Consider the following 46,984-nt stretch of genomic DNA (forward strand, 5'->3'; position numbering starts at 1 on the left):
ATATCAAGTGGAATTGGTTTTTTCTCGTCTTCCATATCGCGAATGTTGTTTAGCGCTGAGAGATAAACAAACTGTGGGTTTTGCTCTTGACGAATTTTAGACTGCTGGTTAAGTGTCGCCAGCGTCGTATCAGTGAACTTACCTTCAGGCTTGTAAGGCGCCGTTTTGATGGTATCCCAAGGCAACGCTTTTTTCTGCGCACGTTCGCCAAAAGTGGCATCATCGTAGATATTGACCAACTCTACATCAGGTACCACACCTTTATTCTGTGTACTACCACCAGTGATGCGATAGAATTTGCGCTGCGTTAAAGTGGCTGAACCCAATGCCAAATTATCGAGTTGAATCTGCGCTGAACCTTTACCCGTTGTCGTACTGCCAACCACTAGACCACGACCGTAATCTTGGATAGCCGCGGCAAATATCTCACTGGCTGAGGCAGACGCTAGGTTGGTAATAACGACCACTTTGCCATCATAAAGTTGCTCACCGCCATCATCGTCACGGTAGACCTGAATGTTGCCGCGATTGTCACGGATTTGCACCATCGGTCCGCTCTTGATAAAGAAGCCAAGCATTTTTGCTACTTCATCCAATGAACCACCTGGATTATTGCGCAAATCAACCACGAGGCCATCAATATTTTCTTTATTCAACGCTTTCAATGCTTTTTCGGTATCGATACTGACGCTGCGATAATCCTCACCGTTACGGCGTGCCTGATAATTCAGATAAAAGCTTGGTATCTCAAGGACGCCGATGCGTTTTGGCGTTTTATCAATATTAGGGCGCTGTAATTCTACCACGCGCTGGGTAACCCCTGACTCTTCTTGTTGAATAATGTCACGAACCACCGTCACGTTACGGGCACTGGCATCAGGCGTATTTGGCTGACGCACTTTGATGGTCACTGACGTACCACGTTTACCACGAATCAAGCTCACAATCTCACGCGTTGACCAGCCAACCACGTCTGTCATGTTCTCGCCATCTTTGGCAATACCGATAATCAAATCGTTGGGTTTAATCTGACCAGATTTGGCTGCTGGACCACCATCAACCAAGGTCACGATGCGAGTATAATCTGGGTTTTTACGATCAGGGCGAATAGAGACGCCAATGCCTTCTAATTGCAGGCTAGATTGGATTTGTAATTCGTTGGCCTGAATCGGTGCGTAATAATTACTGTGCGGATCGTAAGTCAACATCGCCGTATTTAAGATGGTTTCCATGATTTCATCGTTTGTGAGACGCTTAAACTGCTCTTGCTGTCGCGATAAACGATTTTGTAAAATCTCGCTTGGTGTACGTTGGTCGTTGCGCACCAAATCTTGTCCACGAGTAATATCTGGATTGCTTAGGAATACTTTTTCTTTGGCTTTTTCATCTTCTTGACCCAAGGTAATACTTATCAGCTGAAACTTAAGCTGACGCGTCCAATAATCACGCTGCTCTTTTTTGGTTTTAAAATGATTGAGTTTTTCACGGTCAAGTACAATCGTATCATCACCCGTCAAATCAATATCCGTTTTTAGCATCTTGCTCGCCATCGCAAAATACTCATTTGAGCGCTTGCGATAGCGTTCAAAGACCTCTACTCCTGCAGACAAGTCGCCACGCTTGAGGCGAGCACCGAATTCATCGGCGTATTTTTTCTTAAACTCATCCACATCAGACTGCAAAAACAACGTATGGTTTGGGTCAAGGCTATCAATATACATAGACAAGATTTCGCTGCCCGTTTTGCTATCTAGCGGCTGATTTAAATAGTGGCTACGATCCAGCAATGCGGCTACTTGGCGAGTGGTGACTTTTTGTTCAGGGGTTTGTACAAAGCCTTCAGTATTGGTGTCGGCCATTGCCGTCCCGTAGCTCTGGGTGAGAATAATACCGGCGATGCCCACTGACGCTGCACTGAGTAACCACTGTGCTGGTTGTTTTTTCATCATATATACCTAGTTATTTTACGTTAATAATATTATTTGTTTTATAAAAATCAAAAGTGATTAAATCAGTCGCCGCCTATAAATGCTTTATCTTTAAGTCACGAAATATTTATCTACCACTATCAATCGAATATGTATTCAATGATACTTTCTAAAATGCTATTTTCTGAATAGTTATGGTCACTAAATGCCATTGCTGTTTGCTAATATATTGTTAAAAATCACTCAATATTATCATGCACATAGATATCCAACTGTCTCAAACTGTATAAGCAATCTTACACGCTACGCCTGCACATACCAAACTTTCTATTACATTTATTGTTCATCATTATTTGGGTCATTTATTGACGATTCAATGCCCACTCGCGAATTGATTTGAGTCTATTCATCTGCCACATTATGCTCATCTAATAATAACTGTCATAATAAAGCAGTTTTGATAATAGTGGCGCATTGCCAATTATCATCATTTATTTATTTGAAGCTGAACCGATCATATAACAAGATATAACACCATAAGGATTACGCAATGTACGGCGTTTTAATGATTGATATCGATAGTACCGCACTGACAGCAGAAGATGTCAGCTTAATCAAACAGGCACAAGTGGGCGGGGTGATTTTATTTGCCCGAAACGTTGCAGATGCGGCACAAGTACGGGCGTTGTGTGACGACATACGTTATCACAACCCAGACATATTAATCGGTGTCGACCAAGAAGGTGGACGAGTCGCACGCCTACGCAATGGCTTTACCCCACTACCTGCCATGGGCAAGCTTGGGGAGTTATTCAATCAAGAGCCTAACCATGCGCTAAGCTGTGCTTACGATTGTGGCTATCTAATGGCAACAGAAGTATTGGCCGTGGGCATTGATCTCAGTTTTGCCCCAGTACTTGACAGAGATGGCATCAGCCAAGTCATCGGAGATCGTAGCTTTCATCAAGAGCCGCAAGCGATCATTGCGCTGGCGACTCAGTTTATGCGCGGTATGAAAGCCGCTGGCATGGCAACCACAGGTAAGCATTTCCCCGGTCATGGTGCCATTGCGCCTGATTCGCATGTGGCTGAAGCCATCGACACGCGTAGCTTAGATGAGATTATGCATAGCGATATGCAGCCTTTTGCCCAAACCTTACCGTGGCTTGATGCCTTAATGCCTGCCCATGTTATTTTTTCGCAAGTCGATGATAAGCCAGCAGGTTTTTCTAAAATTTGGCTCAAGGACATCATACGGGATCAGCTAAAGTTTGATGGGGTCTTATTCTCTGATGATCTTTGTATGGCAGGTGCTCAAGCCGCGGGCGATGTCAGCGCACGTGTGAAAGCCGCGATTGAAGCGGGTTGTGATATTGCGCTGGTTTGTAATGATCGCGTCGCCGCCCATGAAGCCGCAGAGACCGCACAAGAGCTGCCTTATCCCAATCAAAACCGTATTAAAACAATGTGCGGACAGATACCAACATGGGAAGGTGATCTAGAATCAACTTGCCAACAATTTGACTATTGGCAACAGGCAAAGCAAAACGTGACTCAAACCTTTTTTAATCCTCAATCTGAGGCACAAGCGACTCGCAGCGCTACTGAATTAAAAGATCCGACCGCTTATAAGTAATCGCTTATCATTAGATACTTATCATTAGCCACCTATAAACAACAGCCTTAACAAAATAAAAAACCGCACCTTTATAAGATGTGGTTTTTTAAATTAGTAATGACTCAATCAATTTTCTGTGCATTAATTGGCTGGATCTACTGCCGTACCTTGAGTGGCATCATCACCATCAGGCAATAAGTCATCGTTATTGCTATCCAGAGGGTTTAAGTCTGGGTCAAGCGCATCATTACTAATAATCATACCATCGTTTGCACTGGCCATCTCGTCATTGACTATAAATTCAATACGGCGATTACGGAAGCGACCCTGCTCAGTTGAGTTATCAGCGATAGGTTCTGATTCACCCATGCCTTTCGTCATCAATTTACTAGCATCAACACCTTGAGATACCAAATACTCTTTCACTGCCTCAGCGCGATCACGAGACAATTCTACATTGTAAGAATCTGATGCCTGACTGTCAGTATGACCGATAATCGTCAGCTTCATATTCGGTACTTCGTTGATGATCTTAGCAGCGCGGTCAAGCAGCTCTTTATTGACATCAGGAATGACCGCCTCATCCACTTCAAAGTTGATAACCTGAATACTCAATGCACGAGCCACATCACGTGGATCTGGGTTTTTACCAAGATTGGTCATAGCAACATCCGCAGCTGCCAAACTATTATCAATCTCACCCTGCAAATCTAATGGCCCTTCGGCTTGTATGGTCATTGCAGGAACAGCCGCTTGTAAGTCAGCCACTAGCTTATCTAATGCCGCTGCATCAGGCGCATTGACAGTGATCACATCGCCTTTGATGATCATGCTCGCATTTGGTACATTTTTGACGATAGGTAAGATAGTAGCTAGCTGAGCCGCCGCTGGCATATCTACTGCAAAATTATCATCGACATCAGCACGGCATTTATTGGCTTCTTCACCAAATGCACTGGTTAACGCATTCATTACATTGGTCTGCAAGGTCTCGTCGCCCACATTCATACGGCAAGCATACAGCTCACTATTTTCACCAGTCGCAATGCGCAATGATGCAGGCTCAATATCACCTGCCACTGCCAACTGACCCTCTCCCTGCGCTGCTTGTTGGGCAGTAGCCACCGGTGTGGCGACAGGCTCAGGGTTCTCTTGGCAACCACGAAGTAAAGCCCAAGCCAATGCGCCTAAAATAATCAAGCCAATAATGGGGAGCAATGCTTTCATAAAGCTGCCTTGCTGCTCTTCTTCGCGTTGCAATGGAGCGGTGCTCACCGTATCAGAGATACGTGCGCCAGCAGCAGGCGTCGCTGCCAACATACCGACTGGCAGAACGGCGCTTGCCCACGCAGGGATATAACGCTGATAACTATCGAGATTATCATTTAAAAACTGCGGCACTGGTGTGGTACCTGCCAAGCTTTTGATTTCGTGAAAAGCCAGTGGCGCTGCCATCGCTATCAGTCCGCGCGAAGACGTTGCATCGACATTATGCTTGCCTGCCAGCTCACGAGCGATTCGATCACGTTGCGAATCATCGCTCCATACACGGTCATAAAACCCTTGGTCGTCACGAGTGATATTTTCATTTGCAAAACGATTATAAGTATCGTTATCCGCTAAGCGAGCCGCAAAAATAGCGTAGAACTGTTCAAGCAGCCCCTTTTTAGCGGGACTATGATCATCTTCCAGCACGGCTGGGCTAACGGTACGCGTCAAATGACTGATAATATCCATAATACAATTCTCCTATTAATGCCTATATTAGTATCGATTTATATAATTAAAATATTCAAAAAACGCCAGATAAAATAATGATTTGAAATAAGAACCATGACAGCTAAAACCATCTTAACCCTGTTCAATTTTCATCATTATAAAAGTATTAAGTCAGTGTTAACAATCAACAGGTTGTTGTACAAATGATACGTTAGGTAATATTTCAAGTGTCACACGTAACCAAAAACATGGCAAATAACCAATCATTAGCTCAGTGAGAACCCATAAAAGAATCAGTAAAACTTATGTATAAATGGAGAAAATACATCCTTTTTTCAGATACTTTGTGGTCTTTTACATAATTCCAACTGGGTATCAACAGAAAAAATGGCGGTATAAGCAACTTATACCGCCATCCTTACTTGATAACTTATTTCAATGGATAAATGATTAAACAATCTTTAAACACCTCTATTATCCAATCATTTATTCCTTACTTGTGCAGGTTCAGCGATGATGAGTGTGCTTGCCATATCATCTACCTCCGATTCTGAAATAGAACCTGACGGTCTGTTATTCATCGGTGTATTGTTAGGGATATTGTTAGGAATGTTACTGGGAGTATTGTTGGTATTGTTACTATAATTGTTGGGTACAGGATTAGGTACGATACGATCGCCTGTATCATCATCTGCTGCTTGGAACTCTCCAGACCCACCGTTGTTATAGTCATTAGCATACTGATTGTTGGCAGCTCCCTCATTCTCAAACTGATTATTCGTATTATTCATTGCATTGGCATCGTTATTTTCAGGCAATGGTAATGGTGCAGTACTATCGATGACCATGGCAGGTATCAAAGTACGCATATCCGTAACCAGTCGTTGCAAGAGCATACTGTCTGGCGCTTCTAACATAAGGCGATCATTCTGCAAATGTAGGCGTGCAAATGGCGTAGACCTAATCATCGTCAAGACATTGGGCAGTACTTCCTCAGGTAAATTGGCAATACTACTGGCAACTCCAGCCTGTACTGTTAATTCGCAAATACTCGCTTGCTCACCAAAGCTGGTATTGAGCGCTTGTTGCAAGGTGCTTTGTAGCGCTGCATCGCCAATGGTAGCGCTACAGGCATACAGACTACCGCTGTTATCTACGCCAACGATGAGCTCAATGGGAGTCATTACCTGCGCTACTGGTGCAGGCGTTGGTGCTACCACAACAGGCACTGTCGCAGCGGCTTCTACAGGCGGCGCGTTGTTCGGTCTAATTAATATTGCCCAAGCAGCAAGCCCTATCGCGGCAATGGCTACTATTAATAAACCCACCCGTACCAGTAAATCATTACGTTGATTGCGAGTACGCACTTTTTCTTGCTTCATACTGCTATTTTCTGCCAAATGATGCGTGGATGGATTGGCATGAATGGCACCAGTATGAGCACTAAAATGGCCATCGGTATCGCCTATCTTCATACTTTCTACATCAGTATTTCCAATATCTTTTTTATCTGCTGTATCAGCATTTTGTCTATAAGCGGCTGTCGCTGCGGCGATCGTACTGGTACCTATATGAGAATTTTGTCGTCCATCCAAAGAGGTGTCACGCACTGGTACGCTATCAATATCCGCGACGATGTGTGGGTGTGCTTCTGATGCGCTATTGACGTTTTGAGGAGCAGTAATAATAGCTGCTGACCACATCGGTAAATACTGACGCAATGCTGCCTGCTCTCCCTGCAAAAACGCTGGCAAAAACTGTCCGTTTGCCAATACTGTCAGCTCACGATAAGCCAGTGGCGCGGCATTGATGAGCAGCTGTAACGTAGCAGACTCATCAATATGATGGGTAGCAGACAGCTCTCGGATCATAAGCTGCTGTATGCTTTTATCTTGCCACAGTTGTTCGAACAGTGGACTTTCTGTGACTCTATCAACCATCCCTTGCTCGGCGCGGATAAATTGTGCATACACTTGCGGCAAGGCGAGACGCGATGCCAAGATGGCATAAAACTGCTCCAATAAGCTGATGTAAGCCACACTATCCTGACTATTGCGCTCACCTATGACAGCTGGCGTTACGGTCTTTTCTAATTGGTCGATAATACTCATAGATTACTGCCTCTTTCGGCCTTTATTTTAAATTTACCAACGCATGAAACGTTTATTTTACTTGTCGTTAGCATCTGCATTCTTAGATACCGCTCTCATTTAACCCGCCATTACCGTCAAGATACGAAGCATTACTCAATTTGCCTGACAGCCTGCTATATTATTCACTATAAAAGCATATAAATGCACTATTTTGTCACATAATAAGTTTTTGCATTGTCATAACTACTGTTAGTATTACTTTATTATAAATAGCTCATGCTTAATAATTGCTTGTCAGTCCTATTTAGTTTGCACTCAGCCATAATGCGTAGGCTTTGAACATTGTTATTCATCACCTTGTCACATATCAGGCGCAGCCTAAGGATTTTCCTTTGTTCAATCATACGACCCTTATTATTATTATCACGGTTATTGTCAGCTTAGTGGCATGGCAAAACAAAACAGTATTTAATCGGCTTATTTTTTATCCGCCAGCGGTAAATAATGGGCAGTGGGACCGTTTTGTCACGCATGGCTTTATTCATGCCGATAGCATGCACCTGCTCTTTAATATGTTTACTTTATACTTTTTTGGTCGTGCTATTGAAGGACTGTATCAGCCGTTCTTATTTGGTTATGGTTTTGTGGTCTTTTACGTATTGGCCATTATCATTGCGATGATTCCAAGCTACCTCAAGAATAAAAATAATGCGAGCTATTTAAGCCTTGGCGCGTCAGGCGGTGTATCAGCCGTATTGTTTGCTTTTATTTTGCTGGCACCGTGGGAAAAAATCTACCTATTCGCGATTATTCCTATACCTGCGATATTATTCGCCGTCGCTTATATCGCTTATAGTATCTATGCAGACAAACGGGGCGGCTCTAATATCAATCATATGGCGCATATGTGGGGCGGCGCGTTTGGGGTTATTGCCACGATTATTTTAGAACCGCAAGTCCTACCGCATTTTATCAATGCGCTATTATCACCTGGGCTTTAAATTTAGTAATGAAGTTTATTAATGAAGCTCAATGATAAAAATTGAAATGAGCACTTGGGTTATGATGACAGTTTAAGTAATTAAGCGATGATTAACGTCGCGTTATGTTTTGCACAAACTTATACTCAACAAACTATTTAAGAATTTGATAATTATTATGATGATAGATGTTATCGGTGATATTCATGGCTACGCAGACAAGTTAATTGGCTTATTAGAGCAGCTAGGTTACGTTCATAATGGCACGTACTTTGTACCGCCAGCAGGGCATCGGGTGTTATTTATCGGCGACTTGATTGACCGAGGACCACAGCAATTGGCTACCTTAGAGATTGTTTTTGCCATGTTAGATGCTAACGTGGCAGATGCGATAATGGGTAATCATGAATATAATGCCCTCGCCTTTGCCACACTTGACCCTGATAACTCCAGCCAATATCTGCGCTCGCACAATGACATACATATACGCCAACATGCGGCATTTTTAGCCGAAATAGCTTTTGGCTCAGAGCGTCATCAATATTGGCTTAATCGGTTATATGAGCTGCCTTTATGGATTGAAACAGACGACGCTTGTTTTGTTCATGCCTGCTGGGATGTCGATAGTATGGCGGTATTGCAGCCGCTATTGACTGACGATAACTGTTTAACGCCGCACGGGCTAGTCGCCACTGCCAAAGAAAATACGGCGCCATTTGACGCGCTAGAGCGGGTGTTAAAAGGTGTAGAAACAGCATTACCTGACGGCATGGTCATGGTCGATAAAGAAGGCACTGAGCGCAAGCGTGTGCGAGTATGCTGGTGGCTTGACGGGCTGAATAAACGCCGTCTTTATGAGGTGGCGCGTGCGCCTGCATCAGCATTGGCGCAGATTCCAAAAGAGGTGTTGGCTGAAAATATTGATTTCGCCCTGAAAACGGATAAAGCGGTATTTGTCGGTCATTATTGGTTAACTGGCACGCCTGAGCCACTGAGTTCACAAGTTGCCTGTACTGATTATTCAGCGGCGGTAGACAGCGGATATCTGACTTGTTATCAGCTCAATACTGAGCAACCATTGCCACTAAAAGCCAGTAACTTTCTCCAATATCGCCATGATAAAACGGTAAACCCCAATCCATAAAATTGGTACTATTGCCCCCGCTTTCTTATTAAAAATCAAACTTGGCTTTACGAAGGCAACAAAACTTTTGTATGATGGTCTTTTTGAGGATATCAAAGCATGAGCACCACAACAGCTACTGTTAACACGATGGATCAAAACAGCCCTATCTCCTCCCCTGCTGGTCAGCCGAAAGTTGGCATTATTATGGGATCACAATCTGATTGGGCAACTATGAGTGCGGCAGCGCAATTGCTCGCAGACTTTGATATCGCTTTTGATTGTGAAGTGGTTTCAGCACACCGTACCCCTGATAGATTGTTTGACTATGCAAAAAGCGCAAAAGATAACGGTCTACAAGTTATCATCGCTGGTGCTGGTGGTGCTGCTCATCTGCCTGGCATGTGTGCCAGTCAAACGCCGTTACCTGTGTTTGGTGTTCCTGTAAAATCTTCTATGCTCAGCGGTTGGGATAGTCTCTTGTCTATCGTACAGATGCCTAAAGGCGTCGCAGTTGGCACATTAGCGATTGGCTCAGCAGGCGCTTACAATGCTGCCCTGCTTGCGATTCAAGTGTTAGCGCTGCATGATGAGACCATTGCGGCTAAGCTGGACAATCTGCGCCAAATGCAAACTGATACTATCCTTGCTAGCCCAACGCCCGGCATTATCCATAGCTAATTACCTGTCTTTGATAGCGGTTCTTGAATCCCTTTATTGAGACATAGCGGCTATTTACTTGATATTTATTTTTAGATGGGTTTTACTTAATACAAGGTGCATGTAATGCACCTTTTCCTATTTTAATAGATGACTTTTTACCTTTTATTACACCCAAAATATTATTCATTTTTAACTCAAAGAGCCTGCCATGACTACAGCGAACGCTTACCCTGTTACCCAAACCATTCGTACCATCGGTATTTTAGGCGGTGGTCAGCTTGGTATGATGCTTGCCGAAGCAGCGATGCCACTTGGCTACCAATGTGTGTTTTTAGAAGACAGCGCTGACTGCCCTGCTAGCCTATACGGTCGCGTCTTTCATAGCGATCAATTGGAAGACTTCATCGCAGCAGCAGATGTTTTCACCTTAGAGTTTGAAAACACACCGACGGCGACAGTTGAACAGCTGACTGATCTGTCAAAATCAGGTAACAAACAAGGTATGTTTCCGCCATTGATTGCGCTTGATATCGCTCAAGACCGCTTGAAAGAAAAGCAAATGTTCAATTCACTTGATATTGCTACCGTGCCCTTTATGGCTGTCAACTCTGAAGCGGATTTGCAGCAAGCCTGTCATGAATTAGGACTGCCTATCGTCCTAAAAACCAGCCGTGGCGGTTATGATGGCAAAGGTCAGTTCGTGATTAGACAAGACAGTGATATCAAGGCGGCATGGCAAAATCTTAAAGATGCAGTTACGGGTAAGGGCTCACTAACGCCAACGCCTGCACCTTTGATTGCAGAAGGTTTTATTAACTTTAGCCGCGAGCTTTCTATTATCGCCGCACGCGCACAAAATGGTCAGGTTCGTTGCTACGATTTGGTCGAAAACCATCATCATAATGGTATTTTAGCCAAGACCCAAGCGCCTGCCGTTGGCACCAGTCATTTATTCAAACAAGCAACCGATGCCATCACCAAGATCATGAACCACTTAGACTATGTTGGTGTGATGGCACTTGAGCTCTTTGTGACCAAAGATGCGCGTGGCCATGACATGCTACTCGCTAATGAAATTGCGCCGCGTGTGCATAATTCAGGACATTGGAGCATTGAAGGCGCTGTCACTAGCCAGTTCGAAAACCACATCCGCGCCGTCGTCAATCTGCCATTAGGTGATACCGACAACGTGCATCCAGCGATTATGCTCAATGTCTTGGAACAATATCCAGATATCAGCGACGTACTAAATATCGATGGCGCACACTATCATAGCTACCACAAAGCAGAACGCGATGACCGCAAAATTGCGCATATTACCTTGATGCCCAATGATGTTGCCGACTTAGAACCTGCTTTGGCCAAGCTCGTCGCGACGCTACCCAATAAAATGGGACTTGAGAAAAAACCATCTGCGATTGATAGCCAGCCAAAAGCGGCAGATAGTCTAATCACTACTGACAATAACAATGACAATATTTTAGAGAGTATAGAAGTCAATATCGATGACAGCCAAACAACTCAGGCTATCGACGCTACGGCAAAAACAGAAAAGGTTAAGAAATAATGCAGATTTGGGTAGATGCCGATTCGGTACCATTGATTGCCAAAGATTTGATTATCAAAACCGCTGAACGCACACAAACCATGGCAATATTCGTCGCCAATCAGCCGATCAAACTGCGTAAGTCACCACTGCTTGTCATGACAGTGGTGCCATCAGGGTTTGATAAAGCCGATGATTATATCGTTGAGAAAATACAGCCAGGCGATCTGGCTATTACTAGCGACATTCCTTTGGCTAATGATATTTTGGACAAAGGTGGTATGGTCTTGACCTCTCGCGGAATGATCTATGACAAAAATAATATCAAGCAAAAGCTCAATATGCGTGATTTTATGGATACCATGCGCGGTACTGGCGTGCTCGAGCTACAAGAAATGAGTGGTCAAAAATCTTATGGCGATCGTGATAAAAAAGCTTTTGCTGATGGATTAAACAAGTTGGTACGCTAGTTTTCACCCGCTTTGTCTTTGATTTTTTGATCTTATCCACTTTGCAAACTGTATACACGCCATAACCAAACACTATGCAATCGGCACGCTTCATAACGAAGTGTGCCTTTTTTTCTTGATACGCTATAGTCAGTTTTTATAACAACGATAACGTACATAAGAATAGGAATGACAATGAAAATTTTAGTAATTGGGGCAAGTGGTCGAGTGGGAACGGATTTAGTTAAGCAATTATTAGTGGATAACCATCAAGTTGTTGGCACGACACGCCAAGAAGAAAAACTGTTTACCGATGACAATTATAGCCAACTCGATTTAGATATCACTGCCGAAAAAGAGGCTATACAAAAGCAAATTGATCAAGACATTGACGCTGTCTATTTCGTTGCAGGGTCTGGCGGTAAAGACGTCTTAGAAGTGGATTTACATGGGGCGGTCAAAACCATGCAAGCCGCAGAGGACAAAGGCATTAAGCGCTATATTATGCTTAGCACCGTCTTTTCGTTAGACACCAGTAAATGGGACAATGCTGGTATTGCTGACCTAAAAGAATACTATATTTGCAAACACTATGCGGATCAGTGGTTGATTAATAACAGTAGCCTTAACTACACTATCGTTCAAGCAGGGGCACTAAAAGAGCGCGAAGCAACTGGTAAAATCACTGTCAACGTTGATAATGCTGGTGAAAACTCAATTGCCGATGTGGCGACTACTTTGGCAGCCGTCTTAAATGCCAATAATACCATCAAGAAAGTGTTTAGTATGCATAACGGTGAGACTGCGATTGATGAAGCGATTGCAAAATTATAAGAATCAACTTTACAGCGATTAAAACGAAAAAAGCGAGTAAGCCTAATGGGTTACTCGCTTTTTTCTAATAGGCTTGTCAAATAAATAAGTGGCAACTATATTAAGTCTCTCAATAATCGACTAGGCCAAACCGCTTGGAAAAGAAATCACATCTTCTAAGCTATTCGCGCCTGTGATTACCATAAGTAATCTATCGATACCAACGGCGATACCGCTACAGGGTATTAAAGCATCAGACGCTGCTAATAAATGCTCATCGATTGGCATTTGTGGTAGGTTATGACGCTTACGCAGTTGATTGTCTCGCTCAAACCGTTCTCTTAACGCTTGTCCATCTGCTAGCTCATCATAAGCGTTGGCAATCTCGATGCCATTGATATACAGCTCGAAACGTTTAGCGACTGTATTGCCCTCTTTATCAACCGCTGTTTTTGCCAGTGCCGCCGTGGCAGGTGGATATTCTATAATCAAGGTCGGTAAGTCGTGACCCAAGTTTGGCTCGACCGCATGACTAAACAGCAAATCCAGCCAGCTTTGACGAATATCTGCTTCGCCATCTTCTGTGTTATCCAAATCACTATTGAAATCAAAACCTGTCAAACCCTTATCTTCTGCTACTGCTTGCAGGGCATCAAGGCTAGCTGTCAGCGGATGTATGCCGACAAAATCCATAAACGCATCAACATAGCGGTAATGACTCATCACCACTGAATGCCCATAAAGCGCCGCTAATAATTCACCTAATTCAGCCGCCATATCATCCAGACTATAATTCGGCTGATACCACTCAAGCATGGTAAATTCGATATTATGGCGTACGCCTATTTCATTATCTCGAAATACGGAGCAAATTTGATATATAGGCACTTGCCAGCTGGCAAGTAAACGCTTCATGGCAAACTCAGGTGAAGTATGCAGATAATAAGTACAAGGTTTATCTTGATACGTCACTTGCGCGGCGACTGATTGTAAGAAAGTATCAGTATTGCCAGCCTGCGATAGTAGCGGTGTTTGCACTTCAAGCACTTGATGCGTGGCGAAAAACTGACGAACGGTGCTCATCAATTGCGCACGCTGCTGAGCCATTGCCAATGTCATGGTCGGCGCATAGCTGGGTTTTGAAGAAGAATTACTTGCTTGGGTCATTATTATTTACTGCAATTTAAGGATAAGAATAAGTTCTCAGATGCTACTTTAGGGTTGAAGGCTGCCTAACTTTTACCACTGCCATTCGCGGCGTAAGTGATAATCTCGGCGTAACTGATCAAAGTCAGCACCCTTTATTTGACCGTCAGCCAGCTTGCTTCTTAGTGCAGCATCATCGTGCATGATATCGTAAAACTTCTGTAATCTGTCTGGATGTGCTTTTAGCTCAGACCAGAGGTAAGTATTGAGCGGCAGTAAACTATGCATGGACTGAACAGGTGCCACTGCCAATTTTTCACAGAGCGCGTCATAGATAATTTGCGTACCACGCAGCTTACCTTCGACCGTATAGCCTGCGATATGAGGAGTGGCGATAGCCAGTTTGGACAATAAACTCTCAGAAATCTCTGGTTCAAATTCAAACACATCGAGCACTACTTGGCGATCTGTGCGCTCAATATCTGCTTCTAAATCACGCGCATTAATGACTGATCCGCGCGCGCTGTTAATCAGCAAAGTATGCGCAGGCATCACTGCCAGCGTAGTTGCGTCAATCAAATGCTTTGTTGGATAATCACTGCCACTAGGGTTTGTAGTATCTTTTTTATCGGTTAAAGGCACATGTAAGCTCACTACATCGCTTTGGCTAAGCACTTGCTCAAGGCTGGCATTATTCGTATTTGATGCAGGCAGTAATGGATCATAGCCTAGTACTTGCCAGCCTAAATCATTGGCATACTGAGCGAGCGTACTACCAATATTACCAAGTCCGATGATGCCCAATGTTAATGGCTTCGTGGATTGCTGCCAATAGTGCGGACGCAACGTCAAAATCGCCGTCAAGACATACTGCGCAACAGAATGCTTGCTACATCCAGCCGCATTGGCGAAAGTGATATTTCGCGCCGCTAAATAGTCTTGATCGACATGATCGGTACCGATAGTCGCCGAACCGACAAATTTTACGCTGTTATTATTGGCTAGCAATGCCTCGCCTACTGGCGTCACCGAGCGTATCAACAGCACATCAGGTTGTAATTCTGCGAGCAACTGCGCATTGATATCGCGTCCAGCGACGGTGATTATATTGACCGTCTGCTCAGATACCTGTCCAAGCATCGAAGCATTAAAAAACGCATCCAAGCTCGCGATATTGCTATCGGCCACGATAGTAATGCTGTCAATAGAATTCGCTCTATTTTGCATAGCGTTTGCAGTATCCTTATTTAACATGACTATGTGCCTCTACGTGCCTCTACTCTGATTCATTGACTGGTGGCAACGTTTGGTTATCAGACAACACCAAATCCTGCGGAGCAAATATCTCATTTTTATGCTGCGATATCCATTCTCGCCATACCGCCAATCCGATGGCTAGCACCACAGGACCGATAAACAAACCAACAAAGCCAAAAGCCGTTAGACCACCCAATACACCAATAAAAATAATAATAAAAGGGATTTTGGTCGCGCCACTAATCACAATAGGACGGATGAGATTGTCAACCCAGCTGATAACCAAAGTGCCCCATAGTGCCAAGCCAATCCCTTCTACAGTATGACCTTGGCTTAACAACCAAATGGATACACCACCCCAGACAAATGGCGTGCCAAACGGAATCAGGGCGATAATAAAGGTTACGATAGTGAGTAAGATAGGACTTGGTGCACCAGCGAAGTAGTAACCCACACCTGCGAGCAGTGCTTGTGCCAATGCCGTCAAACCAATGCCATAAACCACCGCACGCGTGGTCGTACCCACAGAATCAATATAGCCATCGATGCGATTACCAATGATATTACGCAGTGCTTGGCGAATTTGACGCACCAAACTGGTACCATCACGATAAAAGAAAAACAACGTCATCAGCGCCATACCTAACTTGGCAAGACCGCTAAACACCACATCAAATGCTACTTTGCCATAATATAAATGTGACTGTACCCAAATACGAAACGCCTCTAACGTCCCTTCTGGGTTTTTATTGATTCTCCACAGCACATCTTTCACTTGCTGACCGATGATAGGCATATCTTTGATAGAATCAGGCACATCTAAATAGCCCACTTTTATACGATAAATCAAGTTACTGATTAGGCTCAAGGCTTCTTGCTGTAGAATAAAAATACCGATAACCAGTGGCACACCTATCATTAAGGAGATACTCACCGTCATAATAGCAGCGCTAAAATTAGGACTCAGCTTTACTTTTTCGTAAAAAAAGTTATAAATAGGAAAGGTAACATACGCTAAAATCGCCGCCCATAATGCGGGTACAATAAAAAACTGTACCACTTGAAAACACAGTACGAACAGCACCACCAACAGAGTAATAGCCAATAAGCGCTGAATAATAAATTCTTTTGTCCAATTTTCAATCATAGCGTATAAACCAAGAGCAGACAGCGAAGATCTATCGCGACCTTGCTGGCAAGTTTATAAATGTGTGATGAATATCAACTCACAGACGGTGCCCATAAAAAGACCCTGTCCATTAGCGGTATTCATTAGCGAGGGGTGTAAACAATCAGTGCCAGCAAACCTGCTTTGAGAGCATCAAATCGTAGCATACCGTAACATACTTACGGACGATAGTTTTGACTAACACAAGATAAATATTAAGCGATTATCACGGCTTATTATGCCGTAAAATACGACAAGGATATAACGATATGTTGTAATCTTTACTTACAACTTTCTCTGCATAAGCTTACTAGATGATGACATTAATAGATAGAAGTTGACACATAGATTTAACATGTAAAAACAATGCACTAAAAGGATATTTTACATTCATACTGTAAACTGACCTATTGAAAGGTAATTCACTGGCGCGTTCTATTTGCAACGATAATTGATGCTATACTAAAGCAATTATTTTAAGCTTTTTAATAGCATTAAATTCGTTTGTTCTTATTTATTTGGATCATTCTACATATATAACATTTTTCAGACGATGCGCTACAGCCCTCTTTTATCGTCCTTCTATAGACTATCATAAGATCAAACCTGTAGAGGGGCGTTACAACGTTGGATACTGTGCGTAAGCAAGCTCATCATCTCGGTTCACTATTAGAATTCGATATGACAGAGTGCTATTTTGAGTGAATTTCGGACTTACTTTGATTTTATTTTAAATCAACAACGACCCAACAAATTTTAAACCATATATCGATAGGAACAATAACAATGTCAAAAGACAATGATAATCCCAATATAACTCCCTCAACTGAGGTCAGTAAGACCAATAAAACCCAAGAAACCGTTACTTTTGCATTGGCTCAGTCGCATTTCTTGGTTGGTGATATTACTGCCAATGCGGAAAAAATGCGTGCACTCGCATTGCAAGCTCGCGAGCAAGGTGCGGATGTCATTATTTTCCCAGAACTTGCTTTATTAGGTTACCCACCGCAAGATTTATTACTACGCCCAAGCTTATCTGGTCGCATCAAAAGCGCCTTGTCTACTTTAAGTGATATCGATGACATCGTGATGATTGTCGGTTATCCACATGTCGACCATCATGGTACTTTCAACTCTGCTGCTATCTTGCATAATGGTCATCAAAAAGGCTTTTATCATAAGCAAATCTTGCCAAATTATGGCGTATTTGATGAGCGTCGTTATTTTGATAAAGGTCGTAACCAAGTTTTATTTGACTATAAAGGCATCACAATCGGTCTGCTCATCTGTGAAGACTTGTGGGAAAAAGGCCCTATTGCCGAGCTTAAAAAGCAAGGTGCCGATCTAATTATTAGCTTGAACGCCTCACCTTTTGAGATCGAAAAACAAGACAATCGTAAAACGATGCTGGCTAAGCGTAGCCGTGAAAATAATTTGCCTATCGTCTATGTCAATGCCGTTGGTGGTCAAGACGACTTGGTATTTGACGGTGGTTCTATGGCAGTGCAAGCTGATGGTAGCGTTGCGCATGAAGCACCACGTTTTATGAATCAGTTACTTCTTGCCACTTTAGACGTCAAAACTGCTAAGTTTAATAGTCAAACTAAAGCGCCATTAACACTGAGCCGTGAGTCAGAGATGTATCAAGCACTGGTCGTTGGCCTGCGTGATTATGTTAACCATTCAGGATTCACTGGCATTATCCTCGGTCTATCAGGTGGTATTGATTCTGCCTTAACGCTATGTATCGCTGTTGATGCTTTGGGTGCTGACAAGGTATATGCGGTGATGATGCCTTATGAATATACTTCTCAAATTAGTCTAGAAGATGCTCAAGCACAGGCTCGCCGCTTAAATGTTTCTTATACGGTTTGTCCTATTTTTGATGCGGTTGAAGGCATCCGTCATACCTTAGCCCCACTATTTAACAAATCGCCAGCAGACACCACTGAAGAAAATATCCAAGCGCGTGCGCGCGGTGTGGTACTGATGGCGCTGTCCAATAAGTTTGGGCACTTAGTCATCACCACTGGTAATAAGTCTGAGTTAGCAGTCGGCTATTCGACATTATATGGTGATATGGCAGGCGGCTTTGATGTGTTAAAAGACGTTTATAAGTCGCAGGTTTATAAATTGGCCAGCTATCGCAACCGCTTGGAAGACACCCCAGTCATCCCTGAGCGTGTCATCACTCGCCCGCCATCTGCTGAGTTACGCCCAGACCAAAAAGACCAAGACAGCTTGCCTGACTATGATGTATTAGATGGCATCTTAATGTCATACATCGATGAAGACATGGGCTATCAAGACATCATTAATAAAGGGTTTGACGCTGAACTGGTCGCAAAAATCATCCAGATGGTAGACAATAGCGAATATAAGCGTTTACAAGCGCCAATCGGTACCAAAATTAGCCATAAAGCCTTTGGACGTGAACGCCGTTATCCATTAGTGAATAAATGGTCAGTAAAAGGCTAAATTAGATTAGCCATTGTTGCTTGCCCTACTTTTATTATGTAGAACGCGAGCAACATGGCTAATTCAATACTTTTATAAAAAATCAAGTTTATTATAATTAGCTGGGTGCTTACCCAGCTTTTTTAGTTTCTATAAACCGATTTTTAATGCCAAGCTGTTATAAACAACACTTTCTTTTTTGTACTTCTAACCCATTCATTCTTTAATTTCAATTATTTTAATCCCTATATTTTTTACCGAGTATGTCATGAGTTTGCTAACCGCTAGTATCTTTCTTCTTTTATTGCTTGCCCTAAGTGCCTTTGTATCTGCTGCCGAAATTGCCATCGCTGCTGGTCGCAAAATTAAGCTACAAATCATGGCAAAAGAAGGGGATGTCCGCGCATTTGACGTCCTTAAAATGCAAGAGCACCCTGGCAGTTTTATTACTGTCGTACAAGTGGTTTTGAATGCCGTCGCTATCTCGGCTGGTGCGGTAGGTGAGTCAGCTATTAGCCCTTATCTAGAGCTTTTGGTGAAGAATGAAGCAGTGTCATCCGTCATATCATTTGTGCTGATCACCAGCTTGTTTTCTCTGCTCGCTGATTTAATGCCCAGACGATTGGCGATGTCGAACACTGAAGCTATCGCTGTACGTCTCGTACGACCAATGATGCTATTGATTTTTATATTCAAACCCGTGATTTGGATATTTGATGGTGCAGCAAATGTCATTTTTGAATTACTGGGTATTTCAACCATACGACAAGACGATATGACGCCAGAAGATATTTATGCTGTCATGGATGCTGGTGCTGAAGCTGGTGTGCTCAAAAAACAAGAACATCATCTGATAGAAAATATCTTTGATATGCAAGAGCGCACCGTAACGTCGGTGATGAATCCACGTGAGAATATTGTTTATTTTGATACCAAAACGAGCACTGAAAAAGTCGTTGAAGTGATGATTGAACAACCACATAACAAGTTTTTGGTCTGTCAGGAAGATGATCTAGAGCACATTATTGGTTATGTAGAGTCGCGCAGCTTTTTGGCATTGGTTCTTAACCAGCAAGAGGTCAGCTTAACTGACAAAGCCCTACTAAAACCTGCACTCTTCGTTCCTGACACTTTGTCCTTGTTTGAAGTGTTAGAGATGTTTAAATCTACAGGCGCTGACTTTGCCGTCATCGTGAATGAGTATGGATTGGTAGTGGGTGTCATTACTCTTAAAGATGTGATGAGTATCGTCATGGGGGAGCTTGTCACCTTGGAGGAGCAGCCCATTGTTCAACGTACTGACAACTCGTGGCTAATCGATGGCATGACTCCTATCGAAGACGTCGTACGCGCTTTAGATATCGTTAATCTGCCACGCAGTCAGAACTATGAAACTATTAGTGGCTTTATGATGTACATGCTACGCAAGATTCCAAAGAAAACCGATACTATCGAATATGCCAATTATCGATTTGAAATTATCGCAACGGACAATCTCAAAATCACTCAGATGCTGGTGACCAGAATGGATGAGACTGTCTGATAAATAAAAATTTAAGCTCGTGCGCCAAATATGGCGCTACCAACGCGCACCATTGTCGAACCACTGGCTATCGCCTCTGTCATATCACCGCTCATGCCCATGCTCAGTGTATCCCAAGCATCTAGCTCTGCATGAGTCTCTTTAATCTCATCAAATAACTGCTTGGTACGGGTAAAAGCATCCGTACCTCCCTTAGCAGGAATAATCATCAAACCACGCAGCTGTAACCTGTCATACCCCTTGATAGCAGTTATCAAATCAGGTAGCTGTGCTGGCAGGCAGCCTGATTTGCTTTTTTCGTTATCGATATTCAACTGAATCAATACATTCAGTGGGGGTAGCTCAGCTGGGCGCTGGTCGTTTAGACGCTGAGCAATAATGTCACGCTCAAGCGTTTGTACCCAATCGAAATGCTCAGCAATATCGCGGGTCTTATTGCGCTGGATACTACCAATATAATGCCAAACAATGCCTTTAGTTTCTGGCTGTCGTTTTAGCGTATCGATTTTTTCGATGGCTTCTTGCAAATAATTTTCACCAAAGTGCTGCTGTCCTTGCTGAGCCAAAGTAGCAATCATATCAGCTGGTTTGGTCTTAGAAACTGCCAGCAACGTCACACTATCTGCTTGTCGTGCCGCATGCTCACACGCTTGAGTCATTTGCTTGCTCACTTGCTGCCAGCTCGCAATAAGATTTTGGCTATCAATGTTATTTTCTATTTCTTTCATATATTACTCACGAGAATAATTTAATCCATTTTTTAATCAGTCACTTTTAATGACTTATATTTTTAATGACTTATATAATTAACTTTTATTAGCTATGGTTAAACTTTTTATAAATGTCTTCTAATATAGAAAAACTCAATAAGCATCAATCTATAAATAAATCGGCACTCATAATGACTAATTTTACATTTTATTGTTGTAGTAGATGGTTAATTGTCGGTAGTCTTGTTATTATATTGTTACATGGTTTAACATATGCTACTGAATATAATAGTAATGGTAAAGACCATCGCTACTCCTTTATTAACGTGACCGACTTTAATCAGATCGTTTATCGATTGATAATCACTCCCCTTTTTTGCTCCTTTGTCCTACCCTTATTGATTGATAGGAATATCCGATTATGGCTGAAAAAAACAATTTAAGCATCGAAGACTTGCTGCGCTTTACGGTTAAGCATAAAGCATCAGATTTACATATTTCAGCCGGTATGCCAGCAATGATACGTGTTGATGGTGAAATGACCCGTATTAATATGCCAGAGATGACTCATCAGGTTGTGCATCAGCTTATTTATGACATCATGAACGATAAGCAGCGCGCTGACTTTGAAGAATTTTATGAGACGGATTTCTCTTTTGAGATTCCTAATCTAGCACGTTTTCGAGTAAATGCCTTTAATCAAAACCGTGGGGCGGGCGCTGTCTTTCGTACCATTCCGTCCAAAGTCTTAACGATGGAAGACTTAGGGATGGGTGATGTATTCAAGCGCGTGTCAGACTTTAAACGTGGTGTGGTTTTGGTCACGGGTCCGACAGGTTCTGGTAAGTCCACAACGTTGGCGGCCATGATTGACTATATCAACGAGAGCCGTAAAGAGCATATCTTGACCATTGAAGATCCGATCGAATTTGTCCACGATTCCAAAAAGAGCTTGATTAATCAGCGTGAGGTGCACCGCGATACCTTAGGTTTCGAGCCTGCATTGCGCTCGGCCCTACGTGAGGATCCCGATGTGATTTTGGTCGGTGAGCTACGTGACCTTGAGACCATTCGCTTGGCATTGACAGCAGCAGAGACTGGTCACTTAGTATTCGGCACTCTACACACCAGCTCAGCCGCCAAGACCATTGACCGTGTCATTGATGTATTCCCCGCCGCAGAAAAAGACATGATTCGGGCGATGCTATCAGAGTCACTACAAGCCGTTATCTCACAAACGCTTTTGCGTCGTCAAGCAGGCGGACGTGTAGCCGCACATGAAATCATGCTCGGCACACCCGCTATCCGTAACTTGATACGTGAAAATAAAATCGCTCAAATGTACTCTGCTATCCAAACAGGCGCAGGTGAAGGTATGATTACACTGGATCAAACGCTCAAAAATCTAGTAGCGAAAGGCACCATTAGTAAAGACGTAGCCCGTCCTTATGCCAAACAGCCTGAGGCATTCTTGTAATATTATTAATCGTGCGTTACTGGCTTATAATGATTGACGATTGATATGTGAGTCAATAATACAAGCATTCATAAGCCATGATATGCCTTACTTTTATTGCTACTGGCGATTTTTAAAACATGATTTTAAATACTTTTTTAATCGATTTACATCGAATGCAGGTACGATATGGACATTGATAAACTATTGCAGTTAATGATCAATAAAAATGGCTCGGACCTTTTTATTACCGCTGATGTAGCGCCTTCCATGAAAGTGAATGGCAAAATTCTGCCTGTCGGTAAAACGCCTTTAACTGCTGAGCAAACCATGCGATTGGTCAAAGGCGTCATGACACCCAACCAGCAAAAAGAGTTTGAAGAGACCAACGAGTGCCAATTTGCCATTGCTGATGAAGCACAGCAAGCACGTTTTCGGGTCAGTGCCTTTATACAGCGTGATATGGCAGGGATGATTTTACGGAAAATTGAGAATAAAATTCCGACTGTCGAAGAGCTACGTTTGCCGCCCGCGTTAAAAGAGTTGGCAATGAAAAAACGCGGTATCATTCTGCTTGTGGGTGCAACAGGTACAGGTAAATCAACGACCCTTGCTTCTATGATCGGACACCGTAATCAAAACTCGCATGGTCACATCATTACCATCGAAGATCCTATCGAGTTTGTCCACAAACATCGTGGTTGTATTATTACCCAGCGTGAAGTTGGTATCGATACCCATTCATTTGAGGCAGGGCTAAAAAACACGTTACGCCAAGCACCTGATGTTATTTTGATTGGTGAAATTCGTAACCGTGAAGTCATGAGTTACGCGATTCAGTACGCTGAGACAGGGCATTTAGTGTTTGCAACCTTACACGCCAACAACGCCAACCAAGCGATTGACCGTATCATTCACTTTTTTGAAACCAGTCGCCACAATCAGTTATTTATGGATTTGTCGCTCAACTTGCAAGCCATTATTGCGCAGCAGCTCATTCCCACTCCTGATGGTAAAGGACGCCGTGCGGCTATCGAAATTTTGTTAAATTCACAGCTGATTAGTGACTATATCCGTAAAGGCGAGGTTCATGAAATCAAAGATGTCATGACACGATCTCGGGATAGCGGCATGCAAACCTTTGATCAGGCTCTTTTTGACTTATATGAGCAAGGAGAAATCACCTATAAAGAAGCCATTCTTCATGCTGACTCTCCTAATGATTTGCGCCTAAAAATCAAACTCAGCAGTAAAAATGGCACAGCCAATCTGGATGAAGGTGCGGATAACTTATCATTAGATATCAGTTAAGCATGGCTTTTGAGCGTTATTATTCGTTTTTGCCATAAAAACTTATAAGAAAGCCTTCATATTATTATGAGGGCTTTTCCTATTTTATATATGGCGATAACGCACTAAAAACGATATCAAAGGTAGATCATGCTCACCAATTAAAAAAATTACTTGATGCTATCCTGACACTCTTGGTCATTACAAATACCGTATAGCACCAATGAATGACCTGATAATTTAAATCCGTGCTTTTCTGCGACTTTAAGTTGCTCTTCTTCGATGACTTCGTTATGAAACTCTATAATCTTGCCACAAACGTCACAAACCAAATGGTCATGATGGCCTTCTTGGGTAATTTCAAACACCGATAAATTATTTTCGAAGTTATGACGCTCGACGATACCAGCCTGTTCAAATTGCGTCAGCACTCGGTAGACAGTCGCTAAACCCACATCCTCACCTTGCTCTATCAGTGCCTTATAAACCTCCTCAGCACTCATATGATGCAACTCTGCACTCTCCAGTAGCTCTAAAATCTTGATGCGAGGTAACGTGACTTTTAATCCCGCTTTACGTAAATCTTGATTGGTAAAAGAAGCCATAATATCCCTTCTGACTGTGACAGTCTTAGCAAATAAAGAACCAAAAATATGAGATAAATAATCGTTAACGATTATTTTTTATAGTATATGAAACATTTTAATAACAGCAGACTGGCTGATTTGACCTCATGTCCAAGCCTGTTATTTTCTATAATAATCCTAACGCAAGTCTATGAATTTAAAATATAAATAATAAAATGACTCAGGTAGCATTTGGTAAATAATGTCGTAAGTGGTAGGAAATTGCAAGTAAATGACGTATCATTTGTCCAAGATTGTCGGCCAGACTCGCATTAACAACCTCTGGCTGCGCCTAATTCATTTCTTATGAGTCATCTTACCATGATAAAGACATTAACTTTTCGTCCGTTAAGCCCTGCAAGCGTATTACGCAAGATTGTCATAACCAGTATGCTTAGCGCTACTGTCGCTATGTCTGGCTGCTCATTATTGAGTGTTTATAAGATTGATTTGCCACAAGGCACTGCCATCACTCAAGCACAAGCGCAAAAACTGCAAGTGGGTATGAATCAAAACCAAGTCCTTTATATCCTTGGTAGCCCAGCTATTAGAGACACCTTAGAACCTAAGCGTTGGGATTATATTTACGATTACAAAGCAGGGACAGAAGGTAGCCGCAAGGGTATTGCTGATGTCAAAAATGCCAGTCAGCACTTAATTATCTACTTTGATAATAATGGTTTGGTCAATCGTATTGAAGGTATCGAAAGCCTACCTGCCTCATAATCAAGAACGGCAACCGGCTTTGATGATAGATGGCGCAACATCGCTTAAACTCGAGATTTATTTTTGCGCTGAGACATGGGATCAGCGCTTAAGCTGCGATATACTTCGATACGATCAAAAGGCTGCAAGCGATAGCTGAGCGGCTGTTTTTGTGCATAGATACCCACATGCCAACGCTTCGCCGTTGGCGTGGTAATATCTGCCAATTGCTCACACCAACGTGCTAACGCTGGAAATTTCACCAACCACCCTGCCTGCCTCAATGCCTCATACAAACTTGTTTCATCATTAACTTGTAGGGTTAAATAATGCTGACATTTTGCATCTTCAGCGTATGCCAAATAAACAGTCATTAGCATGGTCTGCTCAGATGACGGCGCACAATTATTATCAGATTGAACGCCATTAGCAGTTAACTCAACCACTGCATCACCCAACCTATCAATGCCAATAACAGTGCTAGTGGCACAATCAAACGAATCGCTATTCGCCATAAGTTATAAAACGCTTCATTGCCAAAATTTAATGACTTACGCAGATGACTAATTTTCATCTGCCAACCCGCAAAGATAGACAGCAATAATACCGCTATGCTGCTAATAATCACTAAAAGTCCGACCAGCCAAACAGTTGGTATGATAACGACTAACAAAAGCGCCAAGACAAAAGTTAATACCAAACTGACCAGTAGTCCAAACTTGTGCGCTAATTGCTGGGTACTATAATGCAGCAAATAGCTGGCGACAAATAACACCCCTATCCAATACGATAGCTGTCCAATCGGTGGCAATGCCATGCCACTAATAGATAACGCCACAACCCCAACGATCAATTGTAATATCCAAATCGGGAGTACCAATTTGGTTGCCCGATACTCACTCGTCGCACGGCTGCGAGCAGGTTTTTGCGCATTGATATTGTCCGTGTCTACCGCTGTTGCCACTTGGTTGGTTACCAAGTTTTGACCAAACCAGTATAAGCCTGTGCCTGCACCCACACTAACCAACGCTAATGCGACTGCACGCGCCCATTCATTTAAGCTGATATCAGTCATCGCAAAGTCAATATTGGGTAGGCCATTTGCCACGCCCAGCAACAAACCTATCACCATTAATCCCAGGCCAATCGGTAACGGTGCAACGCCCAATAAACTGAGTAACACAGCAATGACCATCAGGCCAGCAGCGATCGCAAAATCTGGTATAGCAGGAGCGTTATTAAGCTCCGTCAATGCCGCCAAAATACCTGTGCTCGCGCCTGAGATCACTAACGCCGCAATCAGAATAGAGACCAGCGCGGCGAGCCACCCAAAACTACGCCATATTGGGCTGGCATCTGCTTCGCGAGTAAGCTTTTGCATCCCTGCTAATGGCGCATCGACACTACGATAGGCTAAGGCAATTTCCGCATAAACGACGGGCAAGGATACCAATACCATAGCCAATAGCCAGAGTAACCAAAAGTCAATCTCACCAATGGATGCTGGTGCAAACCAACGAAACAGCAGTAGCGGTAGCAGTGCCGCGACAAAATAAGAAGCATAACGGATCATCATAATCTAAATCCAAACGATCTAATACCTTTCACAAAAATGAGAATAGCTGGGAAAACGAGTGCCCGTACTACGCATTGTAGACGAAACAAGTTTGACACCGCCAATCATAGTCTGTGGGTTTGGTATAAAGTGAATAACGATAATTTATCATGATACAGAGCAATGATAGGCCTCTGTAAGCAGTTTTATTTTATATAGTCGATTCAATTTAGAAGAAGCACAAGGTAACCAGAAGCAAATGTATATTCAATACTTCAAGCGAGGTTAATGCGGCGACTCTTTTATAATGGAATGACTATAAGGTCTCTATAATATAAGGGATGAACAGTTATAAAAAAACCCCGAAATCGGGGTTTAATAATGAAACAATGGCGGATATCTGGTCAAGTGCTTATTAATTTCAGTGAGGCAAGGTGTATTAGGCACTCGTAGCTGATACCAATCAATTAGTGAACAGCACTGATATAGTCTGACAAGATACGAATATCACGATCCGATAGTTTCGATGCGACTGTCTGCATCATGCCCATATCGCCTTCTTTCGCAGCATCATTGACACGTTTTTGCTCATCACTATCAACATCATCAACACGGCCAGCCGCACGGAAAAGTTTTAGCTGAGTTGCGATGTACTGTGCATGCTGACCACCTAAGCGTGGAAATGCCGCCCAAGTATTACCAGCAGCATCTGGACCATGACAGCCTGCACAACCGATGACACCGCGTGACTTATCACCACCTAAGAATAGCTTAGTGGCTTCTTGGTTGGTCGCAGGATTACCAAATCCAACGCCCCAAGGCGCTTGGCTAGCATAATAACCAGCCACGTTGGCTAAATCTTGCTGCGATAAGTTTGCAACTTGTGATTGCATAATACCGTTCTTGCGATAACCTGCTTTAAAGTTGACCAACTGTTTGTAAAGATACTTTACGTTTTGGCCACCCAAGTTAGGCTGCGCAGGGACAACACTGACACCATCAACACCATGACAAGCAGCACAAACCGTTTCTGCAATTTGCTTACCGGCATTGACGTCGTACTCAGGAACAATAATAGCAGCTTGTACGCTGAAACTTGCAACGCATAAGCTGGCAGCAGCGATTAACTTTTTCATTGATACAAATCCTACTAGCTCGGCGTAAGCATTATTTAGAGTGATTGCACTGATAAGATACCTCATATAAACCACCCTACTATTGGTTAGGTAGGTATATGTTTTAAGGTCTTGGCCACAAGCAGTCTGAAAGTACTTACTAACATCAGGGTTTATTTTCGATTATTATAGCAAGACTTTGTAGCATTTGCCTACTTAATCGTCACATCCATCAGTTTTTCTAACACATAGACAAGTATGCCAACAAAAAACAAAAAGCGCTTACAGGCTAAAAAACCCAGCGCTTTTTTAAGTTGTTTTATAGTGTGTCGTATTGTGTTGCTTTATCGGTCAGCATCTCACTTACTCATGTACTCAATCAACTTACGATAATCATCGTCGCTACAACTGTTACAAAGACCACCAGCAGGCATCTGCGTCATACCACTTTTGACGGAATTGATAAGTGTCGGCATGCTTTTTTGTTTGATAAGCTGTTGCCATTTGGCACTATCACCTTTTTTGATGGCGTTCAGCGCCCCACTATCGTGACAGGCAGCACATGAGTTATCATAGGTGGCTGCAATATCAGCAGCATTAGCGCTAGTCATGATAGCACTACTGAGCAGTAATACCGCTCCGCTACCTACTAACACTCGGTAGGTCTGGCTAAAAAGTGCATTGATTGAAACCATAGAACACCTCCTTTTGATGCTTCTCTCGTTTAATCAATCTTGCTATTAAACGTCGTTCGTTCAGTATAACTTATTAAACATTGTAACAATGTATGTCGTATAAATATAGATAAATATAGTTTGGCTTTGGTAACGCATGAACAAAAGCGGCAACTTGCTCTAATGAGCGCTTATTTTAATGGTATTCTGTCATTTATGTGATGCTAATCATAGTTATTTCAATAAGTAAGATAAGTAATAGTATAGAATAGTCGATAACTTGAAATGACTGTGTTTATGACCAATAAACATTGAAAGTTATGATGAATAACTTCGTAACGATTTTTTGTCTAATGCACTGTCTTCTCGACAACCAGTTGATTAAAATTTTATAACCGTATCCAATTTCTTAAAGATTAATGAGCCATTTATGAGTACCCCGTTTACTGATGTCGCCGCCGAACATGCATTGTTCAACACTAAATCTCGTCAAAAAATTCAGCAAACTGAGTTTATGATGTCAGCGCCTACTTTTCGTCTCTGCCCACCCGATATGGGCTTAGAAGTTGCCTTTGCAGGGCGCTCAAACGCAGGTAAATCCTCTGCTATTAATGCCTTAACCAACCAACGCCAACTGGCACGCTCATCTAAAACGCCTGGTCGTACGCAGATGATTAACTTTTTTAGTATTGGTGATGCTGATAGACGTTTGGTGGATTTGCCAGGTTATGGCTACGCAGCGGTACCGCTTGAGATGAAAAAAGAATGGCAGGTTGAGCTAGAAGAATACTTGGTGGCGCGCTCAAGCCTTGCAGGTTTGGTGCTCATGACTGATATTCGTCATCCATTGAAATTCTTTGATGAGCAAATGCTACGTTGGGCAAATGATGGCGAATTGCCAGTACATATCTTGCTAACCAAAGCTGATAAATTGAAATATGGCGCATCTAAAAATGCGTTACTTAATACTCGTAAAAGACTAAAAGAACTGGGATTGAACTGTAGCATTCAGCTATTTTCAGCACTGAGAAAAGAAGGTCTTGATGAGCTGGCTGGTGTCATGGGCAACTGGTATGAGTATCAGCTCGATGCAGACAAAATTATTGAATCCTCTTTTGCGTTACTAGAAGGCGCTGAGTTGGAAGAAGCGATTGAAAAAGACAACATCGAAAAAGGCGCTATTGAAAAGGAAAGTGCTCAGAAGGATAGCACTCAATAAGGATAGTGCTCAAAAATAAAACAAATAAATATCATCGTCTCCAAGTAAAAAGGGTTTATCGCTATTATCGATAAACCCTTTTTTTATTATCATTTTTTAGCATTCAAAAAGTGTTTTATTTAAGCACTTTTATTTAAGTGCTTTTAGTTAAGCACATAGTAGCTCAGCCAACGCTTGTGGCGTATCAACCTGATACGTGGGTTGCTGTGCGGCGAGCTCTGCAGGTGATGCTGTACCATAATTCACCGCAATACTGGTCATGCCTAGTCTCGTTGCCATTTGGATATCGTAGATACTGTCACCGATGAAAACAGCATCGGCGATTTGCTGCTGCGTATAATCCAAAATATCGGTCAACATCTGCGGGTCAGGTTTTGAGCCTGCCTCATCGGCACAGCGGGTCATCACAAAATAATGGTGGCTCTCTGAAGCATCTAATACGCGGTCTAAGCCCTTTCGCTTTTTACCAGTTGCAACCGCGAGACTTTTACCTTGGGCTTGTAGGGTCTGCAACATCCCTTCTATCGGCGCAAAAAGCGGTGTACTGTGGCTGTTGGCAATATAGTGGTCTGCATAGCTTTGCTGAATCGCAAGCTTTTGCGTGTCATTGGCTTGCGGATACAAAATCTCAATGCCATTCATTAAGCTCAGCCCAATGATGTCTTGTACAGCTTTATCGGTGGTCTGGAACCCATGCGCCTCTCCTGCCACATGCATTGACTCAACGATTAATCCAATGGAATCCATCAGCGTCCCATCCCAATCAAAAATAATCAGCGTCTTATCCGCTAAACGATGGCTGGCTGATAACTGAGTTCCTTTGGAAGCGCTAGAGATACTAGCGACAGATTGATTGCTCATAAATAGACCTTAACGAATATCAATAATAAATGGTAGATACGAAAACGTCACGGCGACTTATTAAGAAAAATAAGCGTTCGTGACGTTTAAAGTTAATGCTTAAAAATTTTATTTGGCGACTTATTCAGGCAATTTGGTTTGCTCTGGCAACCAGTCTGCCATGTCATCTGGTAGCGGTGCAGTAATAGTTTCATAGCCTGGAATGTCTAAACGCCACGCATGCAGACACAGGCGATGGACGCCTGATTTATCATGCACATTATATTTATCATCACCCAAGATAGCGTGACCAATGTGCGCCAAATGCACACGGATTTGATGAGTGCGACCGGTCAGTGGTTTGGCTTCAATTAGACTCACTGGCTGATCAGCAATCATAAAACGACTATGAACGACGATATCGGTCTGGCTTTCTTTAGATTGCGGATCTTGCGCATCTACTTTGACGCGGCGTTCACCACTAGCAACTGTATAGCGTAGCAATGACGCATCAATGCGTTGCTCATTTAATGCTGGCTGACCTTTGGCGATACATAAGTAATGCTTCTGGATGGTTTTATCGACAAGATGCTGTTGCAACGCTTTTAACGCTGAGCGTTTTTTAGAAATCATCAATAGACCTGAGGTGTCTTTATCAATGCGATGTATCAGCTCTAGGTATTTTTTACCTGTCACTTCACGCATGGCTTCGATAACACCAAAGTCCAAACCACTACCACCGTGAACGGCGATGCCAGAAGGCTTATTCAGCACTAGCATTCCTTCGTCTTCATATACTATGCGCGCTAACAAGCTTTTAGCAAACTCGGCACTGATAATTGGTTTTTCGCGGGTAGCAAGTACCACTGGCGCGATACGTACCACGTCTTCACGCTGTACTCTATCATGCGCTTTGCAGCGTTTATTATTGACCCGAATCTCATCTGAGCGAATCATTTTATAGATATGCGGTTTTGGCAAACCTTTTAAACGGTTCAACAAAAAGTTATCCAAGCGCTGATCGTGTTGATGGCGGGTTACTTCAAGATAATTTACCTTACCAAAGTTGCTGATTTCATCATCAGCGCTTTGCGGGCGTGTTTTACTATTAAAAATAGCAGGGGCTTCATGGGTAGGTGCGTCGTCAGTCATTTTTGGCTTCGTCATTTTTAGTTAGGTATTTACAGAAAGATTTGCTATAGTTTAGCATGTTGAGCGACAATTAAGCAGAGACTGCAGCAATAATCATTGTTGTTGTCCTAAATAGCGCATTACCATTTTTACGAACTTTTAGTGAAAAGGTATTAGCGATATACCCTGCCAACATTGTATGTTTAATCGGATTTTAGGGCGCAGTATCTGTTTAGAAATATCACTTGTAGATATTTATAGATATGTCCCCATAAATTGTAAAATGAAAGTATCGTACTGACTTTACTCAGTACCATAGAATAAATAGTGACACTAAATACCTTTGTGTTCATAAATTCAGCGTTGATAAGTTTGGCTAAGCGCCTGTTTATTGACCGATAATGACACTACATTGACTCACAACCTGCATGACAACGACTTTATTTGATAATTATTCATGATTTAATGACTGGTTATCTGGCGGTCCTTTACGCAAGTGTAGTTGAGCAAGTATGGGTTGTTTAGCATTAGGATCGAGAAGTATATCGATAGCTGCCTACGTATTGGTGGTCAAACAGATAACGATAAAAAAGATATGAATACAGCACCACACCGATAGTTTGGTCATTTATTCTGTTTGCCAAGTACGCCCCGCTGATCACCGGAGCCGCGACACCTAACCGTAAAACACCCAAGATATTATTGACGTTATACCAGAAAGAACGATAAATAAAGAGTGACCAATTGCTTTACCTAAACAAATAATTGCTGAATATCACCATTTCATATAATGGTATTTATAACAGCGATATTATTGCTAGACTTTGATGGATGGATTGCAGCAGCACAACGCCTTTTGAATATCAGTATATTGAATCTCGTCACTGCCCGTCGCCTGCTCTTACAAAGTAAGCTGGCATGACTACCAATAAAGCTTGCTGATAGTACAACTGAATCGCATGCTGACGCATTAATATTTGTACCAAACCTATCAATAATAGGATATAAATAGATAGCCTTACACCCTATAAATTTTATATTTACGTTAGTTTTGCTAACACACTTTAGGTAAAAAACAAGCCATTGACAAAGCCCAAGTGCTTTATTAACCCATGATTTACGTTCTATCGTTGATTAACATCTGCCCATGCTAATTTAAATATTAGCCATACTTGCCATTGCGCTCTAAAGCCCGTCTCGTCGTTGTTATGCGTACTCATAGGATACAAATATGAAACGCATTTTGATCAACGCTACTCAAAACGAAGAAATTCGTGTCGCCTTATGTAAAGGCAATCATCTTTACGATTTCGATCTTGAAAACCGTACTCGTGAACAAAAAAAATCCAATATATATAAAGGTCATGTGACCCGTGTCGAGCCATCGCTTGAAGCGGTATTTGTCGAATATGGCTCACAGCGCCAAGGTTTTTTACCAATTCGTGAAATCTCTGCTGAATACTTAAGCGGTAATCCACGTGACGAAAACATCAAAAAGCTGATCAAAGAAGGCGATGAATTAATCGTCCAAGTCGAAAAAGAGGAGCGCGGTAACAAAGGCGCTGCCCTATCGACGTATGTCTCATTAGCTGGTCGTTATCTGGTATTGATGCCAAACAACCCTCGTGGCGGCGGTATCTCACGTCAAATCTCGGGCAAACTTCGTGAAGACATGAAGCGTATGCTAAGCAATCTTGATTTGCCAAAAGGTATGAGTGTCATCATTCGTACCGCGGGTATTGGTAAAACTCAAGAGGACTTACAGCACGATTTAAACCACTTGCTGAATATCTGGCAAGCCATTCAAGAACAAAACCAGAAATACCCTTCACCGCGCTTGGTACATCAAGAAGCAGGCGTCGTAACCCGTGCTGTCCGTGATTATTTACGTGATGATATCGCTGAGATTTGGATCGATAACGAAAATGCTTATATTGAAGCGGCAGGTTTTATCGATGCGGTAATGCCAAAACAAGCAGAAAAGCTACGCAAATATACCGATTATGAGCCCATGTTTTCGCGCTTTAATATCGAAAAGCAAATCGAAACCGCGTATCAACGTGAAGTGCGTCTGCCATCAGGCGGCTCAATCGTTATTGATCAAACTGAAGCACTAGTCTCTATCGATATCAACTCAGCCAAGTCGACTAAAGGTTCAGACGTTGCCGAAACTGCGTATCATACCAACCTAGAAGCGGCCGATGAGATTGCTCGTCAGCTACGTTTGCGTGATATGGGTGGTTTGATTGTCATTGATTTTATTGATATGAATGACAATAAGCATCAAAAAGAAGTCGAAAAACGTCTGATTGATGCCACCAAATATGACCGTGCACGTGTGCAATTTGGTGATATTTCTAAATTTGGTTTGATGGAGATGAGCCGTCAGCGTCTGCGTCCTTCACTAGAAGAATCAACCGGCTATATCTGCCCACGCTGCCATGGTAATGGCATGATTCGTGACTTGCGCTCATTGTCACTATCAATTATGCGTCAGATTGAACAAATCGCGCTAAAAGAGCGTCAAGGCGAAGTACAAGCAGAAGTTCCAACAGATATCGCCGCCTTCTTATTAAACGAAAAACGTGATGCCTTAGTTTATCTTGAGCAAGACAGTGGCACGCGCATCACAATTTTGCCACACGCGCATTTAGAGTCGCCTAATTTTAAACTACACTTTAACCGTGATGGCTTTGCGCCTTCAAGCTATGAGCGTATTACGGATACAGCCCAAGAACATAGCGATTTGGGTTATGAAGTTGACTGGCAAACGGCTGAAAAAGAGCGTCCAGAGCAACAGCCAACGCGCCAGCCACGTCAGGTAGCGAGCAATGATACTAATACTGCTAGCCAATCAAACAAACCGACCAGTACAGCTGAGCATAGTAAACACAGCAACGACCATCGTAATAATAAAAATACGACCAACGTTTCATCGGCGCGCGCGCCACAAGCAAACAACAACCAGAGTGTGGCAGCCCCTGCCCCTGTTGCTCCAGTAGCAGCAACTACAGCTCCTGCACATGTTGAGACAGCAGCTCAGCCACAAGCAGTGGCGTGGTTATCAAACCTATTTGCGCAAGCACCACAAGCCTCAACGACGCCTAGCGTCAGTAGTCGTGATGCAGCTGAAGCCATTGAAGCACTAGTAAATAATGGCGCACAAAGCTTAGGCTCATTTGGACAAGTTGATAGTAATGCCCTGAGTAATACATCAACGAGTGCATCGAACAACGTACCAGCAAATCAGCAGAACAGTCAGAAAAATAACGAACAACCATCCGACAACAATGCCAATCGTCAACAAGCGCGTCGTAACTCAGACAGCGACACCGATGATGATAGCAGTAATGAAGACAGAAGAAGACGTAAGCCACGTAAATCTAGATCTTCTAAACCTCGTCAAAGAAAAGATCAGGTAGAAGAATCGAGCAATGAAGCAAGCGGTGATACCGAGAACAACACCGTAAATAGTGCGGCAAATAACGCTGATGACAAGCAGGCTGACAATCAAAACAAACGTCAGCAGGATACCAGACGCACGAATGAGCGCAACCGCAACAATCGTCAAGACAATAACCAGCAAAACAGTAGTCGTCAAGACAGTATCCACCATGCAAACGAGCGCAATGATGATGCTGATAAAGACAGTAATACGGCAGATGAGCAAACTCGTACGAAGCGTAAATCGCATAGCCAACGCGGTTCACGTGGCAAGTTAGAGCGCGGCGAGACACTAACAGCTGAAAACATTAAGCAACCCAATCAGCAAGCGACGACAGGTGCAAACGGCCGAAAAAATCACTCTAACACGCGCCGAAATCAAGATCCTAATGAAGTCGTGCTACAGGTCAATGAAGCACCTGTTGAGCTGAAATCGCCAGACGTCGTGCACTTGTCTCTAGATGACAGTAAGTCTACACAGACAAAACCTCAATCTACTGAAAAGCAAAAGTCAGCGAATGATGTTAATAAAGAAAGCAGTAAAAAAGAAGCTAATACACAGCAAAGTAATAATCAGCAGAGCAATGACAAAAAAGTTGCTCCTGAAACAGCTGCTGTTAAGGGTAACGACGAAGGCACTGTAGCGCCTCATGATGTTAATGTTGATGATGTTAACGTTAGCACCACTGAGGACAAGGGACAAAATAATGCCCCGAAAACAGACAGTAACACTACTGACAAAAAACCTGCCGTAGATGAGCAACCAACATCTAACAGCGTTACCAAAGACCAAGCTGACCATTCAAAATCTGTGGATACTAACGTGGACAGCGTAGCAATAACGCCAAAACAGCCCGAATCAGAATCGACAGAAAAAGCGAATAGTGACACTGTTGACGCTACCGACAGTGACGCCGATGTTAGCAATGCCAATGACAGTCATAGCGCAAGTGGTCATAGCACAAATGATAAGAACAACTCAGCACTGGCGCTAACGCACGAAGCATTATTTGCCAAGCGCTACGTGACTGCTGAGAAGTTTGGTCAGGCTAGTAATGATCCACGTGTGGTTCGTAGTCAGCAAGCACAATCAGCTCAACAACCACCAGTAGCTGAGCCTGCAGTAGTAAACCCATCGACTATTCGTGGCACTGTTGGTGATTTTGTTCGTAAAGCATTAGCAGATGCAGAAAGTCGTTTGAAAAATGACGGTGTCATTAGTTGCTTTATTGCTGCTATCGATGCACATACGCAGCAAGCAAAATCAGCTAACAAATCAGCCAACATTGAAACGAGCGTCACACCGACTGCTGATACCAAAGTTGAGGACAGCAATTTCGACTTTAGCAACTATGGCTATCAGCCATTGGCGGCAGATTACCTGACGCGCTTTGAAACGATGACACAAGCGGTCAGTCAGTTTGCGGCAACGCAAGGTAAAACAGACGTCGAACCACGCGCCATTGGTAAGCGTGCTGGCAACGATCCACGTGGTCAACATCCTAGTTATCAGGAGCCCGCAGTGTTGAGTCTACCGACCGAACAAGCGGCTGATACTGAGCAAGCGGTTATTGAGCATGATGATAACAATGTGGATGCTCATGATATTGAGGCAAATGCTCTAGCCAATCAAGCTCAGGCTGATAATATCAGTGCTCATAGCGAGCAGCTGCTAGAAGTGGATCAGGGGCTAGTAGAAGCAACTAACAAGCCGTCGAATGAAGGCACTGTGATTGTTGAGCGCGTAGCAGCTGAAAAGACTGATGGGGCACATGACGATAGCGAAGTTGCTGACATTGAAGAGGCTAATACTCAAGAAGCTGACGTTGAAAAAACTAAGCCAGCAGATGAGCCTAAGGTAGAGCAACCTATCAATACCAAAGAAGCGGGCAAAGACGACAGTCAGGCTGCTAAGTCAAAAACCACGATTGCCAGTTATAAAAACATGATTGAGAATGTGGCTGAACAACTGCTGCCGCAAACTGGCATGTTTAATTTGACCACGCCAAAAGTACCAAAGGCACGTAGCCGTAAGCCTAAAACGGAGCATAAAAAGCCCACGCAAGCTGAAAAGCTAGAGGCTGATGACTCAGATAGCGAAAGCTAATCGTATAACGCCCAACGCAAAAGCCCCAAAGTTGTCAGCAACTTTGGGGCTTTTTTACGAAATAAAATTACAAAAAATATAAAGCTAAAGCACAGGTAACTGACTTAGTGTGCAGATGACGCTGTGTCGTCCTTTCCACGAATTTTACTAATAACTGTTAAGATAGCCACAACCGCAGCACCAATAATAAAACCAATGACGCCATTTAATATCGTTGTCGTTAAGCTTTCAAAGATACCCGTTAAATCAGCGATATCCTCTACTCCATGATGTAAGAAGCCGATACCGTGTACTAAGATACCACCGCCTACTAAAAACATCGCCAACGTGCCAGCGATAGATAGAAACTTCATCAGTTTTGGTGCCGCTGCAAACATTAACTTGCCCAATTTTTGCTTGAACGCCCCTTCTTGTTCCATTAAATGCAGACCTGCATCGTCTATTTTCACGATACCAGCGACCAAGCCATAAATACCAATCGTAATACCGATGGCTAAAATAGACAGCACCAAGCTTCGTTCTAATAAAGTGGCGCTTGCCGTTGATCCCAAGGCAATCACGATAATCTCAGCTGAAAGAATAAAATCCGTACGTACTGCACCTTTGATCTTTTCTTTTTCAAAAGCGACCAAATCTATAGTCTCATCAGCATTGGCTTGCCGACGAGCATTTTGCTCCTCATCATGCGGCAAAGCATGTGGCCAAAATCGATGAATGACTTTTTCAGCGCCTTCATAAACCAAAAACAAACCACCACACATTAGTAAAAAAGTGACCAGCGGTGGATAAACAGCACTAATCAAGAGTGCCGCTGGTACTAGAATAAGCTTATTAATAAATGAGCCTTTGGCAACCGCCCAGACCACTGGAAGCTCACGATTGGCTTTGACACCCGTAACCTGTTCTGCGTTGAGCGCCAAATCATCGCCCAATACACCAGCGGTTTTTTTAGCAGCGACTTTGGTCATGACGGAAACATCATCCAATATCACACTGATATCATCAAGTAGGGTTAATAAACTGGCACCTGCCATGTGTGCTCCTTAGCAAAAATTTATTGAAATAAAGGGTTAAAAATAACTGATACCAATAGTTTTATATGAATTTTTATAAAAACACTGTTATTAGCCGTAGACTACAAGGGCAAGCGTCGATATTAAATAGTACAAATGTATCTTATTTTTTTGAATTGACGTTTATGCCTACTACTATTATTGCTACCCTCACCTCCCTATATCACCTCATAGCCTGTGGCTGTTATTTGCCACAAATATGTTAATATAGGCGACATGATTAATTACCTTTTATAATTATTAAATTGTAAAAAAACCTTTTAATTTTAAACCTTTAAGGCAATATCGATACGTATTGCTTTATATAGAAATTTAGTATCATTTTTCTTAAAACGACTTCACGATTAGGCACGATGCCTACAGGACACCTATATATGTCATCCCCGATTGCAAAAAACACCTTTGCTCAAAACCGCTTTTCTCGAAATAATTTATCTCGCTTTATGATGAGTGCACTGCTTGTTGTGGTTGCTGCGGGCTGCTCAAACAATGCAGCAGATGCGACCAGCAACACCAGTATCGTCAATAATACCGATGCTAAAACCAGTACAAGTAAGGCATCCGCTGATAGCGATGCTGCCGTGGTAAAGGCGTTGCAGGCGAATTTGAATACGTCCGGTATTGAAGAAAATATCATTTCAGCCGTACCAACAGATATGGATGGTATTTATTGGGTCACAGCGGAAGGACTGCCTTCTTTCTTTACTGATAAGTCTGGCAAACACATTATCCAAGGTCAGATTATTGCTGTTGGTGAGGCTCTGCCTGTCGATATCAGTGCGGCATTGGTTGCTAGTACCGCACAAGAAGCCCTAAAAGCCGTCGATAAAAAAGACATGGTGATTTATCCAGCCATAGGCGAAACGAAGTCAGTGGTCTATGCCTTTACCGATGCAGACTGTGGTTATTGTCGTAAACTGCATGAAGAGATGGATGATATCAATGCACGTGGTATCGAAGTACGTTATTTGGCATGGCCGCGCAGTCAGGAATCGGTGCCAAAAATGGAAGCCATTTGGTGTAGTCAAGATCGTAAGGCGGCCATGAATCAAGGAAAAATGGGCGCTGATGTACAAGCGCCTAGCTGTGCCAGCCCTGTACAAGAACACATGGCATTGGGTGCAAAACTTGGTGTGCGTGGTACTCCCGCTATCTTTACAGAATCTGGTCAGCAAGTAGGCGGCTATCTACCTGCGGCGGAGTTGGCTCAAGCTGTCGGTGCTAGCTAAAATCTGTTATTGTTTCAGGTATTTGTGATATCTATGACGGTGGCGACATTGTGTAGATGTCACAACTGCTTGTCGGTATGATACGATAAAGCGCTATGAAAAATCAGCAGCATACTTTTTATTTGAGTATTTTTTATTCAACTGTAATGAGAAATCGATAAAGCTGCGACTGTCAAAATGCACGCAACTACTACAGCTAGTAGCGCATGCGCATTTGACTCTGTGACAGCGTTATCATTGGTTCATTATATTTAACCTCTTGAGGATACTGTGAGTAATTCCATCAAACTAGCGATACTTGGTCTGGGCACCGTCGGAACGGGCGTGATCAATCTAATCAATGACAACTTAAATGAGCTAAAACGCCGTAGTGGACGCGACATTATCATTACCGAAGTTGGTACGCGCCGTCATCGTGATGATATTGATCCCAATATTATGCAAAACAGTGACTTGATGGCAACTGCTGCAAGCGACAATGTCGATATCGTCGTCGAGGTGATTGGCGGTACAACCTTAGCAAAAGATGTCATCATGCACGCCATTAAGAACGGCAAGCATGTGGTGACTGCAAATAAGGCGCTATTGGCGGAGCATGGCAACGAAATCTTTGCCTTTGCTGAAGAGCATAACGTCCATGTCGCTTATGAAGCAGCAGTCGCAGGCGGTATCCCCATTATTAAAGTCATGCGCGAAGCGCTCGCTGCCAATAAAATCGATTGGCTAGCAGGTATCATCAACGGTACGGGCAACTTTATCATGACCGAAATGCGTGACAAAGGTCGCCCTTTTGCCGACGTACTAAGTGAAGCACAAGAATTGGGTTATGCAGAAGCAGATCCGACTTTTGATGTCGAAGGTATTGATGCGGCTCATAAACTGGCATTACTCGCCTCTATCGCCTTTGGTATTCCGCTGCAATTTGACAAGGTCTACTGTGAAGGCATCACTGGTATCACCTTACAAGACGTCAACTATGCGGAAGAGCTTGGCTACCGTATCAAGCATTTGGGCTTTGCCGTACGCCGTGATGGTCAAGGTAATGATGAGGCTTCTGGTATCGAACTACGCGTGCATCCAACGCTAATTCCGCAGGATGCGTTACTCGCCAACGTCAATGGCGTAAAAAACGCCGTACTGGTCAACTCTCATCCGCTTGGACAGACGCTATATTGCGGTGATGGTGCTGGTGCTGGCGCAACCGCTTCTGCGGTAATGGCCGATGTGATGGACTTGGTGCGTGTTCTAGGTAGCAAAGACAGTAACGATGAAAGCAACAGTAATCAAAACAACCACGGTCACCATGTGCCGCATTTAGCATTTATCCCTGAGCAGCTATCAGACACGCCCATATTGCGCGCTGAGCAGATGATTACCGGTTATTATCTGCGCGTACATGCTTATGATAGCCCTGGTGTCTTGGCAGATATTACTCGCATTCTAAGCGATGCTGGTATCAATATCGATGCGATTTTACAAAAACCTGCGCACAAAGTTGGTCAAGTTCCGGTTATTATCTTGACGCTGCCCGTGGTCGAAAGTCAGATGAATCTAGCCATCGAAAAAATTGAAAAATTAGAGACCATTACTGATAAAGTAGTACGCATTCGCTTAGATGAGCTAGCATAAAGCCCGCAGTTATTGAGCCTAAAAGATGCTATCTAGTCCGCGTTTGGTTTTAATTAAAACAAACTCATTTAAAATACGTAAAAAGGAATAATAACGATGTCAAATGATGCAATTGTAATTTTAAACGGCGCACGTACTCCAATGGGCGGCTTCCAAGGCGCACTAAAAGATATGAGCGCAACGGAACTTGGTGGTGCTGCCATTAAAGCCGCTGTCGAACGCTCAGGTGTGGCAGTCGATAGTATTGATGAAGTCATTATGGGCTGTATCTTGACTGCAGGCTTGGGTCAAGGCCCTGCGCGTCAAGCGATGCGTAATGCAGGTTTATCTGATGCAACTGGCGCTGTCACTATTAACAAGCTTTGTGGTTCAGGGCTAAAAGCAGTCATGCAAGCACATGACGGCATCAAAGCTGGTAGTTTCAATGTGGCAGTCGCTGGCGGCATGGAATCAATGACCAATGCGCCATACATCATGCCAGGGTCACGTGGCGGCTACCGTATGGGACATAAAGAAGTCAAAGATCATATGTTCCTAGATGGTTTAGAAGATGCTGAAACTGGCAAACTGATGGGTATGTTCGCACAGGAAATGGCTGATGAAAAAGGTTATACCCGTGAGAAAATGGATGCGTTTGCTATCGAATCGCTAAATCGTGCGCTCACTGCTATCAAAGACGACCACTTCAAAGATGAAATCACGCCAGTGACCTTTAAAACCCGTAAAGGCGAGCAAACCGTCGATACCGATGAGCAACCAGCGCTTGCTAATGCCGAGCGTATCCCTACTCTACGTCCAGCCTTCGCTAAAGACGGCACCATCACGGCAGCAAATGCCAGCTCAATCTCAGACGGTGCGGCAGCGGTTGTAGTCATGAAAGAATCGCAAGCGAAAGCTGAAGGCCTTGATTATCAAGCGCGTATCGTTGCAACCGCATCAAACTCTCGTCACCCAAGCGAATTTACCATTGCTCCGATTGGTGCAATTGAAAAAGTATTGGCTAGTGCTGGTTGGTCAGTCGCTGATGTTGACCTATGGGAAATCAACGAAGCGTTTGCAATGGTCACTATGGCGGCGATGGACGAGCTAAAAATCGACCATGCCAAAGTAAACGTTGAAGGCGGCGCTTGTGCACTCGGTCATCCAGTAGGCTGTTCAGGTGCTCGTATCTTGATCACGCTTATCAACTCTCTCAAGCGTACTGGCGGCAAAAAAGGGGTTGCGACACTTTGTATTGGTGGCGGTGAAGCCGTGGCTGTTGCTATTGAACTTGCTTAACACTCAAGCAGATTAATTAATCGATTGATATGTTAAATTCACCTCTATAATTATCATTTATTACAAAATTTTCAAAATATCAGGAACCGTATCGCTATTTGCTTTGCGGTTTTTCTGTGTCTATGACTCTTAAATAAGCTAGAAATATTGCTCTGTGTAAAGACACGTTAATCTTTGACCCCAGCTATGTTATGCCACTTACAGCCTATTACACGCAATTACTCCAAGCGCACACTTTGCTACCTTGCTCATATATCTCATCGAAAATCATGATGTTAAGATTCTTACAAGTCGATGTAGAGGCTACTCACATGGCTTGCTACACCTTTTATTATAAAAATATTTTTACTAGAAATTTAACTTTTCCAAAACAACGATTGTTTTTAAAATAATTAATAATGATTAATAATGATTAACTCATAAAAAAGGAAGACAACAATGAGCCAACTAATTCGTTTAAAAGATATTCAAGCTACTCATAAAGATTTAATCGGTGATGATTATTATGACCCAACAGGTAAAACTGCTTATGGTGTCAATGAAGAAAAAATCGGTAAAATTGAAGGTGCATTAGTAGAAGATACCACTGGTCGCATTCGTTATTTGATCGTTGATGCAGGCGGTTGGTTCAGCTCAAAAGAAGTATTAGTACCAGCAGGTTTGGCACGTATTGTTGGTGATGACGTATTCTTTGACAGCTTGACCAAGTCTCAAGTTGATGCCATGGAAGTATATGACCATGATTATCAGTATAGCTATAAAGACCAGTATCAAAAGGATCGTCAAGCATTTGTCGCTGATACTGTTCCAGTTGCAGAGCGTATGGAGATTGCAGACCATGCATATGAAGCACCAAACACACTAGAGCTACTAGAAGAGCGCTTGACCGTCAATAAAGATCGTATCGTGGCAGGTTTGGTTAAAGTTGGTAAGCATATAGTGACCGAAGAGCGTAATGTCGATGTTGAGCTAGAAGAAGAGCATGCTAATATCCAGCGTACTAACGTAGATCGTCCAACAGATCGCCGTATCGGTGACATTGATGGTAATCAAACCATTGAGGTTGAACTAGAGGCTGAACGTGCCCGCGTTGGTAAAGACACTTATGTATCTGAAGAAGTGAACGTCGGTAAAACCACTGAACGTCATACTGAAACTATCGTTGAGACTATCCAACGTGAAGAATTGGATATCGATCGCGATGGCAACGTAGTAGACCGTGAAGGCAACATAATCGACCGTGATGGTATTACTGCAGAAGACGTACGCCGCGCTCGTGGTATGTAATACGCTAAACCGTCAGACTGTTTGGCTCTCATTAAAAAGTAAGAACGCCGAACAATACATGACCGTAATAAGCAGCTAAGTATTTTTACTTAGTGAATTAAGACCAGAGCATTCCTCTGGTCTTTTTTTGCTTACTATACTCAAAAATACTTAGGAATTAAAAATACTTAGAAATTAAAAATACTTAATGACATCTGATAAGGCTAACCTTGCAAAATTTGCAAAAATGGCTCTAAAATATTGTATAACGATTATTTCATAAAGATAAGGACATTAGGATGACTAGCAATCACGACGACAGTATCCAGAACGATAGCTTTCTACAAAAGGGTTTACATAACAAGCAAGGGACACCAAACGCTATAACTGCCCCAATTGATACTCATAATGGCACAGTAGCTAATGACATAGAAAGTAATGATATAAGCAGTAATGACATAGATAAGAGCAATCATAATGTTGGACACTTGGAGCTATTAGAAGAGCGTCCTGTCATCAACAAAGAGCGTTTAGATGTCGGTAAAGTGACGGTGACCAAGCACGCTCGTACTAAGACCATTGACGTGCCTATTGAGTTGGTAGAAGAATATATTACTATTCGCACTGAATACCACGATGCGAAAAGTCAGGACTTATTGTCAGGCAATTATGATGAAAAGGATATATTGCGCCATATCGAGCCATCGTTAGATAGCAAGGCGGTCGTTACCGTGAATGGCAAACAGATCGAAATTGGTGATGAACCGATTGAAATTGTCCTATCACGTCAAGTGGCTACCATTACTAAAGACACTTATGCTATCCAAGAAATCGATATCAATAAAACCACTCATACCCATACAGATAGTATCCAAGTAGTGCTTAAGCATGAAGAATTAGATGTGAAGGAAGAAGGGTTTTTGGCACATGAGTCTAGTGCCACTCCTCATAAATAATTTTGCTGACTCATTAAAACTACACATCAAAAAAGCAACGTTATCGTTGCTTTTTTCTTGATTGCTTACTTATTATGAGGTTTTTTTACATTCATAAGTGCTGACATTAGCCGCATCTGTACCTGCTGTACGCATCACACCCGTCTCACGCGCTTCATGTGCTACACGCCACTGGGTAAAGCCCTGACTGCCATCAATAGCGGTTGCTACTTCGAACACTTCTGGATTACTGCCATCATTGGTTTTATTTAATGTCACTGTACCCGTATCAGTCGCGATGACTACTTGCTTGGCATCTTCTTTATAAGTTGCATTAACTTTCAGCTCAGGTGAGCACAGATAAGCTATTTGACTGACACCACTATTTACCGAAGCTACGGTATCATCCTGTACTTCACTGAGCGATGCATCCGCTGTATCGACAACCACCTCATTAGGCTCAGCAGGTTCAGCGGACATCGGCACCGTTTCTTCGCTATGAGCACCATCATCTATACCCGCTTCTGTGTCTGACTGTTGCTGACAAGCACCAAGCGTCAGGACACCAGCAAGTAGCCCAGTCAGCGCCACAGAAGTACGCAATTTTTTTAATAATTCTATAGTCATAACACTTTCCCCAATGAATATGTTAAACACTATAACGTGTCCATAAATTCACGCCTATGTTGAATTTGTAATTAATCAATACAAAATATAGCCAACTCGTTTGTGAAGAGTCAACTTTACTATCTACAAATAATATAGTCGATTCAAGATAATGTAGAGACAAAGAATATGAGCAAATACAGAAAAGCCCTTATCTAAAGTAGATAAGGGCTTTTGAGACTAACGAATATTAGAGATATATGAGCGGCAATGCTTAGCTGTTTATTATCAATATTCGCTTATGAATGCTATATTTTACCATGACATTGCTTGTACTTAAGACCTGAACCACAAGGGCATGGGGCGTTACGGCTGATATTCATCCCAGCGTATGGGTTAGGCTCACTGGCATTGTTGGTGCCACTGCCCGCGATAGACCCTGCTGTTACGCCAGCAGCAACGCTACGGTTTTGCGCCGCTGGTCGCTCTACGCCGCCATCCATATTATCGATATCACTGTGCTCAAACTGCATTTGCATATGCGCCGCATTTTCACGCTGCTGAGCTTCTAACGCTTCTAATTCTTCTTTGGTTGGGATATGCACGCGTGATAAATCTTGTACGGTCTCAGATTTAATCGCGCCAAGCATCATTTGGAACAGCTCGAATGATTCACGCTTATATTCTTGCTCAGGATTTTTTTGCGCATAACCGCGCAGATGGATACCTTTACGTAGCTGATCCATTTGGGTTAAATGCTCTTTCCAATGCTTATCCAAACTTTGTAGCATAAAATGACGCTCGAGCTGGGCGGCATCTTTTTCGCCCATTTGCTCACGGCGGGCATGATAACGATCCAATGCCGTTTGGATAATTTTGGCACGTAAGCCTTCTTCATCTAGGCGGCGGTCTTCATCCAGCCAATCGTTAATCGGCATTGAAATTTTAAACTCATCTTCAAGCTCGTCTTCTAAGCCGTCGATATTCCACTGATCATCGATAGAGCCTGGCGGGATAAACTGGTCAATCATGGCGTTATAAACTTCATGATGCATAACTTCGATGGCCTCCAATAAGTCCATCTCTGCCAGCAAGTCATCGCGCTGACCATAGATAACCTTACGCTGCTCATTGGCGACGTCATCGTATTTCAATAGATTTTTACGGGCATCAAAATCGCGGCTTTCGACTTTACCTTGGGCATTTTCAATCGATTTTGAGACCATTTTATGTTCGATGGCTTCGTCTTCTTTTAGGCCCATCGCCCGCATCATATTAACCACGCGGTCACCGGCGAAGATACGCATCAAGTCATCTTCAAGCGATAAGAAAAAGCGCGACATCCCAGGGTCACCTTGACGACCAGCACGACCACGCAGCTGGTTATCGATACGGCGTGATTCATGACGCTCAGAGCCAATGATATGTAGGCCACCAGCGGCAACGACTTGGTCATGCTTGACTTGCCATTCTGCTTTTAGGCGCGCCATCTCTTCCGGACTGACCGCATCAATATCTTCGATAAATGATTGCCAGTTACCGCCCAAGATAATATCGGTACCACGACCCGCCATGTTGGTGGCGATGGTCACC

General features: G+C 43.0%; 36 protein-coding genes. 19 read left to right on the forward strand and 17 right to left on the reverse strand.

The window, feature by feature from the left end:
- A partial coding sequence (locus B2575_RS04365) for a carboxy terminal-processing peptidase (protein ID WP_414707417.1) occupies nt 1–1,946 on the reverse strand: 1,946 nt, incomplete at its 3' end.
- A gap of 532 nt (nt 1,947–2,478) precedes the next feature.
- Here B2575_RS04365 and nagZ point away from each other — a divergent pair.
- Entirely contained in the window at nt 2,479–3,564 is a 1,086-nt protein-coding gene (nagZ, locus tag B2575_RS04370; protein ID WP_250163648.1) for a beta-N-acetylhexosaminidase, read from the forward strand.
- A 123-nt stretch (nt 3,565–3,687) separates the two neighbouring features.
- On the opposite strand, the gene B2575_RS04375 is transcribed toward nagZ, so the two are convergent.
- On the reverse strand, nt 3,688–5,283 hold the full coding sequence (locus B2575_RS04375; RefSeq protein WP_296240323.1) for an OmpA family protein: 1,596 nt from the start codon (nt 5,281–5,283) through the stop codon (nt 3,688–3,690).
- Nucleotides 5,284–5,747: 464 nt separating this feature from the next.
- A complete protein-coding gene (locus tag B2575_RS04380; protein ID WP_296240326.1) occupies nt 5,748–7,376 on the reverse strand; it encodes a hypothetical protein in 1,629 nt (542 codons plus the stop codon).
- A 374-nt stretch (nt 7,377–7,750) separates the two neighbouring features.
- Here B2575_RS04380 and B2575_RS04385 point away from each other — a divergent pair, with 374 nt between their 5' ends.
- The 6 genes from B2575_RS04385 (at nt 7,751) to B2575_RS04410 (ending at nt 12,953) form a co-directional block, all read left to right on the forward strand.
- Nucleotides 7,751–8,359, forward strand: a complete 609-nt coding sequence (locus tag B2575_RS04385; RefSeq protein WP_198329603.1) for a rhomboid family intramembrane serine protease — start codon at nt 7,751–7,753, stop codon at nt 8,357–8,359.
- Between the two features lie 157 nt (nt 8,360–8,516).
- Entirely contained in the window at nt 8,517–9,482 is a 966-nt protein-coding gene (locus B2575_RS04390; RefSeq protein WP_296240329.1) for a metallophosphoesterase, read from the forward strand.
- A 99-nt stretch (nt 9,483–9,581) separates the two neighbouring features.
- The gene (gene purE / locus B2575_RS04395) at nt 9,582–10,142 is read left to right on the forward strand and encodes a 5-(carboxyamino)imidazole ribonucleotide mutase (protein ID WP_250163643.1); all 561 of its coding nucleotides are present in this window, start codon (nt 9,582–9,584) and stop codon (nt 10,140–10,142) included.
- Between the two features lie 190 nt (nt 10,143–10,332).
- The gene (locus tag B2575_RS04400; RefSeq protein WP_296240330.1) at nt 10,333–11,691 is read left to right on the forward strand and encodes a 5-(carboxyamino)imidazole ribonucleotide synthase; all 1,359 of its coding nucleotides are present in this window, start codon (nt 10,333–10,335) and stop codon (nt 11,689–11,691) included.
- The gene (locus B2575_RS04405; protein WP_250163642.1) at nt 11,691–12,140 is read left to right on the forward strand and encodes a YaiI/YqxD family protein; all 450 of its coding nucleotides are present in this window, start codon (nt 11,691–11,693) and stop codon (nt 12,138–12,140) included. Before B2575_RS04400 ends, B2575_RS04405 begins: the two co-directional genes overlap by 1 nt.
- 174 nt (nt 12,141–12,314) lie before the next feature.
- Nucleotides 12,315–12,953, forward strand: a complete 639-nt coding sequence (locus tag B2575_RS04410) for an NAD(P)H-binding protein (protein WP_250163641.1) — start codon at nt 12,315–12,317, stop codon at nt 12,951–12,953.
- Between the two features lie 120 nt (nt 12,954–13,073).
- On the opposite strand, the gene epmA is transcribed toward B2575_RS04410, so the two are convergent.
- The 3 genes from epmA to B2575_RS04425 form a co-directional block, all read right to left on the reverse strand.
- Complete coding sequence (gene epmA / locus B2575_RS04415) at nt 13,074–14,099, reverse strand: EF-P lysine aminoacylase EpmA (RefSeq protein WP_250163640.1); 1,026 nt, start codon at nt 14,097–14,099, stop codon at nt 13,074–13,076.
- Nucleotides 14,100–14,171: 72 nt separating this feature from the next.
- Nucleotides 14,172–15,284, reverse strand: coding sequence for a 4-phosphoerythronate dehydrogenase (locus B2575_RS04420; protein WP_250163942.1), 1,113 nt, complete (start codon nt 15,282–15,284; stop codon nt 14,172–14,174).
- A 70-nt stretch (nt 15,285–15,354) separates the two neighbouring features.
- Nucleotides 15,355–16,482 (reverse strand): AI-2E family transporter, encoded by a 1,128-nt coding sequence (locus B2575_RS04425; protein WP_296240332.1) that lies wholly within the window; start codon nt 16,480–16,482, stop codon nt 15,355–15,357.
- Nucleotides 16,483–17,289: 807 nt separating this feature from the next.
- Here B2575_RS04425 and B2575_RS04430 point away from each other — a divergent pair.
- Both B2575_RS04430 and B2575_RS04435 read left to right on the forward strand, forming a co-directional pair.
- Nucleotides 17,290–18,981, forward strand: a complete 1,692-nt coding sequence (locus B2575_RS04430) for an NAD+ synthase (RefSeq protein ID WP_296240334.1) — start codon at nt 17,290–17,292, stop codon at nt 18,979–18,981.
- Nucleotides 18,982–19,228: 247 nt separating this feature from the next.
- Nucleotides 19,229–20,503 carry a hemolysin family protein gene (locus tag B2575_RS04435; protein WP_201604851.1) on the forward strand — a complete coding sequence of 425 codons (1,275 nt, stop codon included), beginning with the start codon at nt 19,229–19,231 and terminating at the stop codon, nt 20,501–20,503.
- Nucleotides 20,504–20,514: 11 nt separating this feature from the next.
- Here B2575_RS04435 and B2575_RS04440 read toward each other — a convergent pair whose 3' ends face one another.
- The gene (locus B2575_RS04440) at nt 20,515–21,231 is read right to left on the reverse strand and encodes a YggS family pyridoxal phosphate-dependent enzyme (protein WP_296240338.1); all 717 of its coding nucleotides are present in this window, start codon (nt 21,229–21,231) and stop codon (nt 20,515–20,517) included.
- Between the two features lie 403 nt (nt 21,232–21,634).
- On the opposite strand from B2575_RS04440, the gene B2575_RS04445 reads away from it, so the two are divergent.
- Nucleotides 21,635–22,690, forward strand: a complete 1,056-nt coding sequence (locus B2575_RS04445; RefSeq protein ID WP_045443495.1) for a type IV pilus twitching motility protein PilT — start codon at nt 21,635–21,637, stop codon at nt 22,688–22,690.
- Between the two features lie 168 nt (nt 22,691–22,858).
- A complete protein-coding gene (locus B2575_RS04450; protein WP_055123483.1) occupies nt 22,859–23,980 on the forward strand; it encodes a PilT/PilU family type 4a pilus ATPase in 1,122 nt (373 codons plus the stop codon).
- A gap of 149 nt (nt 23,981–24,129) precedes the next feature.
- Here the strand turns inward: B2575_RS04450 and fur are convergent, their stop codons facing one another.
- Nucleotides 24,130–24,564, reverse strand: a complete 435-nt coding sequence (gene fur, locus B2575_RS04455; protein ID WP_055123484.1) for a ferric iron uptake transcriptional regulator — start codon at nt 24,562–24,564, stop codon at nt 24,130–24,132.
- 327 nt (nt 24,565–24,891) lie between these two features.
- On the opposite strand from fur, the gene B2575_RS04460 reads away from it, so the two are divergent.
- Complete coding sequence (locus B2575_RS04460) at nt 24,892–25,311, forward strand: outer membrane protein assembly factor BamE (RefSeq protein ID WP_045455336.1); 420 nt, start codon at nt 24,892–24,894, stop codon at nt 25,309–25,311.
- A 44-nt stretch (nt 25,312–25,355) separates the two neighbouring features.
- On the opposite strand, the gene B2575_RS04465 is transcribed toward B2575_RS04460, so the two are convergent.
- From B2575_RS04465 to B2575_RS04480, 4 genes are all read right to left on the reverse strand, one after another.
- The gene (locus B2575_RS04465) at nt 25,356–25,736 is read right to left on the reverse strand and encodes an RnfH family protein (protein ID WP_296240341.1); all 381 of its coding nucleotides are present in this window, start codon (nt 25,734–25,736) and stop codon (nt 25,356–25,358) included.
- Complete coding sequence (locus B2575_RS04470) at nt 25,724–26,866, reverse strand: hypothetical protein (RefSeq protein ID WP_296240342.1); 1,143 nt, start codon at nt 26,864–26,866, stop codon at nt 25,724–25,726. Before B2575_RS04470 ends, B2575_RS04465 begins: the two co-directional genes overlap by 13 nt.
- 446 nt (nt 26,867–27,312) lie before the next feature.
- Nucleotides 27,313–27,981, reverse strand: coding sequence for a c-type cytochrome (locus B2575_RS04475; RefSeq protein WP_045443487.1), 669 nt, complete (start codon nt 27,979–27,981; stop codon nt 27,313–27,315).
- Between the two features lie 338 nt (nt 27,982–28,319).
- A complete protein-coding gene (locus B2575_RS04480) occupies nt 28,320–28,655 on the reverse strand; it encodes a c-type cytochrome (protein ID WP_109592356.1) in 336 nt (111 codons plus the stop codon).
- A 409-nt stretch (nt 28,656–29,064) separates the two neighbouring features.
- Between B2575_RS04480 and yihA the strand changes: the two genes are divergently transcribed.
- Nucleotides 29,065–29,853, forward strand: coding sequence for a ribosome biogenesis GTP-binding protein YihA/YsxC (yihA, locus tag B2575_RS04485; RefSeq protein ID WP_250163633.1), 789 nt, complete (start codon nt 29,065–29,067; stop codon nt 29,851–29,853).
- A gap of 147 nt (nt 29,854–30,000) precedes the next feature.
- Here yihA and B2575_RS04490 read toward each other — a convergent pair whose 3' ends face one another.
- Complete coding sequence (locus B2575_RS04490; RefSeq protein WP_296240344.1) at nt 30,001–30,714, reverse strand: HAD family hydrolase; 714 nt, start codon at nt 30,712–30,714, stop codon at nt 30,001–30,003.
- 120 nt (nt 30,715–30,834) lie between these two features.
- On the reverse strand, nt 30,835–31,845 hold the full coding sequence (locus B2575_RS04495) for an RluA family pseudouridine synthase (protein WP_296240346.1): 1,011 nt from the start codon (nt 31,843–31,845) through the stop codon (nt 30,835–30,837).
- 1,210 nt (nt 31,846–33,055) lie between these two features.
- On the opposite strand from B2575_RS04495, the gene B2575_RS04500 reads away from it, so the two are divergent.
- A complete protein-coding gene (locus B2575_RS04500; protein ID WP_296240348.1) occupies nt 33,056–37,375 on the forward strand; it encodes an Rne/Rng family ribonuclease in 4,320 nt (1,439 codons plus the stop codon).
- Nucleotides 37,376–37,479: 104 nt separating this feature from the next.
- Here B2575_RS04500 and B2575_RS04505 read toward each other — a convergent pair whose 3' ends face one another.
- Nucleotides 37,480–38,409, reverse strand: a complete 930-nt coding sequence (locus tag B2575_RS04505; RefSeq protein WP_250163629.1) for a DUF808 domain-containing protein — start codon at nt 38,407–38,409, stop codon at nt 37,480–37,482.
- Between the two features lie 413 nt (nt 38,410–38,822).
- On the opposite strand from B2575_RS04505, the gene B2575_RS04510 reads away from it, so the two are divergent.
- The 5 genes from B2575_RS04510 to B2575_RS04530 all read left to right on the forward strand — a co-directional run bounded on the left by B2575_RS04510 (nt 38,823) and on the right by B2575_RS04530 (nt 44,806).
- A complete protein-coding gene (locus B2575_RS04510) occupies nt 38,823–39,677 on the forward strand; it encodes a DsbC family protein (protein ID WP_296240349.1) in 855 nt (284 codons plus the stop codon).
- A gap of 270 nt (nt 39,678–39,947) precedes the next feature.
- Complete coding sequence (locus tag B2575_RS04515; protein WP_087814861.1) at nt 39,948–41,306, forward strand: homoserine dehydrogenase; 1,359 nt, start codon at nt 39,948–39,950, stop codon at nt 41,304–41,306.
- 96 nt (nt 41,307–41,402) lie between these two features.
- Complete coding sequence (locus tag B2575_RS04520) at nt 41,403–42,584, forward strand: thiolase family protein (RefSeq protein ID WP_060490355.1); 1,182 nt, start codon at nt 41,403–41,405, stop codon at nt 42,582–42,584.
- A gap of 438 nt (nt 42,585–43,022) precedes the next feature.
- Nucleotides 43,023–43,871, forward strand: coding sequence for a DUF2382 domain-containing protein (locus B2575_RS04525; protein WP_201580842.1), 849 nt, complete (start codon nt 43,023–43,025; stop codon nt 43,869–43,871).
- Nucleotides 43,872–44,149: 278 nt separating this feature from the next.
- Nucleotides 44,150–44,806: a YsnF/AvaK domain-containing protein gene (locus B2575_RS04530; protein ID WP_296240351.1), complete on the forward strand. Its 657-nt coding sequence runs from the start codon at nt 44,150–44,152 to the stop codon at nt 44,804–44,806.
- 72 nt (nt 44,807–44,878) lie between these two features.
- Here B2575_RS04530 and B2575_RS04535 read toward each other — a convergent pair whose 3' ends face one another.
- Together B2575_RS04535 and B2575_RS04540 are read right to left on the reverse strand one after the other, a co-directional pair.
- On the reverse strand, nt 44,879–45,412 hold the full coding sequence (locus B2575_RS04535) for a hypothetical protein (RefSeq protein WP_250163626.1): 534 nt from the start codon (nt 45,410–45,412) through the stop codon (nt 44,879–44,881).
- Between the two features lie 287 nt (nt 45,413–45,699).
- On the reverse strand, nt 45,700–46,984 hold a 1,285-nt coding region (locus tag B2575_RS04540; protein WP_296240352.1), incomplete at its 5' end, for an SEC-C metal-binding domain-containing protein.

The sequence above is a fragment of the Psychrobacter sp. UBA6739 genome (assembly GCF_002453835.1).
GTDB lineage: Bacteria > Pseudomonadota > Gammaproteobacteria > Pseudomonadales > Moraxellaceae > Psychrobacter > Psychrobacter immobilis_A.

Coding starts and splice junctions, on each gene's coding strand:
- B2575_RS04460 (WP_045455336.1), top strand. CDS start 24,892: ATGAGTCATCTTACCATGATAAAGACATTAACTTTTCGTCCGTTAAGC.
- B2575_RS04435 (WP_201604851.1), top strand. CDS start 19,229: ATGAGTTTGCTAACCGCTAGTATCTTTCTTCTTTTATTGCTTGCCCTA.
- B2575_RS04475 (WP_045443487.1), bottom strand. CDS start 27,981: ATGAAAAAGTTAATCGCTGCTGCCAGCTTATGCGTTGCAAGTTTCAGC.
- B2575_RS04410 (WP_250163641.1), top strand. CDS start 12,315: ATGAAAATTTTAGTAATTGGGGCAAGTGGTCGAGTGGGAACGGATTTA.
- B2575_RS04450 (WP_055123483.1), top strand. CDS start 22,859: ATGGACATTGATAAACTATTGCAGTTAATGATCAATAAAAATGGCTCG.
- B2575_RS04535 (WP_250163626.1), bottom strand. CDS start 45,412: ATGACTATAGAATTATTAAAAAAATTGCGTACTTCTGTGGCGCTGACT.
- B2575_RS04510 (WP_296240349.1), top strand. CDS start 38,823: ATGTCATCCCCGATTGCAAAAAACACCTTTGCTCAAAACCGCTTTTCT.
- B2575_RS04400 (WP_296240330.1), top strand. CDS start 10,333: ATGACTACAGCGAACGCTTACCCTGTTACCCAAACCATTCGTACCATC.
- yihA (WP_250163633.1), top strand. CDS start 29,065: ATGAGTACCCCGTTTACTGATGTCGCCGCCGAACATGCATTGTTCAAC.
- B2575_RS04470 (WP_296240342.1), bottom strand. CDS start 26,866: ATGATGATCCGTTATGCTTCTTATTTTGTCGCGGCACTGCTACCGCTA.
- B2575_RS04405 (WP_250163642.1), top strand. CDS start 11,691: ATGCAGATTTGGGTAGATGCCGATTCGGTACCATTGATTGCCAAAGAT.
- B2575_RS04480 (WP_109592356.1), bottom strand. CDS start 28,655: ATGGTTTCAATCAATGCACTTTTTAGCCAGACCTACCGAGTGTTAGTA.
- B2575_RS04500 (WP_296240348.1), top strand. CDS start 33,056: ATGAAACGCATTTTGATCAACGCTACTCAAAACGAAGAAATTCGTGTC.
- fur (WP_055123484.1), bottom strand. CDS start 24,564: ATGGCTTCTTTTACCAATCAAGATTTACGTAAAGCGGGATTAAAAGTC.
- B2575_RS04425 (WP_296240332.1), bottom strand. CDS start 16,482: ATGATTGAAAATTGGACAAAAGAATTTATTATTCAGCGCTTATTGGCT.
- B2575_RS04375 (WP_296240323.1), bottom strand. CDS start 5,283: ATGGATATTATCAGTCATTTGACGCGTACCGTTAGCCCAGCCGTGCTG.
- B2575_RS04440 (WP_296240338.1), bottom strand. CDS start 21,231: ATGAAAGAAATAGAAAATAACATTGATAGCCAAAATCTTATTGCGAGC.
- B2575_RS04495 (WP_296240346.1), bottom strand. CDS start 31,845: ATGACTGACGACGCACCTACCCATGAAGCCCCTGCTATTTTTAATAGT.
- purE (WP_250163643.1), top strand. CDS start 9,582: ATGAGCACCACAACAGCTACTGTTAACACGATGGATCAAAACAGCCCT.
- B2575_RS04390 (WP_296240329.1), top strand. CDS start 8,517: ATGATGATAGATGTTATCGGTGATATTCATGGCTACGCAGACAAGTTA.
- B2575_RS04490 (WP_296240344.1), bottom strand. CDS start 30,714: ATGAGCAATCAATCTGTCGCTAGTATCTCTAGCGCTTCCAAAGGAACT.
- B2575_RS04380 (WP_296240326.1), bottom strand. CDS start 7,376: ATGAGTATTATCGACCAATTAGAAAAGACCGTAACGCCAGCTGTCATA.
- B2575_RS04445 (WP_045443495.1), top strand. CDS start 21,635: ATGGCTGAAAAAAACAATTTAAGCATCGAAGACTTGCTGCGCTTTACG.
- B2575_RS04520 (WP_060490355.1), top strand. CDS start 41,403: ATGTCAAATGATGCAATTGTAATTTTAAACGGCGCACGTACTCCAATG.
- B2575_RS04430 (WP_296240334.1), top strand. CDS start 17,290: ATGTCAAAAGACAATGATAATCCCAATATAACTCCCTCAACTGAGGTC.
- B2575_RS04525 (WP_201580842.1), top strand. CDS start 43,023: ATGAGCCAACTAATTCGTTTAAAAGATATTCAAGCTACTCATAAAGAT.
- epmA (WP_250163640.1), bottom strand. CDS start 14,099: ATGACCCAAGCAAGTAATTCTTCTTCAAAACCCAGCTATGCGCCGACC.
- B2575_RS04530 (WP_296240351.1), top strand. CDS start 44,150: ATGACTAGCAATCACGACGACAGTATCCAGAACGATAGCTTTCTACAA.
- B2575_RS04505 (WP_250163629.1), bottom strand. CDS start 38,409: ATGGCAGGTGCCAGTTTATTAACCCTACTTGATGATATCAGTGTGATA.
- nagZ (WP_250163648.1), top strand. CDS start 2,479: ATGTACGGCGTTTTAATGATTGATATCGATAGTACCGCACTGACAGCA.